Source organism: Pseudomonas sp. PS01270, assembly GCF_029959775.1.
Classification (GTDB): domain Bacteria; phylum Pseudomonadota; class Gammaproteobacteria; order Pseudomonadales; family Pseudomonadaceae; genus Aquipseudomonas; species Aquipseudomonas atacamensis.
Map to the genome: position 1 here is coordinate 1 of NZ_JASCPT010000041.1, position 41,137 is coordinate 41,137.

Genomic DNA, 41,137 nt, shown 5'->3' on the forward strand with positions numbered 1-41,137 from the left:
GCAGGGCGAACCGCTTTTCATGTGGCAGCGAGCCTGCTCGCGAAATGGCTGTTTTAAGGCAGCATTGATGGCGGCTGGCATGGCCCCTTCGCGAGCAGGCTCGCTCCCACATTGGGTTTCGTCATATATGAAACTGATCTAACAGAGTTGCGTTAGATGCTATCGGGAGATAAGCGAATCCATTTAAGGCTTGCCTGCTTACGCGCATCCAATGCATTCGAAGAATATTTTCGATGCTGTTAATGCATATCGCGCTGCAAACCGCACACGCCCTCGCTTAGGTCATATAGATATAAAAATGTGCATTTATAGTATTTAAGTGAAGGTATGCATCCAGCCTACTTTCGGCTCCTCAGCGATCAAGGAGCCGCACCCATGAACCTTCCTTTCAAACGAATCATCAGCCTGCTGGCCGCCCCGGCGCTTGCAGGCTTTCTTGCGCTTGGCGCCCAAGCCGAAGAACTCAAGGAAATCCGCATCGCCGTGCCTGACCTCAGCGCCGGCACTCAACACAGCGGCGGCGGCATCGTCGATGTGCTGCGCGATCAGCAGATCTTCGAAAAGGCCTTCGCCGAGCAGGGCATCAAGATCCAGTGGAGTTTCTTCAAGGGCGCCGGGCCGGTGATCAATGAGGCGTTTGCCAATGGGCAGGTCGATCTGGCCTATCTTGGCGATCTGGCCGCGATCATCGGCAAATCCAATGGTCTGGACACGCGCCTGCTCAGCGCCACGGCGCGTGGCGTGAAGCAATACCTCGGCGTGGTGCCCGGCTCGGGAATCAAGACCCTGCAGGATCTCAAGGGCAAACGCGTGGCGATCTTTCGCGGGACGGCGACGCAGCTGTCGTTCGATGCGGCGCTGGCCAGTCAGGGCCTGAGCGAGAAGGATCTGAAGGTGATCAATCTGGATTTCAACGCGGCGGTCTCGGCGCTCGCGGCCAAGCAGATTGATGCCTCGTGGGGCAGCTCCGCGCTGAGTGCGTTGCAAGCCAAAGGCCTGGCGGAGTTGCCGCTCAACACCAAGGACCTTGGCGGCGCTGGCAGCGTGCAGGCGGTGTTGCTGGGTAATGGCAAGTTTGTCGACGCCCATCCAGAGGTCATTGCGAAACTGCTCAAGGCGCAGCAGCAAGCGGTCGAGTGGCTGACTCAGGACAGCAACAAGGATGCCTATGTGCAGCTGGTATCAGGGCTGGCCAGTTATCCGCCGGTGATTCTGGCTCAGGATCTGAAGGACCAGAATCTCAGCGAGATTTTCCCGTCGACACTGGATCCGGTGTTCTTGAGCGGCCTGCAAGACAAGGTCGACCTGGCGGCGCAGCAGAAGCTGATCCGCAAGCCGTTCAAGGTCAGCGATTGGGTGGCGCCAGAGCTTTCTGCAGCCAGGCTTTAGCTTCCAGATCGTTCCCACGCAGAGCGTGGGAACGATCTGCGTGTGTCACGAAGGGGTTTCAGACAGCGACGCTGACGTCCTGCCGATCCACCGCGACCAACGTCTCGATCATTGCCCTCGCCGCCGGCGACAACCGAAACCCGGTGCGGCTGACGATGCCGCAACGGGCGTTCATGCTTTCGAGGTTCTGCGGCAGGTTGCGCCAATGCAGCAGCACCAGCGAACCCTTGGCGACATCCTCAATAAACGCCTCCTCCGTGCCGACGCCGATCGCGTTGGATTGCAGTACCACTTTGACCAGCGCCGGAAAGTGCTCGGTCTCGATGGTCGGTGAGAAATCGATGCGCCCGCTGAGGTTCGCCAGCAGCTTGCGAATGCCTGGCGGGATCAGGGTGGCGGCCAGGGGAAAGTCGAACATGTCGTTGGTCGACAGGCTTTCCTTGGCCAGCAACGGATGCCCCGGCCGGCAGAAAAACACCCCGCGCTTGGGCGTCAGCGGTTGCGTCTGGAAATTAGGGTCGGACTCGAAATGGCGGATATCGGCGATGAAGAATTCGATCTCTTCGCGGCTCAGCGCGCGGCTGAGTTTTTCCCAGTTATCCACCTGAAAACAGGTGCGCACTTTCGGATGCGCATTGATGAACTGCGCCACCGCATCGGGCACCAGTTTCACCGCTGGCGCCGGCCCGCAACCAAAATGCACTTCGCCGGCGTCGAGCTTGGTCATTTGCGTCACTTCAGCGCTGAGCAACGCTGCGCCCTGCACCAGGCTCAAGGCATGTTGAAGCACCACCTGGCCCTCGGGCGTCGGACGCAGATCCTTGTTGCCGCGATCGACCAGCACGCAACCGAACTCCTGCTCCAGCCCCTGAATGCTGCGGCTGAACGCCGGTTGAGTGATGCCCATGGCGTCTGCCGCACGGACAAAACTGCGGTGTTCGTTGAGGGCGATGAAGTAGCGCAACTGGCGAAGATCCATATGCTTTTCCGGCATCCTAAAAATAGCTCGAAGGCATTTGCGACGAGGGTTGCTTGAGGTTTTAAATGCAAGCTCTTATTCCGTCAACGAAGCATATGAATATCTATTAGATGTAATTGGAATATAGATAGAGCGTTGTTTCGCTGCCGCCAAAACCGCAAACCGTCGATGAGGGTCTTCCAATGAGCAATGCCGCACTCGCCGTAAAACCCGTTTCTCACGCGCTGGAAATTCACCCGGTAGCCGGTCGTATCGGTGCCGAAATCCGTGGCGTGCATCTGTCCGGTGAGCTGGACGCCGCCACTGTCGAAGCCATCCAGCAAGCCTTGGTCGAATACAAAGTGCTGTTCTTCCGCGAGCAGACGCAACTCGACGATCAGCGTCAGGAAGCCTTCGCCCATCTGCTTGGCGAACCGGTGGCGCACCCGACCGTGCCATCGCGCGAAGGCACCCGTTACCTGCTCGAGCTGGACGGCGCCGAAGGTCAGCGCGCCAACTCCTGGCACACCGACGTGACTTTCGTCGACGCTTACCCGAAAGCCTCGATCCTGCGCTCGGTGGTCGCCCCGGCCTTCGGCGGCGATACGCTGTGGGCCAACACCGCGACCGCTTACAGCGGTTTGCCGAGCGAGCTGCGTGAGCTGGCCGACAAACTGACCGCCGTGCACAGCAACGAATACGACTACGCCGGGGCGAAGCCGGACGTATCGGCAGAGAAGCTGGAGCGCTACCGCAAAGTCTTCACCTCGACCGTTTACGAAACCGAGCATCCGGTGGTGCGCGTGCACCCGATCAGCGGCGAGAAGAGCTTGCTGCTGGGGCATTTCGTCAAACGCATCAAAGGTTATTCACAGGCCGATTCGGCGCACCTGTTCGGCTTGCTGCAGAGCCATGTGATCCGCCAGGAAAACACCGTGCGCTGGCGCTGGCAGGCTGGAGATGTGGCGATCTGGGACAACCGCTCGACGCAGCATTACGCGATTGATGATTACGGCACCCAGGATCGCGTGGTGCGCCGGGTGACGCTCAAGGGCGAAGTGCCGGTGGGGGTGAGTGGGCAGCGGAGTCTGACCATTAAGGGCGCGGATATCGTCGGCGTCTGATTGGCCTCTTCGCGAGCTGGCTCGCTCCCACATTGATCGTTCCCACGCTCTGCGTGGGAATGCCTCAACGGACGCTCTGCGTCCGGTTTTGGGACGCGGAGCGTCCCGGGCTGCATTCCCACGCGGAGCGTGGGAACGATCATTTGATCACAGCTACCACACACCAATCTGAACAACCTTGTCGGTTTCCGGTTCGCCATAACGAAACCGCTGCCCGCGCAAATCGATCTCCGGATGGCTGATCGTCGTCCGCCGCTTCAGTGCGCGTACCCATTCAAACAGATACCCCGCATGCTCCTCGCGCACCGCCGCGTACGCCGGGTCCTCACCCAGATCATTCAGCTCCTGCGGATCATTCAACAGATCAAACAACTGCGGTCTAAACCCGTCGTACGCCAGGTATTTCCAGCGCTCGCTGCGCACCATGGTCATGCGGCACCGGTCGATCGGCTGGCCGAGGCGTTTCCGCGCCGGGGCCTGGAAGGCGTAGTCGTATTCGCTGATCGCATAGCGGCGCCAATCGGGATATTCCCCGTGCAGCAACGGGATCAAGGAACGCCCTTCCAGCCGGTGTTCCGCGCCCGCTAATCCCAACGCTTGAAGAAACGTCGGCAGCGCATCGATGGTTTCCGCCAGCCGCTCATCGACAGTGCCGCGAGTGACATCCGCCGCCGCCCGAGGGTCGCGCACGATCAACGGCACGCCCACCGCCTGCTCGAGCAAAAACTCCTTCTCACCGAGCCAATGATCGCCAAGGAAATCGCCGTGATCGCTGGTGAACACGATCAACGTGTCATCCCAGCGCCCGTTGCTCTGCAGAAAATCGAACAGCCGCCCCAACTGATCATCCACTTGCTTGATCAGGCCCATGTAGGTGGGGATTACATTCAATCGTACTGAGTCGCGGGAGAAGTTGAGGCTTTCCTCATGCTGGCGAAAGGCAATGTATACGGGGTGTTTGCTGGCTACGGAGGGCGTCGCGCGGACCGGATGAAGAATCGATTTCGTACTGTACAAGGCGTGGTATGGCGCCGGTACGATATAAGGCCAATGTGGTTTGATGTACGAGAGGTGTAAACACCAGGATTTCTCGCCTTGCTCGGTGATGAAGTCGATGGCGCGATTTGTAGTGTAGACAGTCTCTGAGTGTTGCTCGGGAATTCGTGCTGGCAAATTCGCATGACGCATTTTCCAGCCGCTGAGGATTTCACCGTTCTCGCCTTCGGCGGCATTCGCCCAGTCGTGCCAGGGATTCTTGCCATCGAAGCCCTGCGCGCGCAGGTATTGGGTATAGGGCGCGGATTCGCGCTTGTCGTCGAATGACGGATCGTCGGGGTAGATACCGTCGTGGCGCAGGTACGGTTCGAAGCCGACCTCATTGAGCAACTCGGCTTGCGCGCTTTGCGGGTTGATCGCCAGACGCTGCAAGGCGTCGACGTTGGCCGTCGCATGGGTCTTGCCGACCAGCGCAGTGCGGATGCCGTGGGGTCGCAGGTAATCGCCGATCGTCAATTCATCCAGCGGCAACGGCACCGAGTTCCAGGCCACTTGATGACTGCTGACATAGCGCCCGGTGTAGGCCGACATCCGCGAAGGGCCGCAGATCGTGCCTTGGGTGTAGGCACGGCTGAAACGAACGCCTTCGGCGGCGAGGCGATCGATGTTCGGTGTGTGCAGATGCGGGTGGCCGTAGCAGGACAGATAATCGCGGCGCAGTTGATCGCACATGATGTACAGCACGTTGCGCACTGGGTTGGGAGGAGTGGGCATGGAGTTCACCGGTCAGTGGGACAGGTGAGGGTTTTCGCTGTCGGTGGGGGTTTTCGGCAAGTGCATTTGGGGAATGGTTTTTATGCAGCGATTGCATCAGCCTCTTCGCGAGCAGGCTCGCTCCCACATTGGAAATGCGTATTCCTGTGGGAGCGAGCCTGCTCGCGAAGGGGTCAGCTCAGACAGCAAAATTCTCCAGCGAACACACCTCCTGATCTTCCGCATCAACCACTTTGATCTGCTCAATCATCGCTTCGGCCAACGGTGACAACCGATACCCGGCGCGGCTGACGATGCCATAGCGGGTGTACAGCTCCTCCAGATCATCGGCCAGGCCTTCGATCTTCAAACAGACCAGCTCACCCTTGGCCAGATGCAGCGCATCGGAATACGCGCCGACAATTCCGATCGCCTCCGAGCGCAACACCACACTCAATAGACTCGAGCCGTTTTCGCATTCCACATTCGGGGCGAAATCCGGACGACCGCTGAGGTCGACGATGACCTTGCGCAGGTTCGGCGGGCGGATGCTGACCGCCAGTGGATAACTCAGCAATTGCTCGGCAGTGATGCGTTCAAACGCCGTCAGTGGATGCCCGGCGCGGCAGCAGAAATGCCATTTGCGTGCTCGCAAGCGGTAGGTCTGGTAATCCGGATCGGCCTCGAATTGCCGGGTATCGGCGACGAAGAATTCGAACTCTTCGCTGAGCAGGCGTTTGCTCAGGCTCTGCCAGTCATCGACTTGAAATTGCACTCGCGCTTTCGGGTAGCGGCCGATGAACGCGCCGATCGCGCGTGGGATCAATCCAGCGGCTGGCGCCGGCCCGCAGCCAAAGCGCAATTCCCCGGCCTCGAGGCCATTGAACTGGCTGATCTCATTGGCCATCTGCTGCGCACCGCTGACCAGTCGCCGCGCATGTTCGAGCAGCACATGGCCCTGTTTGGTAGGCGGCAATTCCTTGCGCCCACGGTCGACCAACTGGCAGCCGACGCTGTGTTCCAGTGCTTGGATGCTGCGGCTGAATGCCGACTGCGACAGGTTCACCGCCTGCGCGCCAGCGACGAAGCTGCGTTGCTCAACCAGAGCAATGAAGTGACGCAATTGGCGCAAGTCGATATGCATTTTTCACATAAAAAATATCCGGGAAATGCATTGGATATGCATTAGGTCGACTCCTTATAAAGGCAATCTCTTATGCAGTAAATATTTCTAAATCCATAAATAAATAACTGAAAAGAATATGCAGCACTGAAGATGTCTGTGTGTTTTTTGACCAGGAGCCGCGCCATGAGTCCGTTGAATCTCGCGTTACCCCCATCACCCCGACGGCTCAAACGCCTGCCTTTGGCGCTGTTGCTGGCAGGCAGCGCCAGCTGGACTCACGGCTATGCCGCCGAAGCCGAAACCCCTCCGCCCGTCCCCGCAGGTACAGCGGCGGCCAACGGTTCGCAGCTGGAAACCGTGACCGTCACCACCCGCCGCCGCGAAGAAAGTTCGCAAGACGTGCCGACGCCAATGAGTGTGGTCAGTGGGCAGAATCTGGAGACGCAACGGGTTTACCGGATTCAGGACTTGCAGCAACTGGTGCCCAGCGTCAACGTCGCTTACATGCATGCGCGCCAGTCCAGCGTGTCGATCCGTGGCCTGGGTAACAACCCGGCCAGTGATGGCCTGGAAGGCAGCGTTGGCCTGTACATCGACAACGTTTATCTGGGCCGTCCGGGGATGGCGGTGTTCGACCTGATGGACATCGAACAGCTCGAGGTCTTGCGCGGTCCGCAAGGCACGCTGTTCGGCAAGAACACCACCGCCGGGGTCATCAACATCAGCACCCGCGCCCCCAGTTTCACACCGGAACGCAGTATCGAAACCTCGGTCGGCGAGGACGGTTACTTCCAGACCAAAGGCACGATTTCCGGGCCGCTCAACGATCAACTGGCCGGGCGCTTCTCGGCGTATCGCACGCGCAGTGACGGTGACATCAAGAACGAATACGACGGCCACGACCTCAACGGTGGTTCGCGCGAGGGCTTCCGCGCGCAGCTGTTGTTCAAGCCCAATGAAGATTTCAATCTGCGCTGGATCGGCGATTACAACGAAGAAGATTCCAGCGCCGGCACCCGCGTGTTGTACAACACCGGGCCGACCATCAACGGCGTCAATCTGTATGAATCGCGGGCCAGTGCGGCCGGGGCGACGCTGGTCAACGGCCGGCATCGCAAGGTCAATCTCGACAACGACCAGCACGTCACCGTGCATCAGGGCGGCACGTCGGTGGAAGCCAACTGGACGTTGCCGAGCGACTTCACCCTGACGTCGGTCAGCTCTTATCGTTTCTGGAATTTCACCCCGCGCAACGACGATGGCCTCAACGTGCCGGCCAGCTACAACGCCGGCGTGTCGGTGGAAGACAAACAGTATTCGCAGGAATTTCGCCTGGCCTCGCCCAAGGGTGAGTTCTTCGATTATGTGGTCGGCGCCTACTATTTCGGCTCGGATCTGGACAACAAATCCTTCTCCTATTACGGCCCGCAGGCCGACATCTGGAATGGCACACCGGCGGGCAGCCTGGCCAACGTCATCAGCGTCGGCAACGGCCATATCCAGACCGACAGTTTCGCCCTGTTTGCCCAAGGCACCTGGCACCTGAGTGAACGTCTCGATTTTACCGCCGGGGTGCGTGGCACCTACGAAGAGAAAAACGCTTCGGTCAGCCGCAACGCGCCGGTCGGCGGCGTGGCGGTGGCGGGTGCGGCAGCCAATGCGCGTCGGGGGCGTGCCGGCGTCTACGATTCCGGTGATTTGAATCAGTACAGCTCCAGCCCCTCGGGACTGCTCAACCTGAGCTATCGCATTACCGACGACGTGCTCGGTTACGCGACGCTGTCCCACGGCGAGAAATCCGGCGGGGTCAACCTCGCGGTCGGCTCCGCACCTACCGCTGGCGCCGACTCGTTACTGATCGGCACCGAGCGCGCCAACAACGCCGAACTCGGCTTCAAAAGCACCCTGTGGGATCGCCGCCTGCAACTCAACGCCAACGTATTCTGGACCCAGGTCAACGCCTACCAGACCAACGCCTATGACGCCGCCAACCGCGTGCAATACCTGACCAACGCAGGCTCGGTGCGCTCGCGTGGCATCGAGTTCGAAAGCACCGTGGTGCCGTTGCGTGGCCTGACGCTGAACTTCAACGGTTCGTACAACGACGTCAGCTACCTCTCGTACAAGGATGCACCGTGCCCGCCGGAAGTCAGCCAGGCCCCGGGTGCACCGGCCTCCTGCGATCTCAGCGGCCATCAAGTCGTCGGCGCGTCGAAATGGATCGGCAACGCCAACGGCGAATACAAATGGAATCTGGCTAACGGCTTCGAACCCTACGTCACCGGCAGCTACGCGTTCCGCTCCAAAGCGGTGGGCACGGTCGAGGATTCCGACTACGGGCAGATCCCCAGTTACGCGGTGGTCAACCTATCCACTGGCTTGCGCGGTGATTTCAATCAGGGCCAGTGGGACGTCTCGCTGTGGCTGAAAAACGCCTTCGACAAAACTTATTACACGACTCTGTGGACTGGCGGCAACGGCGGCTATGAAGGCCTGCTCGGCACCCCGCGAACCCTCGGCGTTACCGGTCGCTACGACTTTTAATTGAGCTTTCAAGGCGCTGACCTGGACATGGCCGTTCAACCAATCCTCAGCGGCGCCGGCAAGCAGACGCAGCTGATCGACAGCGACGGCGGCAATCGCGCCTAACGTCGGCATTCAGCGAACCAAAACCAGCCTTTTAAGGCGTTAACGGATGCCGTATCCGAATACTTTTCATGCCGCATAAGCATGGGGTTTATGGCAGATCGCTGCAGCCCTTGTGGTGCGCGGCTTCGGTAAAAACGGGCGATTTGCATATTCCTTGAAGACCTATGCATAACGTCAAAGATTACTTTCGGTGATAAGCGTGCAAGCCCAATGATTACCCCATCGACTACGCCGTGGGGGCTTCAAGAATGGCGGGTTGATCGCTTTGGCTCGTAGAACGAAAGAGACCGCAGGGAGTTGAACAATGGGCAATGTCCAGACCGCCGCCAGCGTAGGGGAATTGCTGTGGCGGCATACGCCGAGTGGCGAACTGGTCGATCTTGGCCGGCCGCACCGGGTGCCGTTGGGGCAGTTGCGTTTGCAGCGAGCGCCCAAGGGTATTTTGAGTCGGCGCGAAACCCTTCTGCTCGGTGTTCTCGCGCTGGTGGTGCATGGCGCGGTGATTTACTGGGTCAGCCAGAAACCGACGCCAGTGCTGCCGGTGGTGCCGCCGGAAATTCCGCCGATGACCATCGAGTTTTCGCGCCCGGCTCCGCCAGCGCCGCCGGTTGTTGCGCCGCCATCACCGGCGCCCGTGGTCGAACCGCCACCGCCAGTGGAGGATGAGTTGGTGGTGAAACCGCCGCCGCCCAAGCCGATCGCCAAACCCAAACCGGTGGTGAAACTGCCGCCCAAACCCGGGCCGAAGCCGGTAGAGCAGCCGCCAGCGCCAACGAAACCGGCAGCCCCGGTCGCAGCGCCAGCGCCCCCCGCGCCGCCGGCACCTGCGCCCGTTACACCGGCTTCAGCCAATGCTGCATACCTGAAAAACCCGGCGCCGGAATATCCGTCGCTGGCCCAGCGGCGTGGTTGGGAAGGCACGGTGTTGTTACGGGTGCATGTGTTGGCCAGCGGCAAACCGGGCGAGATCCAGATTGCCAAAAGCAGCGGCCGCCAGCAGCTCGATGACGCCGCGCTCAACGCTGTGAAGCGCTGGAGTTTCGTCCCGGCCAAGCAGGGTGATGTCGCCCAGGACGGCTGGGTCAGCGTGCCTATCGATTTCAAGATTCATTAAACCGAAACCAAATTCGCGCGAAATGTTTACACGAGGGAACACATCATGACGTTACTGGCATCTCCACTGGAATCCATCGAAAGCGCGGTGATCTGGCTGCTGGTGGGTTTTTCCGTCGCCACTTGGGGCCTGGCGTTGCTCAAGGCTGTGCAGTTCGGTCGTTTGAAAGCGCAGGATCGGCGCTTTCATAAACGTTTCTGGGCGGCGTCGAGCCTGGATGCCGCCGCCGAGTTGAGCGAAACCCAGCCCGGCGCCGCAGCGCGGGTGGCGCAGGCCGGTTATGCGGCGATCCAGGTGGGCGAGGCGCCGCAGGCAAATGACCTGAGCCAGGCGATCAACCATCAGGATCGCCTCGAACGCGCCTTGCGCCAGCAGATCGTGCGCGAGCGCCGTTCGCTGGAAACCGGTCTGGCGGTGGTCGCGAGTATTGGCAGCACCTCGCCGTTCATTGGTTTGTTCGGCACGGTGTGGGGAATCATGGAAGCGTTGAAAGGCATCAGCGCCGCTGGTTCGGCAAGCCTGGAAACCGTGGCCGGCCCGATCGGTGCGGCACTGGTCGCGACTGGCGTGGGGATCGCCGTCGCGGTGCCGGCGGTGCTGGTTTACAACTACTTTCTGCGCCGTCTGAAATTGACCGCGGCGGATCTCGATGACTTCGCCCACGACTTCTACAGCCTGGCGCAGAAGAGCGCGTTCCGCGTGCTGATGCACCCGACCGCACACAAGGTGGCAACGTCGGGCAACGCGGCAAAAGTGAAGGAGGCGTCCTGATATGGCCTTCTCCACGCAAGACACCGATGAGGTGCTCAGTGAAATCAACGTGACGCCGCTGGTAGACGTGATGCTGGTGCTGCTGGTGGTGTTTATCGTCACCGCGCCGCTGCTGACCAATGCGATACCGATCAACCTGCCGAAGACCGAAGCGGTGGCGCCGGTCGAGCAGAAGGATCCGCTGGTGGTGAGCATCGACGGCGCCGGCAAGCTGTTTATCAACAAGGACGAGATTCAGCCCGACTTGCTGGAATTCAACCTCAAGTCGGCCAAGGCCAAGGACCCGGAAGTGCGCGTGCAATTGCAGGCCGATGACGGGGTGAATTACGGCGAAGTGGCGCGAGCCATGGCTTCGATCGAACGGGCAGGGATTACCAGATTGTCGGTGATCACCGCGCGGTAACAGACTTTCGTTTTTCCGGGGCCGTCTCCTTGGCAGGGTGCGGCCCTTTTTTTTGCGTTCGGTATTTGAAAAAGCCCCTCACCCTAGCCCTCTCCCGGAGGGAGAGGGGACTGACCGGGGTGTCTGGCGGCTATACACCGATATGAGAAATCCAGTCGAACTCAAGATTTGAAGAACCTGAAGATCGGCTCCCTTTCCCCCTCGCCCCCTTGGGGGAGAGGGTTGGGGTGAGGGGGAGGAATCTTATGCCCTACACAAATCTCATATTCGATACGGGTCTTAATAAATAGCTTCTTATTCCTTAACGAATATAACTCCTCTCCCTATACTCGACACGGAACAGACACGCCGCAGGAGAGCTTCCCCATGCGCAACAAATCAATCCGCTACCTGATTGTGCCGGGCTGGCAAGGATCGCCAGAAGATCATTGGCAAAGCCATTGGCAGAACAGCCTGCCGAACAGCGCGCGGGTCGAGCAGGCCGATTGGCTGACGCCGCGCCGTGAAGACTGGGTCGCCGCGCTGGCCGAAGCGATTGCCGCGGACAGCACGCCGGTCATTCTCATCGCTCACAGCCTCGGCTGCATCACCGTTGCCCACTGGGCGGTGACTGCGCCGTTGCAGTACCTGCGTCAGGTGCGCGGGGCGTTGCTGGTCGCGCCGGCCGATGTCGAGCGTCCTGCCTGCGCGCCAGCGCTGCGCAACTTCGCACCGATTCCGACGAACCTGTTGCCATTCCCCAGTCAGGTCGTCAGCTCCGACAACGACGCCGCCGTCAGTGCCCCGCGCGCGCTCGAACTGGCGCGCAACTGGGGTGCGGAGGCGGGGATTCTCGCCGGGGCCGGGCACATCAACGTCAAGTCCGGGCATCAGCGTTGGGAGCAGGGTTTCGCCTATCTCTATCGCCTGCAAAACCGTCTGGAACATCACGCCCGCCGTCGCGCCTGACCTTACTATTCAACGCCCCCGTCGGCTGGCGGTTTTGGGCGGGAGCCTGCCATGAGTTTGGAAACCTTCGGTCAGCCCTTGTTGACCTTTCCCGATGCGGAAAAAAGCCCCCTGAGCATTCGCGCCAAGGCGTTGGTGTTCGTCGACCCACGCTCGCGGCAATTGCGCGAGGAGTTGGAACAGTTGGCTCCACGTGCGATTTCAGTGCTGATTCGCGGTGAGACTGGCACCGGTAAAGAGCTGCTCGCCCGGCATATCCACCGCGCCAGTGATCGCAGCGGGCTGTTCGTTTCGGTGAACTGCGGCGCGATCAGCCCGACCTACGCCGACGCCGAACTGTTCGGCTACGCCGCCGGCAGCTACAGCGGTTCGGCCAGCAGCCGCGCCGGCTGGTTCGGTTCGGCCAACGGCGGCACCTTGTACCTGGATGAGATCGGCGATCTGCCGCTGCCGATCCAGATCAAGTTGCTCGCGGCATTGGAAAACCACGAAGTCACCCGCGTCGGTGCGCATCAGCCGAGCCCGGTGGATGTGCGCCTGGTTGCGGCGACCAGCATCGATTTGGCCCAGGCCGTGGACGCCGGAAAATTCCACGAGCGGCTCTATCACTACCTCAGCGAGGGTCATCTGGAGCTGCCGGCGTTGCGCGCGCGTACCGGCGACATTCTCTCGCTGGCGGAGTATTTCCTTGGCATCTACAGCCAGCGTCTGGACTTGCCCGTGCCGCTGATCAGCGAAGCCGCGCAACATGTGCTCGAACAACACAGCTGGCCGGGCAACACTCGCGAACTGGAAAACGTCATCCACTTTGCCCTGCTGGTCAGCACCGGCGACGAAATCCTGCCGGAACATCTGAACCTGCCTGACGCGTCTGCGCCGCAGGTTCAGATCGAACGTCTGGTCAGGCAGACCCATATAGGTGGGAGCAGTGCAGAGCGTAAGGCCTTGAAAGACTGGCTGATTCGCTTGAGCGAGGCGGTATGAGCATTTTCTTCAACATGAACAAAATGGAATATGAAGCTGAATAAACGTTATTGTCCGGGAATAAAAAATCCGGGTATTGTCCGCCTCACGCCAGCGATATCACTTCACTGGCACACGTATTAAATGCCGTCGTCGATGACGACCGTGATTTCGATAAGGACACTGCATGAAAAAGGTTCTGTTGTTTACCGCATTGGCGGCTGCACTGACGGCTTCTTTCGCCAACGCCGGCGAGAAACTGGTGGTTGCCGCCACGCCGGTGCCCCACGCTGAAATCCTTGAGCTGATCAAACCGACCCTGGCCAAAGAAGGCGTGGATCTGGAAATCAAGGTCTTCACCGACTACGTGCAACCGAACGTACAGGTCGGCGAGAAGCGTCTCGACGCCAACTACTTCCAGACCCTGCCGTACCTGAACAGCTTCAACCAGGGTAAATACAAGGATGACAAATCCAAGTACCTGGTGACCGTGCAGGGCGTTCACGTTGAACCGTTCGGTGGTTACTCGAGCAAGTACAAGACTCTGGCTGAGTTGCCGGACGGCGCGACCATCGCCATCCCCAACGAAGGCAGCAACAGCGGCCGCGCCCTGATCCTGCTGCAGAAGGCCGGCCTGATCGAACTGAAAGATCCGAAAAACGCTCTGGCAACGCCGAAAGACATCGGCAAGAACCCGCATAACTTCAAGTTCAAGGAACTGGAATCGGCCCTGCTGCCGCGCGTGCTGAAGGAAGTTGATCTGGACATGATCAACACCAACTACGCGCTGGAAGCCAAGCTCAACCCACAGAAAGATGCGCTGGTGATCGAAGGCGCTGACTCGCCATACGTGAACTTCCTGGTTGCCCGTGAGGACAACAAGAACAGCGACGCGATCCAGAAACTGGCCAAGGCCCTGACCAGCCCGGAAGTCAAAGCGTTCATCGAGAAGAAGTACAGCGGCGCGGTATTGCCGGCGTTCTGATCTGACGCTTGAGCAAATCCGCTTCAGACGTGAAAACGCCGATGGCCAGTGATGGTCATCGGCGTTTTTTTGCGTGCGTTTCAAGCCGTTGAAAAGATCGTTCCCACGCTCTGCGTGGGAATGCCTCATCGGACGCTCCGCGTTCGGCTCTTAATGGGACGCGGAGCGTCCCGGGCTGCATTCCTTTGCTGCGCGTGGGAACGATCAAAGGCTCAGGCCACCTGCGTCTTCAACGCCCGGCGCAACGCCCTCAACAATTTCACGATGTCCTGCGGATCCAGCCGCTGCGGCACTTTTACGTCCATGTCTTTCTTCCTTGTGGTGAATGGGCCGGAGAGTCTGGCCAAAAGCTGTGGGTCCTTGGAGGTCTTTCGTGAAAAAAAGATCCGTCCTACAGCGCAAAGAAAAATAGCCGTCTTATTCGTTCCCGGCAAACCCACAGGATAGTTTTTTGGGTGATATCAATATGCTTTAAAGGTATTTAAATTATGGTTTTTATACCTATAAAGTCAGTGCCTGCCGGACGGCCATCCGCCGTCCATGGATTGCATCATCGCCGCTTACCAAGCAGCGTCAGGACGCTTCATGACTTTGGACTACGCCTTTATCCTCAGCACTCTGCCGGCTTTTTTCAAAGCCGTCGGCGTGACTCTGCAGGTCGGTTTGATTGCGATCGCCACTTCGCTGCTGGTCGCGCTGCTCAACGCGACGATTCTGGTGTTTCGCACGCCATACCTGCAAAAACTGGTCGGCTTCTACGTAGAGCTGGCGCGCAACACGCCGTTGCTGATTCAGCTGTTCTTCGTCTACTTCGTGTTGCCGGCAGTGGGGATCCAGGTTTCCGGTTTCACTGCGGCAATCATCACCATGACTTTTCTCGGCGGCGCCTACCTCACCGAAGTGCTGCGCGCCGGCGTCGATGCGGTGCCCCAGGCACAACTGGAATCCGGGCGGTCGATTGGCCTGTCCCACGGCCAGTTGCTGCGCTATGTGATCCTGCCGCAGGCGGGGATCCTCAGCTTGCCGTCACTGTTCGCCAATTTCATTTTCCTGCTCAAGGAAACCACCGTGGTTTCGGCCGTGGCGGTGCCGGAAATCCTCTACACCACCAAGAGCTATATCGCGCTCTACTACAAAACCTACGAAATGCTCGCCGTGCTGACGCTGATCTGCGTGTTGCTGTTCTTGCCGCTGTCGCTGTTGCTCAGCCGTCTGGAAAGGAGGCTCCAGCATGGCCAGTTCGGGTCTTGAACTGCTCTGGGTGTCGTTGCCGCAACTGGCAAAAGGCGCCGGGCAAACCCTGTCGATCTCGTTTCTGAGCATCGCCATCAGCACGATCGGCGGCGTGTTCTACGGTGTGTTGCGCACGTTGAACGTCACGTGGCTGAACGCGATTCTGCGCATCTATCTGGAGCTGTTCCGGGCAATTCCGGTGCTGGTCTGGTTGTATCTGCTGTTCTTCGGTCTGCCGATTTTCTTCGGCCTGAGCCTGCCGAGCTTCTGGTGCGCGGTGCTGGTGCTGTCGCTGTGGGGCGCCAGCGAAGTTGGCGAGGTAGCGCGCGGTGCGCTGCATTCGTTGCCGCGCGGACAGCGTGAAGCCGGGCTGTCGATCGGCCTCAATGCAGCTCAACTCTATGGCTACGTGCTGCTGCCGCAAGCGCTCAAGCGCATGACGCCGCCGACCATCAACGTCTATACGCGGATCATCAAGACCAGTTCCCTGGCGGTGCTGATCGGCGTCGTCGATGTGATCAAGGTCGGTCAGCAGATCATCGAGCGCACCTATGAATCGGTACTGATCTACGGTGCGCTGTTCCTGTTTTTCTTTTTCATCTGCTACCCGCTTTCGGCCGCTTCGCGCGTGCTGGAGCGGCGCTGGACGCAAGCATGAGCGCACTGATCGAGTTTCACGGTTTCAACAAATTCTATGGCGCGCAGCAGGTGCTCGATGGCATCGACCTGCAAGTGCAGAGCGGCGAAGTGGTGGTCATTCTCGGACCCAGCGGTTGCGGCAAAAGTACTTTGCTGCGTTGCCTCAATGGTCTGGAAGAGGCCCACAGCGGCAGCCTGAAATTCCTCGACCGCGAGCTGTTGGACAAGGCCACTGACTGGCGCGAAATTCGCCAGCAGATCGGCATGGTGTTCCAGAGTTATCACCTGTTCCCGCACATGAGCGTGCTCGACAATCTGCTGCTCGGCCCGCTCAAGGTGCAGAAGCGCCAGCGTCGCGAAGCGCAGCAGCAGGCCGAAGCCTTGCTTGAGCGTGTCGGCCTGCTGGACAAGCGCGATGCTTTCCCGCGTCAGCTCTCCGGCGGCCAGCAGCAACGCATCGCCATTGTCCGCTCGCTGTGCATGAATCCACGGGTCATGCTCTTCGACGAAGTCACCGCCGCCCTCGACCCGGAAATGGTCAAGGAAGTGCTGCAAGTCATTCAGGGTCTGGCTCGCGAAGGCATGACCCTGCTGATCGTCACTCACGAAATGGCCTTCGCCCGCGCGGTGGCCGACCGCATCGTGTTCATGGATGCCGGGCGCATCCTTGAACAGTCCCCACCCGAGATTTTCTTTACGAACCCGCAAACCGCACGCGCGCAGCAGTTTCTGGAGAAATTCTCCTTCGTTGCAACATCGCCAGAAACGAATCCGAAAAAGGAACTGGAACCGCTATGAAAACTGCCGCTTTGTTACTGCCCCTGCTCAGCCTCGCCTTGCTTGCCGGTTGCGGTAAAACCGAAGAGCCGTCAAAGCCGAAAGTCGCCAGCGAAAACACCGCGCCGGCCGGTTATCTGGACAAGATCAAGGCCCGCGACAAACTGATTGTCGGCGTCTTCACTGACAAGCCACCGTTCGGTTTCGTCGATGAGGCCGGGCGTTACGTCGGCTTCGACACCGACATTGGCCGGCGCTTCGCCAAGGACCTGCTCGGCGACGAAAACAAGGTCGAGTTCGTCGCCGTCGAGCCTGCCAGCCGTATTCCGTTTCTGCAGAGTGACAAGGTCGACTTGATCCTCGCCAACATGACCGTCACCCCGGAGCGCAAGGAAGCGGTGGATTTCACCAACCCGAACCTCAAGGTGGCCGTGCAGGCGCTGGTGCCGCAGGGCAGTTCGGTGAACAGACTCGATGATCTGGCGACGCGCACCACGATTGTCACCACCGGCACCACCGCGGATATCTGGCTGACCAAAAACCATCCGGACTGGAAACTGCTCAAGTTCGAAAAGAACTCCGAGTCGCTGCAAGCCCTGGCCAATGGTCGTGGCGATGCTTACGCGCAGGACAATCTGGTGCTGTTCAGCTGGGCCAAGCAGAACCCGGGCTATCGCGTGCTGGAGGAAAAACTGGGTGCCGAGGCGCCGATTGCACCGGCGGTGAAGAAGGGCAACCTCGAGTTGCGTGACTGGGTCAACAGCGAATTGGCCAGGTTGGGCGAGGAGAAATACCTGCTCAAGCTGTATGACCAATATGTGCGCAAAGAACTGAGCGATGACACCCGGCCTGAGAGTGTGATTGTTGAAGGGGGCAAGTGGCAGGGGTGATTGCCTGTTGATCGTTCCCACGCTCTGCGTGGGAATGCCTCCATGGACGCTCCGCGTCCAGTGACGCAGAGCGTCACGGGCTGCATTCCCACGCAGAGCGTGGGAACGATCGAATGGGCTAGTCTGGCCAATGCCACGCCGGCTCATCCAGCACCCGCTGCCCGACAATCCCGGTCTGGCCCAGCGTCTTCTCCAGCACGATGCAATTGCATTCCGGGTCTTCCTGCAACGCCGAGATCAATCGCCGTGCATGTGACACCACCCACACCTGACACTGCTCCGAAGCGCGAATGATCAGCCTTGCCAGCGCCGGCAGCAGGTCCGGGTGCAGGCTGGTTTCCGGTTCGTTGAGCACCATTAGTGTAGGCGGTCGCGGTGTCAGCAACGCCGCAACCAGCAGCAGATAGCGCAAGGTTCCGTCTGACAATTCCGCCGCCGACAATGGTCGCAACAAGCCTTCCTGATAAAATTCGATAGCGAAACGGCCACCGGCCAACAATGCGATATTCAGCCGCGCGCCGGGAAACGCATCGCTGATCGCCGCGCTCAGTGCTTGCGGATCGCCAATCTCGATAATTGTCTGCAAGGCCGCCGCCAGATCGCGGCCGTCGTGGTGCAGCACGGGCGTGCGAGTGCCCAGTTGCGGCTGACGCACCGGCGCGTCGGCATCGCTGCGAAAGTGATCATAAAAGCGCCAGCGCCGGATGAATTCGCGCATCTGGAACACTTCCGGCGAGCTGCGCAGATTGCCGACCTGATCGAACAGGCTATCGAAGTTCGGTGTGTGTTGCGCCAGCACATCCCAGGCGCGACCTTCGCGGGCGCGGATCATCGGACCGTTGCGATCGACCAGCAGGCTTGCCGGGCGGAACACCGGACCGGCCCAGATGCATTCCCGCTTGATCTCCGGGTCGAGGGCAAAGCATGAAGTGCTCGGCTCCGGCAGGCCCAGGCCGATGGCGTAGCTGAAATCCTCGCCGGCGAACCCAAGGCGCAACCTTTTCACGCCGTGGCGCACAGTCGGCTCGATCGCCACCTCACCGTTGCGCATGCGTCGGCTGATGGTTTCCGGCCCGGCCCAGAACGTCGATTCCAGCCCGCCCTCACGCGCCAGCGCATTGACCACGCCGCCCTGGGCGGTTTCCGCCAGCAGGCGCAACGCGCGGTAGAGGTTGGACTTACCGCTGCCGTTGGGCCCGGTAATCAGGTTCAGGCGCCCGAGCGGAATGACCAGTTTGTTGATCGAGCGGTAATTGGCCACCGCCAGGGTGTTGAGCATGAAATCCTTCTCCGGGTCACTGCGATACGCGGGCAGCATACCTTTAATGAGATAAATCTGGTGTTGGCGTCCGCAACCGTGGAACCCTGTTCTAAGCTCTGAAGTCGTATCGTCTCGACAGCAGCATTTAAGGCCAAGGAGTGTGCATGGCGGGTCCCGGATTGAAAGTGCTGATGGCCGTGAGCGCCATGGCGTTGCTCACCGCATGCGGCGACAAGAAACCTGCTCAGGAATACTTGCCACGGGTCTTTGTGCAAGAGGTCGAACCGGCCAACTACGCCGCCGCGGTGACCCTCACCGGTGATGTGCAGGCGCGGGTGCAGACCCAGCTGTCATTCCGCGTCGGCGGCAAGATCATCCAGCGCATGGTCGATGTCGGCGACCGTGTCACCGCCAAGCAGGTGCTGGCCAAACTCGATCCGAAAGATCTGCAGACCAACGTCGATTCCGCTCAGGCCCAGGTCGTCGCCGAACAGGCCCGCGTGAAGCAAGCGGCAGCCGCTTTCGTGCGTCAGCAAAAACTCCTGCCCAAGGGCTACACCAGCCAGAGCGAATACGATTCGGCACAAGCCGCGCTGCGCAGTAGCCAGAGCGCATTGAGCGCGGCGCAGGCGCAGCTGGCCAACGCCAAGGACCAGCTCAGCTACACCGCGCTGATCGCCGATGCACCCGGGGTGATCACCGAGCGCCAGGCCGAAGTCGGCCAAGTGGTGCAGGCCACCGCGCCGATTTTCAGCCTCGCCCGCGATGGCGACCGCGACGCGGTGTTCAATGTCTATGAATCGCTGCTGGCCGAGCGGCCGTCCGATCGCTCGATCGTAGTCAGCCTGCTCGACAACCCCGAGATCAAAACCACCGGCACCGTGCGTGAGATCACGCCATCGGTGTCGGCGCAATCGGGCACCGTGCAGGTCAAGGTCAGCCTCGACAAACTGCCGCCGGGCATGCAGCTCGGTTCAGTAGTGAGCGCCACCGCCAAGGGCACCGGCAAATCGGCGGTGGAACTGCCCTGGTCGGCGCTGACGAAAAACATCAGCGACCCGGCGGTATGGCTGGTCGATGACAAAGGTGAAGCGCAACTGCACACGGTCACGGTCGGCCGTTACCTGACCGGCAAAGTGATCATCAGCGAAGGCCTCAAGGGCGGCGAGAAAGTCATTGTCGCCGGCGGGCAACTGTTGCACCCCGGCATGAAAGTCGAGATTGCCGAAAACACCTACAAGGATCTGCAACCGGGAGCGCAGCCATGAAGCGCTTCGGCCTGTTGTGCATGGCGTTGCTGCTGGGCGCCTGCTCGGAAAAGGAAACCCCGCCGGAACCGGTACGTCCGGTGCTGTCGGTCACGGTCAAAGCGCTCAACGAAGAAAGCCTCGGGCGCTTTGCCGGCAGCATTCAGGCGCGCTACGAGAGCAACACCGGTTTCCGCGTCGGTGGACGTATCGCCAGCCGCAACGTCGATGTCGGCGCCGAGGTGCAGAAGGGCACGTTGCTTGCCACCCTCGATCCGTCCGACCAGCAGAACCAGTTGCGCTCGGCCCAGGGCGATCTGGCGAGAATCCAGGCGCAACTGATCAACGCCCAGGCCAATGCACGTCGTCAGCAAGCGCTGTTTGATCGCGGCGTCGGTGCCCAGGCGCAACTGGACGTCGCCAATACCGATCTGAAAACCACTCAGGCCTCGCTTGATCAGGCACGCGCGGCGGTCAGCCAGAGCAAGGATCAGTTGAGCTACACCGAGCTGCGCTCCGATCACAAAGCTGTGGTCACCGCGTGGAACGCCGAAGCCGGGCAAGTGGTAACTGCCGGGCAACAAGTGGTGACGCTGGCGCAACCGGACATCAAGGAAGCGGTGATCGATCTGCCGGATACCCTGGTCGATCAGTTGCCCAGCGACGTGGTGTTCTCGGTGGCTGCGCAACTCGACCCGAGCATCAACACCACGGCGATCGTCCGCGAGATCGAACCCCAGGCACAAAGCGCCACACGCACCCGTCGCGCGCGCCTGACCCTATCGGATACGCCGGACGGTTTCCGCCTCGGCACCGCGATCAGCGTGACCCTCAGCTCGGCGATCAAACCGCGCATCGAACTGCCGCTGACGGCGTTGCAGGAAGCCGACGGTAAAACCCGCATCTGGGTGATCGACACGCAGAACAAAACCGTCAACCCGCGCGACGTCAGCGTGGTCAGCCGTGGCGACAACAGCGTGGTGCTGGCCGGTGGCGTGCAAAACGGCGAGCGCGTGGTCAGCGCCGGCGTCAACAGTCTCAAACCCGGACAATCGGTAAAACTTGACGAGGACAGTCAATGAAAGGCTCTTTCAACCTCTCCGAATGGGCCTTGAAGCACCAGTCATTCGTCTGGTACCTGATGTTCGTCGGGCTGCTGATGGGGGTGTTCTCCTACTTCAATCTCGGCCGCGAAGAAGACCCGTCATTCACCATCAAGACCATGGTGATCCAGACCAAATGGCCGGGCGCGACTCAGGAAGAAACCCTCAAGCAGGTCACCGACCGCATCGAGAAAAAACTCGAAGAGCTCGATTCCCTCGACTACGTGAAAAGCTACACCCGCCCCGGCGAATCGACGGTGTACGTGTACCTGCGCGACACCACCGGCGCTGAGGACATTCCGCAAATCTGGTACCAGGTGCGCAAGAAGATCGACGACATTCGCGGCCAGTTTCCCCAGGGCATTCAGGGGCCGGGGTTCAACGATGAGTTCGGTGACGTGTACGGCTCGGTCTACGCCTTCACCGCCGACGGCCTGACCATGCGCCAGTTGCGCGATTACGTGGAACAGGCGCGCGCAGAAATCCGCAGCGTGCCGGGGCTGGGCAAGATCGAAATGGTCGGCCAGCAGGACGAAACGATTTACCTGAACTTCTCCACGCGCAAACTCGCCGCACTGGGTATCGACCAGCGCCAAGTGGTGCAGAGCCTGCAATCGCAGAACGCAGTGACTCCGGCCGGGGTGATCGAGGCGGGGCCGGAGCGGATCTCCGTGCGCACCTCGGGCCAGTTCGAGTCGGAGAAGGATCTGGCCGAGGTCAATCTCAAACTCAACGATCGCTTCTATCGTCTGGCCGACATCGCCGAGATCAGCCGTGGCTACGTCGATCCGGCGACACCGGAATTCCGCTTCGACGGCAAACCGGCGATCGGCCTGGCGATTGCCATGCAGAAGGGCGGCAACGTTCAGGAATTCGGTAAGGCACTGCACGAGCGCATCGACCAGCTCACCGCCGACTTGCCGGTTGGCGTCGGCGTGCACACCGTTTCCGACCAGGCGGTGGTGGTGGAAGAGGCCGTTGGCGGTTTCACCAGCGCACTGTTCGAAGCGGTCATCATCGTGCTGGTGGTGAGTTTCATCAGCCTCGGCGTGCGCGCCGGTCTGGTAGTGGCCTGCTCGATTCCGCTGGTGCTGGCCATGGTCTTCGTGTTCATGGAATACAGCGGCATCACCATGCAGCGGATTTCCCTCGGCGCGCTGATCATCGCCCTCGGTCTGCTGGTGGACGACGCGATGATCACCGTGGAAATGATGGTTACGCGCCTGGAAATGGGCGAGAGCAAGGAGCAGGCGGCGACGTTCGCCTACACCTCGACGGCATTCCCGATGCTCACCGGTACGCTGGTGACCGTCGCCGGTTTCGTGCCCATCGGTCTCAACGCCAGTTCGGCGGGTGAATATACCTTCACGCTGTTTGCGGTGATTGCCGTGGCGATGATCGTCTCCTGGGTGGTGGCGGTGTTCTTCGCACCAGTGATTGGCGTGCACATCCTCAGCGACAAGGTGAAGGCCCACGATGCCGAGCCGGGTCGCGTCGGTCGCGCCTTCAACGGTGGTCTGTTGTGGGCCATGCGCAATCGTTGGTGGGCGATCGGCGTCACCGTGCTGTTGTTCGTGCTGGCGGTGTTCTGCATGCGTTTCGTGCAGAACCAGTTCTTCCCCGCTTCGGATCGTCCGGAAATTCTCGTCGACCTGAACCTGCCGCAAAACGCCTCGATCGATGAAACCCGCAAAGCGGTGGACAAGCTCGAAGCGACGCTCAAGGGCGACCCGGACATCGTGCGCTGGAGCACTTACATCGGTCAGGGCGCGATCCGTTTCTACCTGCCCCTTGATCAGCAATTGCAGAACCCGTACTACGCGCAGCTGGTGATCGTCAGCAAGGACTTCGAAGCCCGCGAGGCCCTTAGCCAGCGCTTGCGTGAGCGGCTGCACAAAGACTTCGTCGGCATCGGCAGCTACGTGCAGGCCCTGGAAATGGGCCCGCCCGTGGGGCGTCCGATTCAGTATCGAGTCAGCGGCAAAGACGTCGATCAGGTGCGCAAACACGCCATCGACCTGGCCACCGAACTGGACAAGAACCCGCACATCGGCGAGATCATTTACGACTGGAACGAGCCGGGCAAAGTCCTGCGCATCGACATCGCCCAGGACAAGGCGCGGCAACTCGGGCTGTCGTCCGAAGACGTCGCCAACCTGATGAACAGCATTGTCAGCGGCTCGCCGTTGACCCAGGTCGATGACGATATCTACCTGATCAACGTGGTCGGTCGCGCGGTGGATTCCGAACGCGGCACGCCGGAAACCCTGCAGAACCTGCAGATCGTCACGCCGAGCGGCACCTCGATTCCGCTGCTGGCGTTCGCCACCGTGCGCTATGAACTGGAGCAGCCGCTGGTGTGGCGTCGTGACCGCTTGCCGACCATCACCATCAAGGCCTCGGTGCGTGACGAGATACAGCCGACCGATCTGGTGAAACTGCTCAAGCCGTCGATCGATGCTTTTGCCTCGAAACTGCCGGTCGGCTACAAGGTCGCCACCGGCGGCACGGTCGAGGAAAGCGGCAAGGCCCAGGGACCGATTGCCAAGGTGTTGCCGCTGATGCTGTTCCTCATGGCGACGTTCCTGATGATTCAGTTGCACAGCGTGCAGAAGATGTTCCTGGTCGCCAGTGTCGCGCCGCTGGGGTTGATCGGCGTGGTCCTGGCGCTGGTGCCGACTGGCACGCCGATGGGCTTCGTGGCGATCCTCGGGATTCTCGCGCTGATCGGCATCATCATCCGCAACTCGGTGATTCTGGTGACGCAGATCGATGAGTTCGAGCAGAAAGGCTATGCGCCGTGGGACGCGGTGGTCGAAGCCACCGAACACCGGCGTCGGCCGATTCTGCTGACCGCAGCGGCGGCGAGCATGGGCATGATCCCGATCGCCCGCGAAGTGTTCTGGGGGCCGATGGCCTACGCGATGATTGGTGGCATCGTCGTGGCGACGCTGCTGACGCTGCTGTTTCTGCCGGCGCTGTATGTGGCCTGGTACAAGATTCGCGAACCGCAGAAGGATGAAAAGCCGGCGCAGTGAGCTAGCCCCTGCGATCTTTGGGAAAGGTCTGACTTACAGGGTGAGTGGACTGCGCTAACGTCCCTTCTTCATTCGAAGAGGGACGTGCCATGTCGACTGTTTCCGGCTTGTTACGCGGATGGTTGCTGCTCGCTGGCTTGAGCCTGTCGCCGGCAGTACTGGCCGAAGTGCTGCTGGAAAACCGGCTGTGGCGGGTGCAGGTCGATCCTGCGACGCTGGCGGTGCGCGTTGAAGCCGCCGGCGCTGCGCCGGTGCAGGCCTCGGCCGGTATGCTGCGGCACAAGGTCAGCGACATGGTCAGGCGCGGCAATCGCATCGATTGGCAATGGGACGATGGGCGCTGGTTGCTCAGTGTTGACCTGGACCAGCGTGACCTGACGTTTTCGATTACGGCTAACTCGCCCTCGCAAATCGAGTTTATTCATCAGCCCGCCAGTGCAATGGGCCAGGCGCTGATCTGGCCGCTTGCCGAAGGGCGCTACGTGCCGCGCGGTGACCGGGTGTGGCAGAAGTTCCTGCTCGCGCAGGGCGCGCTCGTTACCACCCAGGACTTGAGCCTGCCGCTTTGGGGGATGGAGTACGAGAATTTCAGCCTGCACTGGCTGCTGACCAACCCTTACAACAACCAACTGCGCTTCAAGACCAATGGTGATGCACTGGGGCTGTCGGCCCGGCATCGATTCACATCGCTTGAACCCTCAAAACCGCTGACCTTCAGCCTGTTTCTCGGCGATGTCGATCCCTTGGCCGGGGCCAAGCGCTACAAGCAGTGGCTCATTGAAAGCGATCAATATGAAACCTTGGCGAACAAGCTGATCAAGACCCCGCAAGCCGCCAAGCTGATCGGTGCCGCGCATGTCTATCTATGGGGCAACGACCCGCTCGGCCCTGACGATGTGCGCAACTGGCCGCTGCTGATTGCCCGGTTGCGCGGCTCGGGTGTGCTGGTCAGTGAACTTCGGGCAGCAATGGATGCTGAAGCGCTGCGGTTGCTCGCCAGCGAGACCGTACTCAATCGCTATCAACAGACTGTGATGCTGCGCAGTCTCAATCGCGCGCTGACCGTTCAGGCGCGCAAAACCTGGCAGGCGCGTGCGGTGCCGGACATGCAGGCGCTGGCCAACGGGTACGCTGAGGTGCGCGAGCAGCTGGCCGATGTTCTGAAGGGTACGCTGGCGCCTGATCCTTCGCGCTGGGGGCGCACCTTGTCGCGACGAACCACTGAACGCTTGCAGAGCGCTGGACTTTCGCGTTTATGGCTTGGGCTCGGCGAGGGCTGGGAAGGTGGACTCTGGCACCCGGAGGCGGTGCGCGCCGCCGTCTCTGCGGGGTATCTGATTGCCCCCTATGACTCCTATGAAACCGCGCTGCGCGAGGACGAAAATCCGGACTGGACCACCGCGCACCTCGGCGATCGGGCCAATACCGAGTGCGCGATCGTGGAGGAAAACGGTGCGCTGAAAAGCGGGTTTCAGCAGTCCGGTCACTATACCGATCCGCGATGTGTGCGACCGTTACTTGAGCGGCGCATCGATGCAATCCAGAAGGTTGCCGGGTTCAACAGTTGGTTTCTCGATGCCTATGCCGCTGGGATGCTCTTCGACAGTTATCGTCCCGGCGCACCGATGACCCAGGCGCAAAATGCCGCGGGCAACGTTGCAGCATCGCGCTGGATCAACGAAGTGTTGCAGCTGCCGAGCGGCTCCGAGGATGGCAATGCCGCCACCGCACAGGGGGTCTTGTTCGCACATGGCATGCAGACGCCAGTGATCGGTTGGGGCGATCGCGACATGCAGCAGCCGGGCACAGCGGACTTTTTCGTCGGCCCATGGTACCCACCGGAGCAGCCTGCGGTGTTCTTCAAACCGACCCGATTGAAGGCTGACTACCGACGCGTTCATTTCGCCCCCGCCAGCCGTTTACCGCTGTATCAGGCGGTGTTCCACGGCTCTGTCATCACCAGTCATCACTGGTTGTTCGATAATCTGAAACTGAGCGACGTGCGGGTGGAAAACGAGCTCACCCAGTTGCTCTACAACGTACCGCCGCTGTACCACCTGAGTGCGGCCAGCCTTGATCAGCGCTTGCCGCTGATCGTGCGTCAGGATCGATTCTTTCGTCCGCTGCACGAACGTCTGGCGACGCAAGCGCTGACCGCTTTTGACTGGTTGAGCGAGGATCGCCTGGTCCAGCAGACGACGTTTGCCGACGGCACGCGACTGCTGGCCAATTTCGACGCCGCTCCACGCAATTGGCAGGGCCGGACGTTACCGGGACACAGCATGACTGCACTGTTAGCGGACGGCAGCGACAGCCAGTATCAGGTACAAGCAGCGCCCTGATTCAGACTTTGCGCCACACGCTCGCCAGCCACGGCTGCTGTTCGCGCGGCAAGCCCGCAGGCCGGTAATAATGCTCCAGCTCGACAAAACCCGCCGCCGTCAGCAACCCGCGCCAGGCTTCGAGATCGTGATACGAGCCGTAGCGCGGCCCATTCCAGCCCTCTTGATTGTCGCCACGCGGATTGGAACTGAACAGCACGCCACCCGGTTTCAAGGTGCCGTGCAATTGCCGTAGCACTTGCGGCAACACCTGCAACGGCACATGAAACAGCACGGCATTGGCGAAGATGCCGTCGAAGCGCTCGGCGGGTAGATCAAGCTTGAGAAAGTCCTGCTGCCAGACTTCGCAACCGCTGTCCTGGCGGGCCATGCGCGCGAATTCCTGTGAGCCATCAAGGCCGATCGCGACGTGGCCCATGCGCGTGAAGGTTTGCAAATCCCGGCCCGGCCCGCAGCCGAAATCGAGAATTGTCAACGGCGACTCAGCCTGAATGTGGCGCAGCAAGGCCTCGATGTTCTGACTGACATCGTGGTCGCGAGTGCCTTCACGGAAATCCTCGGCCACCGAGTTGTAGTGACCGAGGGTAGTGGCGGTGATCTGTTCGAGGTCGCTGGGCGTTTGCTTCATGTTCGATGCTGTATTGGCGGTGTGAGGGCGGACTATAAGCTTTTTCACCGGCAAAAAAACGCCGCCTGCGCTGGGGCCAGTGCAGGCGGCGATGGGTGCCAGGCTTCAGTGCTGCTTGGCTCCCAGACAATCGATCGAGCGGTCCATCATCGCCTTGGCCATTTCCAGCAGATGCCAGACCGAGAACACCATGGCCCGATCCGCGCCCCCGAGCTGGTCACCGCATTGATGGACGGTCACCGAAGCGCAGCGCAGCAGATCGGCAACATACAGTTGGGCGTCCTCCAGCGTCACATCTTCGCTGATGCTGTAGACGCGTTTCTGTCCAGCCAACGTGACCTGATTGCCGGCCAGATGTGAGTCGACGGCGCGGCACAGTGCAGAGCGATCCTTGAGCAAATCCTCGGTGAACCGCTTGCTTGAGGTAAGGCTGAGTGGCGGATCGGCAAGTTTCTTTTCCATGGGTAAACTCCTGACTTCAAGTGGGAGCCAACCATTTCGCGACTAAACGAGCAGGACGGCGGCTGCACGCGGATCAGTTGCCGGCCGGACAACTGAATCCAGTCACCGCAAAACAGTGACGACCGGAGATTAGCTACAGGATATTTCGGGTACAAGCGGGCAAATTATTCTAGGAATCGTCCTGCAAACCCGCGTGCTTCAGGCTGGCGAAACGACAAAAGTGGTGTAGGAAGCATCTGATTTTGACGAAGGGCATCGCCCAAAATACTGCGATCACATGGGTCTGGTTGATGGCCACCTGCCGCTATCGACCTTAGCGCTTATTCAGCCCCCGCGCCAGCCTGTCGCCACCCAACTGAATCACCGCCACCAGCGCCACCAGCAAGACGATCACCGTCAACATGATCTGGCTATCGAAGCGCTGATAACCGTAGCGGTAAGCGATATCCCCCAGCCCACCAGCACCAATTGCCCCAGCCATGGCCGACGAATTGATCATCGTCACGAGCGTGATGGTGAACCCCCCGACAATCCCCGGCAGCGCCTCGGGCAGCAGCACGTGCCAGACGATGTGCCAGCGCCGGCAACCCATGGCCTGTGCGGCTTCGATCAGCCCATGATCGACCTCGCGCAGACTCACTTCGGCAATCCGTGCGAAGAACGGCGTTGCGGCGATTGTCAGCGGCACCACAGCGGCCCACACGCCATAGGTAGTGCCGACGATCAGGCGGGTGAATGGAATCAGCGCGACCATCAGAATCAGGAACGGGATCGAGCGGAACAGATTGACGAAGGCGCCCAGCGCACGGTTCAACAGCGGCGCCTCATAGATCCCGCTCTTGTCGCTGGTGACCAGAATCACCGCCATGGGAATCCCCACCAGCAGCGCGATCAACGAGGACACGCCAACCATCAGGAAGGTGTCGATAAAACCCTGCAGCAAGCGATCAAACCACATAGCCCAATACCTCCACTCGTTGCGCCCATTGCCCGGCGCGTTCGCGCAATTGCTCGGCGCTGAACGCCGAACCGCTGACGGCCAGTAAAAGCTGCCCCAGCGCATGACCCTGAATCCTTTCCACGCCGCCCTGAAGCAGCTTCACTCGGCCACCCAATGCCGCGAACAACGCGGCCAGATCCGGCTCATCAGCGGCACTGCCGGTGAACTGCAAACGCAACACCACCGCTGCATTTGAAGCCGTGGATTGCGCCTGCAATCGGCTTTGCAGTTCTTCCGGCAAGGCGTGTTGCAGCGGCGCGAGCAAAGTCTGGCTGACTGCGTGTTGCGGATTGCCGAACACTTGCCACACCGGCCCTTGCTCGACCACATGGCCATGCTCAAGCACGACGACGCGATCGCAGATCTCGCGGATCACTGCCATTTCGTGAGTGATCAGCACAATGGTCAGGCCCAGGCGTTTGTTGATCTCGCGCAACAGGCCGAGGATCGACTGCGTGGTTTCCGGGTCGAGCGCCGATGTAGCTTCATCGCAGAGCAGAATGTCCGGGTCATGCACCAGCGCACGGGCGATGCCGACACGCTGTTTCTGCCCACCGGAGAGTTGCGCCGGGTACGCCTTGTGCTTGCCTTGCAGGCCGACCAGTTCGAGCAGTTCGCGAACCTTGTTGTCGCGCTGCTCCTTCGGCACGCCGGCGACTTTCAGCGGCAACTCGACGTTCTGCCAGACGGTCTTGGCCGACATCAGATTGAAGTGCTGGAAGATCATGCCGATGCGCCGGCGCAGGGCGACGAGGCGGTCTTCATCGAACTCGCCGATATCCACCTGATCGATCAGCACCCGCCCCGACGTTGGCTGCTCCAGGCGATTGATCGTGCGAATCAGCGACGACTTGCCAGCGCCGCTGCGGCCGATGATGCCAAACACTTCACCGCGCTGAATCGCCAGGTCGATGCCCTGCAAAGCCGCGACCGGACCTTGTCGGCCGTTGTAGGTTTTGCCCACGCCAATAAAGCGTACGTGGGCGCGATTCAACTCGGGATGCAGCTCGGTTTTTTCAGCATTGTGTGGCTCTGGAAGCTCCAGTCGCCGTTGGATCGCCGCAGTCATGTTCAGCTTTTCCAACCGGCCTGATAGAGCTTGCCGTGGGCCTTGTCCAGTGCCGCGCGAACGGCCGGTGAATGCTGATAGATGTCGACGAACTTGATCAGGCGCGGGTCGGTTTTGCTCTTCGGCTGGATGACGAACTGGATCACGTATTCCTTGTGATCGAGACCGTCGAACAGCAGCGCCGAGCCGGCATCGAAGGTCTTCGCCAGACGGATGTAGGCTGGATAACCCTGGACCAGGTCGGCGTCGTCATAGGCGCGCACCAGTTGCACGGCTTCGACCTGCAGGATCCTGATGTTCTTCGGATTGGCGACGATGTCGTCCTCGGTGGCTTTGTAGCCGACGCCCGGTTTCAGGGTGATCAAACCGGCCTTGGCGAGCAATTGCAGACCGCGACCGCTGTTGATCGGGTCGTTGGCGATGGCGACGCTGGCGCCTTCGGGCAGCTCATCGAAGCTTTTGTATTTCTTCGAATACAGACCGACGTTGTTAATGATCCCAGGAGCGAATGGCACCAGATCGAAACCGGACGCGGCTTTGGCGTTTTCCAGGAACGGGATGTGCTGGAAGTAATTCACGTCGATGTCGCCAGCGGCGAGGCTGACGTTGGGCGCGATCCAGTCGGTGAATTCCACCAGTTCGACTTTCAGGCCTTGTTTGGAGGCTTCCTCGACGGCGGCTTCCAGCGGGATGGCAAAAGCGGCGGTGGTGCCGATTTTCAGCGGCGCATCGGCAGCAAACACCGCCGAGCTGAACAGGCCGAAGGCCAGGGCCAGTGCTTTGACTGGGTGGGACAGGGTTTTTTTGGTCATGGTGGTTTTTCCAGTCAGTGCATAAGATTTGTGGTGTCTGTTGTGGCCTCATCGCTGGCAAGCCAGCTCCCACAGGTTTTGTGTGCGCCGCAGACCCTTGTGGGAGCTGGCTTGCCAGCGATGCTTTTAGCGTCGGTACGAAGAGCCGGTATGTTGCTCAGGCAACTGCGCCTCACCGTGAAACAATTTCTCGCGCAAGGTCCCGCTGTCATACGCAGTCTTGTACGAGCCGCGCCGCTGCAACTCGGGAATCACCAGTTCGATGAAATCGACATAGCTTTCCGGGGTGACGATGCGGGTCAGGTTGAAGCCGTCCAGACCGGTTTCGGCGATCCACGACTCCAGCTCATCTGCGACTTTTTCAGGCGAACCGACCACGGTGATGTAGCGGCCACCGAGGGCGTGCTGGTCGAGCAATTTGCGCCGGGTCCAGTCGTTGTTCTGCAGGTTTTTCGTCGCCGACTGAATCGCATTGCTCTTCACGTACTGGATCGGTTCGTCGATTTCGTACTGGGCAAAGTCGATACCGGTGGACGCGGAAAAGTGCGCCACGCCGGCCTCGGCGCTGGCGTAGCTGAGATACTCGGCATGCTTGGCCCACGCCGCTTCTTCGGTGGCGCCAACGATCACATTGAGGCCCATGAACACCTTGATGTCTTGAGGATTGCGCCCGGCTTCGACGGCGCTGGCGCGGACCTTGTCGACCTGCACTTTGGTCGATGGTTTGTTCTGGCCGCTGATGAACACGCACTCGGCATGACGCCCGGCAAACAGCAAGCCGCGATCGGAGCTGCCGGCCTGAAACAGCACCGGCGTGCGCTGCGGCGACGGTTCGCAGAGGTGATAACCCTCGACCTCATAGAACTCGCCCTGGTGCACGACCTTGTGCACTTTGTCCGGGTCGGCGTAGATGCGCTGCTCGCGATCGTTGCGCACCGCGCCGTTCTCCCAGCTGCCTTCCCAGAGCTTGTACAAGACCTGCAGATATTCTTCGGCCTGGTCGTAGCGGCGGTCATGTTCGACCTGCTCGTTGAGACCCATGGCTTTGGCGGCGCTGTCCAGGTAACCGGTGACGATGTTCCAGCCGACCCGGCCGCGACTCAAATGATCGAGCGTCGACATGCGTCGGGCGAACAGATACGGCGGCTCGTAAGTTAGATTGGCGGTCAGGCCGAAACCGAGGTTTCTGGTAACAGCGGCCATGGCCGAAACCAGCAGCAGCGGATCGTTGACCGGCAACTGGATCGACTCTTTCAGCGTGACGTCCACCGAGTTCTGGTAGACGTCGTAGACGCCGACGATGTCAGCGATGAACAAGCCATCGAACAATCCACGCTCAAGCAACTGCGCCAGTTCGGTCCAGTACTCGATCGTGTTGTAGCGGGTCGAGGTGTCGCGCGGGTGCGTCCACAGGCCGTGATTGATGTGGCCGATGCAGTTCATGTTGAACGCGTTGAGCAGAATCTTCTTTTTCGCAGCAGTCATCAGATCGTCCCTCGCAGCGGAGGGTTTTCATCGTTGAGGTAGTAATTGCCCACGGCGTGATATTTCCAGCGCACCGGGTCGTGCAGGGTGTGCACGCGCGCGTTGCGCCAGTGGCGGTCGAGGCCGTGTTCACTCAGCGTCGCCTGGCTGCCGGCCAGTTCGAACAGGGTGCTGCCAGCGGCGAGGGAAATTTCCGTGCTGATCGCCCGCGCTTCGGCGACTGCGATCGAGGCGGCGGCGACGGTTTCTGCGTTGGTTTCGGCTTGCGCGGCATCGAGGATTTCGCCGGCACGTTCGAGCAAGGCTTCGGTGGCGTGCAGCCGAATGCTCAAGTGGCCGAAGCTCTTCAATGTGAGCGGATCTTCGGTGGCCGTGTCGTTGCCGGAATCGATCCACGGACGGGTCTTGCTGCGCACGAAATGCAAGGCATCTTCGAAAGCTGCGCGGGCGATGCCGGTGTCGATGGCGGCGTGGAGAATCTGCGCCAGCGGGCCGACCGTGGTCGGGCGCTCGAAAGCGCTCTGGAACGGCAGCACGTCTTCCGCCGCTACATACACATCTTCGAACACTACCGAGCCGCTGCCAGTGGTGCGCTGGCCGAAGCCGCTCCAGTCGTCGATTACCGTCAGGCCCTTGCTCTCGCGCGGGACGAAGGCCAGTTGCTGTACGCCGTTTTCATCGACCACCGACGTCGGAATGCGCTGCGCGTAAATCGCCCCGGTCGAGTAGAACTTGCGACCGTTGATGCGATAACCATCACCATCGCGGGTGAGACGGGTGACGCGGTCGTGAGCGGTTTTGGTGCCCAGTTCTGCCAAGGCATTGCCAAAGCGCTGGCCGGCGAGGACCTCGGCGTACAGGCGCTTTTTCTGTTCATCGCTGCCATTCACGCGCAGCACTTCCAGTGCGTAGAAATGGTTCTGCGGAATCTGCCCGAGCGAGCCGTCCGCCTGCGCGATCAGGGCGATGACTTTGGCCAGGGTGACGTTGGATACACCCGCGCCGCCATATTCTTTCGGCACGCTGATGCCCCACAGGCCGGAGCGGGAAAACACTTCCAGCTCGGCCAATGGCAGGCGGCGTTCGCGGTCGCGCAGGGCGCTGTCGCGTTGGAAATCTTCGGCCAGGTCACTGGCGACGATCAGGGCTTGCTCATCGCTGGTGATGAGCGCGACGTGATGGGAAAGCGTCATAGGGGGTTCTCCAGATGACTGGTCGTCTCAGATCCAGGAATGGCGAGCCGGCAAAGTGCCGTTCAGGCGATAGGCGCCGACCGCGTGATATTTCCAGCGCACCGGGTCGTGCAGGGTGTGCACGCGGGCGTTGCGCCAGTGGCGATCCAGATTGAATTCGGCGAGGGTCGCGCGGCTGCCGGCCAGTTCGAAGAGCTTTTCGCTGGCCAGCAGCGAAATCTCGGTGGTCAGCACTTTTGCTTCGGCCACGGCGATCGAAGCGCGTGCCGCCGATTCGGCAGTCAGCGGCGCGGCGTGGACGTCATCGAGCACTTTTCCGGCCTTGCGCAGCAGCGCTTCGGCGGCGTGCAGTTCAATTTTCAGTTTGCCGATATCGGCGATCACGTAGAGGTCATCGCTGGCGCGCTCGACCTTGGCGTCGATCCATGGCCGTGCGCGGGTTTTGACGAACTCGATGGCGTCGTTGATGGCGCCACGGGCGATGCCGGCGTCAATGGCTGCTTGAATCAGCTGCGACACTGCGCCCTGGGTGTTCGGCTTGTCGTTGATCTTCCAGTTGTCGATGACCAGGCTCGACTCGACGCGCACGTTGTTCAGCAGGATCGTGCCGCTGGCGGTGGTGCGCTGACCGAAGCCCGACCAGTCATCGACGATGCGCAACCCCGGCGTGCCGCGACGGACGAAGGCCAGCACTTGCTTGCCGTCATCGTTGAGCGCTTTCACCGCGACCCAATGCGCAAACAGCGCGCCGGTGGAGTAGAACTTCTGGCCGTTGATTACGTAATCGTCGCCGTCAGCGGTGATCCGCGCCTTCAGTTCCAGGGTGTTTTTCGTGCCGCGTTCCGGGCCGGCATTGCCGATGCGCCAGCCTTCCAGAACACTCTGGAACAGCTGCTTTTTCTGCGCTTGGGTGGCGGTGCCGAGCAGCAGATGGATGATGCCGAACTGGTTCTGCGGGATCTGTCCGAGCGCCGGGTCGGCGGCAGAAATGATCGCGAATACTTCGGCCAATGTGACGAAGGAAACCTGCGGGCCACCGTATTCGCGCGGGATGGCAATGCTGCCCAGACCGCTGCGGGTGAACTGTTCGATTTCCGACCATGGCAGCTTGCGCTGACGGTCGCGTTTGGCCGCCTGCACACGGGCGGCTTGCGCCAGCTCGTGGGCGGCCTTGATAGCTTGAGCGTCGTTGCGCAGTACTTGCGCGGGCAACAACAGCGGGGCGATGTCCAGATCGGACTGCACGTTGGCATCTGCAAGACTGGACATCAGTGCCGCTCCCTGGCTGCACGCAATGCCCTGGCGATCTGCACTGGGGTGATTGTGTTCCGGACCATACCTACCTCACATCTCATGAAAAACGCCGCGAAGTGCGACGATTGAAAGAATGTCCGGTGGTCCGGTTCATATACCCTAAGCGTGTATAAAATTTAAATAAACTAACTTTTAGGAATATGCATAGAAGGGGGATGTTCGGCTTGGTTAACGACTTTCAGGTGAGAGGTCACTGACCTCCCACCTTGGGCAGGTCTCACTTGGTACGTGATTCGGCGGCCTTTAATTCGGGTTTCAACGGGACTTTTACGTACGGATTCACGCAACCGATTTTCAACGTGCGCGGCGGTGCCCAGCGCGAGTTGTTACCGACCCGGTCGAGGATGCAGTAGGTCACGTCCAGCCGCAGGTCTTCGCCCGCTTCGACAATGACCGCCGGTGGCACCCAGACCTGAATCGGCAGCCCGACATCGGCCGCAGTGACTGGCGCCAGATCCATGCGCACATCGCCCCAGCGCAATGTGATGGCGTCGTCTTCTGCCATGTTCAGATAAGGCTCGATGGTCAGCGGCACGCCGCGTTTGATCTGGCTGGGGTTCACGCCCTGACGGCGAATCGCTTCGGGGATGATCACTGGTGCCAGTTGCTGGTTTTCGTCTTCGCACTGCCCAGTGGGCTGACCACCGGGGCAATCGAGTTTGACCTGCACCCGGGTCGCCGCCGACAGTGCCGGACCCTGGCCGACCTGCATCACGCGGTAGTGAATGCGCGCGGTGCCATTGGTGATGAAACTCTCCGGCACCCGCAGGCTGACCGACTCACCCACATCGTCTGCGCTGAGGACTTTTGACGCGACATAGCATTTGTTCCAGAACAGTTCGATCAGATCGCCAACGTCCATGTCGCGGTAGGGCGGTACATTGATCAGCAGATGGGCCGCTGTCGCCTGGTTGATGCCGGTTTTTTGTGCGCATGCCAGCGTTGGCGCTGCAAGTTCGGGGGTGTGCGAAGTGCGGGTCATCGGTTTCTCTCCTTGAAGTCTTGCAGCGAAATCCGTTTCTGGACAACAAAAAAGACGCGAATCAACTGGCAATAAGAGCGAAAACTATTTGTTCGATTTTAGTGCGAGTTGTTTGAACTAATTGGCGCCGGTTGCCGACTAGATAAAAGTCTGCGGAGAGGGGTGTCAATAGAGGGGCTTAGTTAATGCGTGAATTACAAGTTAATCAGAAAGCTCCTACGTCACCTAGGCAATATACCTAGTGGTACGCGCGAAACCAGCTACAGATAAACGGCTATTGCGCAGGGTTTTGCGCGGGTTTGTTCGCAGGCAAACGTATGAAAATATGACGAGTCGAAGATGCGCGTAACCGTTGCGCAATATATATCTGCGCTCGCAAGTAACAAATGTAGAGAAGATTGAAATGCCGGGAGAGAGGTAACTTCCATCCGTGGAAGTGGAGGGGTATTACTGAGGAAGTTGTCAGGCGTGATTCAGAAACTTGCTGAGAAACTGTTTGGTGCGTTCTTCTTTCGGGTCGGCAAACAGTGCCTTGGCTTCACCCTGTTCAACAATTACGCCCTTGTCGAAAAACACCACGCGATTGGCCACGTCACGGGCAAAACCCATTTCGTGGGTGACAATCACCATCGTGCGATTTTCTTCGGCAAGACCGCGAATGGTCGCCAGCACTTCACCGACCAGTTCCGGGTCGAGCGCTGAAGTCGGTTCGTCGAACAGAATCACTTCCGGCTCCATCGCCAGCGCCCGGGCAATCGCCACGCGCTGTTGCTGGCCACCGGAGAGACGGCGCGGGTAGGCGTCCTCTTTGCCGGCAAGCCCCACTTTGGTCAGCAGCTTTTTACCCAGAGCAACTGCCTGGTCGCGCGGCATCTTCTTGACCACGATCGGGCCTTCGATGACGTTTTCCAAAGCAGTGCGGTGGGGGAACAGGTTGAAGTTCTGGAACACGAAGCCGACGTGCTGGCGCAGGTTGCGCACCAGACTCTGCTGCTGGTTCAGCGGGCGGCTGGTATCGATTTCGATATCGCCGACCTTGATCCGGCCGCTGGTGGGTTCTTCGAGGAAATTCAGGCAGCGCAGGAATGTCGTTTTCCCCGAGCCACTGGGGCCGATGATCGCGACGACTTCGCCTTCCTTTACCTCAAGGTCGATGCCGTTGAGCACGACCTGACCCTTGAATTGCTTGGTCAGTTTTTCCACGACAATCATCGCGTCAGGACTCCTGGTCGTGCCGATTGACCCGCTCTTCCAACTTGTTCTGCAAGTGCGAAAGCACCGTGGCCAGAATCCAGTAGATCAGCGCGGCGGCAAGATACATGGTGAAGACTTCGAAAGTCCGGGCGGTAATCAGCTGCGCCTGACGGAACAGCTCCGGCACCTGAATGGTCGCGGCCAGCGCCGTGTCCTTGACCAGCGAAATGAAGCTGTTGCCCAGCGGCGGCAATGCCGTGCGCATCGCTTGCGGCAGGATGGCCCGGCGCAGGGTCTGCGCGCGGGTCATGCCGATACTCGCAGCGGCTTCCCACTGACCGCGTTCGATCGAACCGATCGCGGCACGGAGGATTTCACAGGCGTAGGCGGCCATGTTCAGCGAGAAACCGATCAGTGCTGCCGGCAGCGGATCAAGCTCCATGCCCAGTTGCGGCAAGCCGTAATAGATCACGAACAGCTGCACCAGCAACGGCGTGCCGCGAAAGAACGACACGTAGATGCGGGCCAGCCAACTGACCGATTTGAAGCGCGACAGGCGCATCAGCGCGAGGCCGAAGCCCAGCAGCAGACCGAAGAACATCCCGCCGAGGCTGAGGACTACCGTGTAGTACGCGCCCTTCAACAGAAAGGGCGCGGAATCCAGCGCGAGTTGGAAAGCCTCTTCCATTATTTAGTGACGTCTGCGTTGAAGTACTTCGTCGACAGTTTCTCGAGAGTGCCGTCAGCACGCAGTTCGTCGAGCGCCTTGTTCACCGCAGCCAGCAGTTCAGGCTCGCCTTTGCGCAGGGCGATACCGGATTCCTGACGCGAGAAGGCCTCGCCGGCAGCCACGGTTTTCGGGGCTTTCTTGGCGTATTCGAGGGCAGCCAGACGGTCGATCAGGATGGCATCGGTACGACCGTTGTTGAGGTCGGCGAACTTGGTCGGATCATCATCGTAGGTGCGCACGTCAGCACCCGGCACGTTGGCGCGAACCCACTGCTCGTAGTTGGTGCCCAGGCCGACACCGACTTTCTTGCCGGACAGGTCAGCGGCAGTCTTGATGTTCAGCGCCGACTCTTTGCTTTTCAGCACGAGGGCCTGGATGCCAGAGACGGTATACGGTTCGGAGAAGTCGTACTTCTTCTTGCGCTCGTCGGAGATGGTCACTTGGTTGACCACCAGATCCAGACGTTTGGATTCAAGTGCGGCGAGGATGCCGTCCCATTTGGTCGGCTGGATCTTGGCTTTGACGCCGAGCTTTTGCGCCAGCGCTTCGGACAGCTCCACTTCGAAACCGGACAGCTTGCCGTTTTCGTCAACAAAGCTGAACGGTGGGTAAGTGCCTTCCAGGCCGACGTTGAGCACGCCTTTGTCCTTGATCTGTTGCAACTGCTCACCGGCCACTGCCTGACCGATCAGGCCAGCGCTGAGCGCAAGACCCAGCGAACCGACCAGCAGAGTGCGACGTAGTGCGGAAAAATTCATGACAAGCCCCTGTGTTTTCTTATGGAAGACGCTTAAGGAATGTAGGCAAATTGGTGATTTGAACGACAGCGCTATCCTGCCTTAAAGCAGCTTAAGCGTCTCGCCCGAAATTCGCCTGCGGCGAGACTATAAGATGTCTGTTTTAGACTTGAAAATACTAGATTGTGTTTCTTTTAGAGTTTTTTGGAATATGTGCCAGTTCTGGTGTGGCGAGGAGATTTATCCCCGTTCGGCTGCACAACAGTTGCAAAGTCCTGCGACGTGTACTCACTTGCGAAGGCAAGGGGCCGCTCCGCGACCCAACGGGGATAAATCCCCTCGCCACAGGTATCTGCAATCTGCAGTGATCACCTTGTCAGAAAATCCTTGTAGGCAAACAACGCTGGCGCTCCGCCGGTGTGCAGGAAGATGATCGGGCCGTCATCGAAGCGCTGCCGGCCGATCCCGTCGAGCAGACCGGCCATGGCCTTGCCGGTGTAAACCGGGTCAAGCAACAGACCTTCCTGAGCCGCCAACAGTTTCACCGCCGCCAGCGTTCCGGCATTCGGCTCGCCATAACGCGGGGCGAAATATTCGTCCCACAGCTCGACCTTGAAGCTGGTCGGCAACTCGACGCCCAGCAGCTCAGCGGTGCGTTCGGCCAAACCCTGAACCTTCGGCCGCTGATCTTCTTCACTGCGCGAAACGGTCACGCCGATCACCGGCAGTTGCGGCAGCGCCTCACTTAGCGCCAGTCCGAGACCACTGTGAGTACCGGCACTGCCTGAAGCCAGCACCACCGCGGCGAAATCGAGGCCGCCGTCCTTGATCTGCTCAGCCAGCTCCAGCCCGGCGCGCACATAACCCAGAGCACCAAGGGCGTTGGAGCCGCCGATCGGCACCAGATACGGCTTCTTGCCGTTGCTGCGCAGGCGGGCGGCGAGGGCAGTCAGTTGTTCGTCGGCGTTGTCGAGGTTGTCGACCAACTCGACCTTGGTGTCGAACAGATCCAGCAGCAGGCGGTTGCCGTTGCCGGTGTAATTTCCGTCATCAGTGCCCAGCGGGTTTTCCAGCAGCGCCACACAACCGAGGCCGAGTTTCGCGGCCAGCGCGGCGGTTTGGCGCACGTGGTTCGATTGCAGCGCACCGGCCGTGATCAGCGTGTCAGCACCTTGCGCGAGCGCGTCGGCGGCGAGGTATTCGAGTTTGCGCAGCTTGTTGCCACCCATCGCCAGCGGCGTCAGGTCATCGCGTTTGATGTACACCTCGCGACCGAGCCAGGTGGACAGGCGCTCGAGTTTTTCCAGCGGCGTGGGGTGGCTCAGCAGTTCGAGACGGGGGAAGCGTTGCAGCTGTTGTTTGATCATGGGTCCGTACTGGCGCAGAAGAATGAAAGGACTATAGGCACGCGTTTTTGCACGGGCAACCGCCAATCGCTTATAGCCAAATGGACTGAGGCCAGCACTATCGGTTCTTAATTCGTCGGCAAAGGCATGCCGTAAAGTAGGCGCCGATGACGCGGCCAGACAGTCCGGCCGCCCGTGAGGAGTCTTTACCGTGAGCGAGCGTTCCAGCCATTGGCAATTGCAGACCATCGTCAGCCAGCTGCGCAGCGCGCGGGATCAGTGGCGCGCACAGAATGGTCGCGCTTCAGGGGAGCAGGGCGGCCGCGAATTGCCATCGCGAGCGGCGATGGCGGAAATCCTCGAGGCGCTGTGTGGCGCGCTGTTCCCGATGCGTCTGGGGCCGGTCGATCTGCGTGAAGAAAGTGAAGATTTCTACGTCGGCCACACGCTTGATGTAGCGCTGAATGCCTTGCTGGCGCAGACGCGCCTGGAGCTGCGTTACGTTGCCCGCCACAGCGCGCAGGACGACAGTGAAGTCGAAACCCGCGCCATCCAGATCGTGCAGGATTTCGCCTTGGCCTTGCCGGGGCTGCGCACGCTGCTCGACACCGATGTGCTCGCGGCCTATCACGGCGACCCGGCGGCACGCAGCGTTGATGAAGTGCTGCTGTGCTATCCGGGCATTCTTGCGGTGATTCACCATCGCCTGGCGCACCATTTATACCGTGCCGGGCTGCCGCTGCTGGCGCGGATCAGCGCGGAAATCGCGCATTCGGCGACGGGCATCGATATCCACCCCGGCGCGCAGATCGGCCGCAGCTTCTTTATCGATCACGGCACCGGTGTGGTGATTGGCGAAACCGCGATCATTGGTGAGCGAGTGCGCATTTATCAGGCGGTGACTTTGGGTGCCAAGCGCTTTCCGGCGGATGAGGACGGCCAATTGCAGAAGGGCCACCCGCGCCATCCGATCGTTGAGGATGACGTAGTGATCTATGCCGGGGCGACGATTCTCGGACGGATCACCATCGGCAAGGGCTCGACCATTGGCGGCAACGTCTGGTTGACGCGCAGCGTGCCGGCGGGGGCGAATCTGACCCAGGCGAATCTGCAGCATGATGACGGGACGCAGAAGTAGGCCGTGGAATCCTTTTCCCCTCACCCCAGCCCTCTCCCGGAGGGAGAGGGGGCCGACCGAGGTGTTTTGCGTCATACATCGACCTGAAATACCGGGTCGATTATGGATTCGGCACGGTTTCCTCAGGTTGGCGCACATTCTGAACATCCTCCAATCAGTCCCCTCTCCCTCAGGGAGAGGGTGTATGTACCGGGGACATGGTGGACACATGTTCGGAGACATGGTGGACGGTTTTAGATCTTCTTACCTGCCGTCACGATCTGCAAGTTCAAGTCGATTCGAGCGACACGATGTCTACTCCAGTAGACATCGTGGATACCGTCCTCCGTCGTCTCCCT

Annotated in this window: 35 protein-coding genes; 18 read left to right on the plus strand and 17 right to left on the minus strand. The window is 60.3% G+C overall.

From position 1 onward, the window contains the following. Positions 1-375 precede the first annotated feature (375 nt). Entirely contained in the window at positions 376-1,389 is a 1,014-nt protein-coding gene (locus tag QMX86_RS13790; protein ID WP_016772231.1) for an ABC transporter substrate-binding protein, read from the plus strand. Positions 1,390-1,447: 58 nt separating this feature from the next. Here QMX86_RS13790 and QMX86_RS13795 read toward each other — a convergent pair whose 3' ends face one another. Then, positions 1,448-2,368, minus strand: a complete 921-nt coding sequence (locus tag QMX86_RS13795) for a LysR family transcriptional regulator (RefSeq protein ID WP_039756363.1) — start codon at positions 2,366-2,368, stop codon at positions 1,448-1,450. A 182-nt stretch (positions 2,369-2,550) separates the two neighbouring features. Here QMX86_RS13795 and QMX86_RS13800 point away from each other — a divergent pair, with 182 nt between their 5' ends. Continuing rightward, complete coding sequence (locus tag QMX86_RS13800; protein WP_110644759.1) at positions 2,551-3,471, plus strand: TauD/TfdA family dioxygenase; 921 nt, start codon at positions 2,551-2,553, stop codon at positions 3,469-3,471. 153 nt (positions 3,472-3,624) lie between these two features. Here the strand turns inward: QMX86_RS13800 and QMX86_RS13805 are convergent, their stop codons facing one another. Further along, complete coding sequence (locus QMX86_RS13805) at positions 3,625-5,241, minus strand: alkaline phosphatase family protein (protein ID WP_110644760.1); 1,617 nt, start codon at positions 5,239-5,241, stop codon at positions 3,625-3,627. 178 nt (positions 5,242-5,419) lie between these two features. After that, the gene (locus tag QMX86_RS13810) at positions 5,420-6,364 is read right to left on the minus strand and encodes a LysR family transcriptional regulator (RefSeq protein WP_122601370.1); all 945 of its coding nucleotides are present in this window, start codon (positions 6,362-6,364) and stop codon (positions 5,420-5,422) included. A gap of 165 nt (positions 6,365-6,529) precedes the next feature. Here QMX86_RS13810 and QMX86_RS13815 point away from each other — a divergent pair, with 165 nt between their 5' ends. The 11 genes from QMX86_RS13815 to QMX86_RS13865 all read left to right on the plus strand — a co-directional run bounded on the left by QMX86_RS13815 (position 6,530) and on the right by QMX86_RS13865 (position 17,718). Next, a complete protein-coding gene (locus QMX86_RS13815; RefSeq protein ID WP_282387358.1) occupies positions 6,530-8,890 on the plus strand; it encodes a TonB-dependent receptor in 2,361 nt (786 codons plus the stop codon). Between the two features lie 409 nt (positions 8,891-9,299). Then, the gene (locus QMX86_RS13820; protein ID WP_282390396.1) at positions 9,300-10,109 is read left to right on the plus strand and encodes an energy transducer TonB; all 810 of its coding nucleotides are present in this window, start codon (positions 9,300-9,302) and stop codon (positions 10,107-10,109) included. Between the two features lie 45 nt (positions 10,110-10,154). Beyond that, a complete protein-coding gene (locus QMX86_RS13825) occupies positions 10,155-10,880 on the plus strand; it encodes a MotA/TolQ/ExbB proton channel family protein (RefSeq protein WP_282387362.1) in 726 nt (241 codons plus the stop codon). A gap of 1 nt (position 10,881) precedes the next feature. Continuing rightward, a complete protein-coding gene (locus QMX86_RS13830) occupies positions 10,882-11,283 on the plus strand; it encodes a biopolymer transporter ExbD (protein ID WP_008045412.1) in 402 nt (133 codons plus the stop codon). A gap of 366 nt (positions 11,284-11,649) precedes the next feature. Beyond that, positions 11,650-12,231: an alpha/beta hydrolase gene (locus QMX86_RS13835; protein WP_282384529.1), complete on the plus strand. Its 582-nt coding sequence runs from the start codon at positions 11,650-11,652 to the stop codon at positions 12,229-12,231. A gap of 51 nt (positions 12,232-12,282) precedes the next feature. Continuing rightward, entirely contained in the window at positions 12,283-13,215 is a 933-nt protein-coding gene (locus tag QMX86_RS13840; protein ID WP_016772223.1) for a sigma 54-interacting transcriptional regulator, read from the plus strand. Between the two features lie 166 nt (positions 13,216-13,381). After that, a complete protein-coding gene (locus tag QMX86_RS13845) occupies positions 13,382-14,179 on the plus strand; it encodes a MetQ/NlpA family ABC transporter substrate-binding protein (protein ID WP_282384530.1) in 798 nt (265 codons plus the stop codon). Positions 14,180-14,764: 585 nt separating this feature from the next. Further along, positions 14,765-15,430 carry an amino acid ABC transporter permease gene (locus QMX86_RS13850; RefSeq protein ID WP_282384531.1) on the plus strand — a complete coding sequence of 222 codons (666 nt, stop codon included), beginning with the start codon at positions 14,765-14,767 and terminating at the stop codon, positions 15,428-15,430. Next, positions 15,411-16,070, plus strand: coding sequence for an amino acid ABC transporter permease (locus QMX86_RS13855; protein WP_071174043.1), 660 nt, complete (start codon positions 15,411-15,413; stop codon positions 16,068-16,070). Before QMX86_RS13850 ends, QMX86_RS13855 begins: the two co-directional genes overlap by 20 nt. Then, positions 16,067-16,849, plus strand: coding sequence for an amino acid ABC transporter ATP-binding protein (locus tag QMX86_RS13860; RefSeq protein ID WP_110644766.1), 783 nt, complete (start codon positions 16,067-16,069; stop codon positions 16,847-16,849). Before QMX86_RS13855 ends, QMX86_RS13860 begins: the two co-directional genes overlap by 4 nt. Continuing rightward, entirely contained in the window at positions 16,846-17,718 is an 873-nt protein-coding gene (locus QMX86_RS13865) for a transporter substrate-binding domain-containing protein (protein ID WP_122508395.1), read from the plus strand. Before QMX86_RS13860 ends, QMX86_RS13865 begins: the two co-directional genes overlap by 4 nt. A gap of 118 nt (positions 17,719-17,836) precedes the next feature. Here the strand turns inward: QMX86_RS13865 and QMX86_RS13870 are convergent, their stop codons facing one another. Then, complete coding sequence (locus QMX86_RS13870) at positions 17,837-18,997, minus strand: AAA family ATPase (protein WP_282384532.1); 1,161 nt, start codon at positions 18,995-18,997, stop codon at positions 17,837-17,839. Positions 18,998-19,143: 146 nt separating this feature from the next. Between QMX86_RS13870 and QMX86_RS13875 the strand changes: the two genes are divergently transcribed. From QMX86_RS13875 to QMX86_RS13890, 4 genes are all read left to right on the plus strand, one after another. Next, entirely contained in the window at positions 19,144-20,247 is a 1,104-nt protein-coding gene (locus tag QMX86_RS13875) for an efflux RND transporter periplasmic adaptor subunit (RefSeq protein WP_024011162.1), read from the plus strand. Further along, on the plus strand, positions 20,244-21,308 hold the full coding sequence (locus tag QMX86_RS13880; protein WP_282384533.1) for an efflux RND transporter periplasmic adaptor subunit: 1,065 nt from the start codon (positions 20,244-20,246) through the stop codon (positions 21,306-21,308). The genes QMX86_RS13875 and QMX86_RS13880 overlap by 4 nt, the downstream gene beginning before the upstream one ends. Next, complete coding sequence (locus tag QMX86_RS13885; protein ID WP_071174048.1) at positions 21,305-24,367, plus strand: efflux RND transporter permease subunit; 3,063 nt, start codon at positions 21,305-21,307, stop codon at positions 24,365-24,367. Before QMX86_RS13880 ends, QMX86_RS13885 begins: the two co-directional genes overlap by 4 nt. An 89-nt stretch (positions 24,368-24,456) precedes the next feature. After that, positions 24,457-26,709 (plus strand): glycoside hydrolase, encoded by a 2,253-nt coding sequence (locus QMX86_RS13890; protein ID WP_282384534.1) that lies wholly within the window; start codon positions 24,457-24,459, stop codon positions 26,707-26,709. Position 26,710: 1 nt separating this feature from the next. Here QMX86_RS13890 and QMX86_RS13895 read toward each other — a convergent pair whose 3' ends face one another. The 13 genes from QMX86_RS13895 to QMX86_RS13955 form a co-directional block, all read right to left on the minus strand. Continuing rightward, positions 26,711-27,337 (minus strand): class I SAM-dependent methyltransferase, encoded by a 627-nt coding sequence (locus QMX86_RS13895; protein ID WP_039756397.1) that lies wholly within the window; start codon positions 27,335-27,337, stop codon positions 26,711-26,713. A gap of 105 nt (positions 27,338-27,442) precedes the next feature. Further along, the gene (locus QMX86_RS13900; RefSeq protein ID WP_016772210.1) at positions 27,443-27,799 is read right to left on the minus strand and encodes a hypothetical protein; all 357 of its coding nucleotides are present in this window, start codon (positions 27,797-27,799) and stop codon (positions 27,443-27,445) included. Positions 27,800-28,112: 313 nt separating this feature from the next. Beyond that, on the minus strand, positions 28,113-28,757 hold the full coding sequence (locus QMX86_RS13905) for a methionine ABC transporter permease (RefSeq protein ID WP_122611154.1): 645 nt from the start codon (positions 28,755-28,757) through the stop codon (positions 28,113-28,115). Next, entirely contained in the window at positions 28,747-29,868 is a 1,122-nt protein-coding gene (locus QMX86_RS13910) for an ATP-binding cassette domain-containing protein (protein ID WP_282384535.1), read from the minus strand. The genes QMX86_RS13905 and QMX86_RS13910 overlap by 11 nt, the downstream gene beginning before the upstream one ends. A 2-nt stretch (positions 29,869-29,870) precedes the next feature. Beyond that, complete coding sequence (locus QMX86_RS13915) at positions 29,871-30,680, minus strand: MetQ/NlpA family ABC transporter substrate-binding protein (RefSeq protein ID WP_282384536.1); 810 nt, start codon at positions 30,678-30,680, stop codon at positions 29,871-29,873. A 126-nt stretch (positions 30,681-30,806) separates the two neighbouring features. Continuing rightward, a complete protein-coding gene (locus QMX86_RS13920; RefSeq protein ID WP_282384537.1) occupies positions 30,807-32,165 on the minus strand; it encodes an LLM class flavin-dependent oxidoreductase in 1,359 nt (452 codons plus the stop codon). Continuing rightward, the gene (locus tag QMX86_RS13925; protein WP_282384538.1) at positions 32,165-33,358 is read right to left on the minus strand and encodes an SfnB family sulfur acquisition oxidoreductase; all 1,194 of its coding nucleotides are present in this window, start codon (positions 33,356-33,358) and stop codon (positions 32,165-32,167) included. The genes QMX86_RS13920 and QMX86_RS13925 overlap by 1 nt, the downstream gene beginning before the upstream one ends. Positions 33,359-33,385: 27 nt before the next feature. After that, positions 33,386-34,627 carry an SfnB family sulfur acquisition oxidoreductase gene (locus QMX86_RS13930; protein ID WP_282384539.1) on the minus strand — a complete coding sequence of 414 codons (1,242 nt, stop codon included), beginning with the start codon at positions 34,625-34,627 and terminating at the stop codon, positions 33,386-33,388. A gap of 262 nt (positions 34,628-34,889) precedes the next feature. Beyond that, positions 34,890-35,654 (minus strand): hypothetical protein, encoded by a 765-nt coding sequence (locus QMX86_RS13935; RefSeq protein WP_282384540.1) that lies wholly within the window; start codon positions 35,652-35,654, stop codon positions 34,890-34,892. Positions 35,655-36,116: 462 nt separating this feature from the next. After that, positions 36,117-36,866: an L-cystine ABC transporter ATP-binding protein TcyN gene (gene tcyN, locus QMX86_RS13940; protein ID WP_071174057.1), complete on the minus strand. Its 750-nt coding sequence runs from the start codon at positions 36,864-36,866 to the stop codon at positions 36,117-36,119. A 4-nt stretch (positions 36,867-36,870) separates the two neighbouring features. Next, positions 36,871-37,536 carry a cystine ABC transporter permease gene (gene tcyL / locus QMX86_RS13945; protein WP_016772200.1) on the minus strand — a complete coding sequence of 222 codons (666 nt, stop codon included), beginning with the start codon at positions 37,534-37,536 and terminating at the stop codon, positions 36,871-36,873. Continuing rightward, positions 37,536-38,336, minus strand: coding sequence for a cystine ABC transporter substrate-binding protein (tcyJ, locus tag QMX86_RS13950; protein WP_122601379.1), 801 nt, complete (start codon positions 38,334-38,336; stop codon positions 37,536-37,538). The genes tcyL and tcyJ overlap by 1 nt, the downstream gene beginning before the upstream one ends. Positions 38,337-38,683: 347 nt before the next feature. After that, positions 38,684-39,682, minus strand: coding sequence for a D-cysteine desulfhydrase (locus QMX86_RS13955; protein WP_282384541.1), 999 nt, complete (start codon positions 39,680-39,682; stop codon positions 38,684-38,686). A 190-nt stretch (positions 39,683-39,872) separates the two neighbouring features. Here QMX86_RS13955 and epsC point away from each other — a divergent pair, with 190 nt between their 5' ends. Beyond that, on the plus strand, positions 39,873-40,799 hold the full coding sequence (epsC, locus tag QMX86_RS13960; RefSeq protein ID WP_024011175.1) for a serine O-acetyltransferase EpsC: 927 nt from the start codon (positions 39,873-39,875) through the stop codon (positions 40,797-40,799). The last annotated feature ends 338 nt before the right edge of the window (positions 40,800-41,137 follow it).

Bases quoted from the DNA above. Each gene is read 5' to 3' on its own strand.
- tcyL (WP_016772200.1), bottom strand. From the start codon at position 37,536: ATGGAAGAGGCTTTCCAACTCGCGCTGGATTCCGCGCCCTTTCTGTTG.
- QMX86_RS13890 (WP_282384534.1), top strand. From the start codon at position 24,457: ATGTCGACTGTTTCCGGCTTGTTACGCGGATGGTTGCTGCTCGCTGGC.
- QMX86_RS13830 (WP_008045412.1), top strand. From the start codon at position 10,882: ATGGCCTTCTCCACGCAAGACACCGATGAGGTGCTCAGTGAAATCAAC.
- QMX86_RS13850 (WP_282384531.1), top strand. From the start codon at position 14,765: ATGACTTTGGACTACGCCTTTATCCTCAGCACTCTGCCGGCTTTTTTC.
- QMX86_RS13885 (WP_071174048.1), top strand. From the start codon at position 21,305: ATGAAAGGCTCTTTCAACCTCTCCGAATGGGCCTTGAAGCACCAGTCA.
- QMX86_RS13905 (WP_122611154.1), bottom strand. From the start codon at position 28,757: ATGTGGTTTGATCGCTTGCTGCAGGGTTTTATCGACACCTTCCTGATG.
- QMX86_RS13840 (WP_016772223.1), top strand. From the start codon at position 12,283: ATGAGTTTGGAAACCTTCGGTCAGCCCTTGTTGACCTTTCCCGATGCG.
- QMX86_RS13895 (WP_039756397.1), bottom strand. From the start codon at position 27,337: ATGAAGCAAACGCCCAGCGACCTCGAACAGATCACCGCCACTACCCTC.
- QMX86_RS13845 (WP_282384530.1), top strand. From the start codon at position 13,382: ATGAAAAAGGTTCTGTTGTTTACCGCATTGGCGGCTGCACTGACGGCT.
- QMX86_RS13835 (WP_282384529.1), top strand. From the start codon at position 11,650: ATGCGCAACAAATCAATCCGCTACCTGATTGTGCCGGGCTGGCAAGGA.
- tcyN (WP_071174057.1), bottom strand. From the start codon at position 36,866: ATGATTGTCGTGGAAAAACTGACCAAGCAATTCAAGGGTCAGGTCGTG.
- QMX86_RS13810 (WP_122601370.1), bottom strand. From the start codon at position 6,364: ATGCATATCGACTTGCGCCAATTGCGTCACTTCATTGCTCTGGTTGAG.
- QMX86_RS13865 (WP_122508395.1), top strand. From the start codon at position 16,846: ATGAAAACTGCCGCTTTGTTACTGCCCCTGCTCAGCCTCGCCTTGCTT.
- QMX86_RS13820 (WP_282390396.1), top strand. From the start codon at position 9,300: ATGGGCAATGTCCAGACCGCCGCCAGCGTAGGGGAATTGCTGTGGCGG.
- QMX86_RS13925 (WP_282384538.1), bottom strand. From the start codon at position 33,358: ATGACGCTTTCCCATCACGTCGCGCTCATCACCAGCGATGAGCAAGCC.
- QMX86_RS13815 (WP_282387358.1), top strand. From the start codon at position 6,530: ATGAGTCCGTTGAATCTCGCGTTACCCCCATCACCCCGACGGCTCAAA.
- QMX86_RS13790 (WP_016772231.1), top strand. From the start codon at position 376: ATGAACCTTCCTTTCAAACGAATCATCAGCCTGCTGGCCGCCCCGGCG.
- QMX86_RS13795 (WP_039756363.1), bottom strand. From the start codon at position 2,368: ATGGATCTTCGCCAGTTGCGCTACTTCATCGCCCTCAACGAACACCGC.
- QMX86_RS13875 (WP_024011162.1), top strand. From the start codon at position 19,144: ATGGCGGGTCCCGGATTGAAAGTGCTGATGGCCGTGAGCGCCATGGCG.
- QMX86_RS13800 (WP_110644759.1), top strand. From the start codon at position 2,551: ATGAGCAATGCCGCACTCGCCGTAAAACCCGTTTCTCACGCGCTGGAA.
- QMX86_RS13930 (WP_282384539.1), bottom strand. From the start codon at position 34,627: ATGTCCAGTCTTGCAGATGCCAACGTGCAGTCCGATCTGGACATCGCC.
- QMX86_RS13915 (WP_282384536.1), bottom strand. From the start codon at position 30,680: ATGACCAAAAAAACCCTGTCCCACCCAGTCAAAGCACTGGCCCTGGCC.
- QMX86_RS13900 (WP_016772210.1), bottom strand. From the start codon at position 27,799: ATGGAAAAGAAACTTGCCGATCCGCCACTCAGCCTTACCTCAAGCAAG.
- tcyJ (WP_122601379.1), bottom strand. From the start codon at position 38,336: ATGAATTTTTCCGCACTACGTCGCACTCTGCTGGTCGGTTCGCTGGGT.
- QMX86_RS13955 (WP_282384541.1), bottom strand. From the start codon at position 39,682: ATGATCAAACAACAGCTGCAACGCTTCCCCCGTCTCGAACTGCTGAGC.
- QMX86_RS13910 (WP_282384535.1), bottom strand. From the start codon at position 29,868: ATGACTGCGGCGATCCAACGGCGACTGGAGCTTCCAGAGCCACACAAT.
- QMX86_RS13920 (WP_282384537.1), bottom strand. From the start codon at position 32,165: ATGACTGCTGCGAAAAAGAAGATTCTGCTCAACGCGTTCAACATGAAC.
- QMX86_RS13935 (WP_282384540.1), bottom strand. From the start codon at position 35,654: ATGACCCGCACTTCGCACACCCCCGAACTTGCAGCGCCAACGCTGGCA.
- QMX86_RS13870 (WP_282384532.1), bottom strand. From the start codon at position 18,997: ATGCTCAACACCCTGGCGGTGGCCAATTACCGCTCGATCAACAAACTG.
- QMX86_RS13880 (WP_282384533.1), top strand. From the start codon at position 20,244: ATGAAGCGCTTCGGCCTGTTGTGCATGGCGTTGCTGCTGGGCGCCTGC.
- QMX86_RS13855 (WP_071174043.1), top strand. From the start codon at position 15,411: ATGGCCAGTTCGGGTCTTGAACTGCTCTGGGTGTCGTTGCCGCAACTG.
- QMX86_RS13825 (WP_282387362.1), top strand. From the start codon at position 10,155: ATGACGTTACTGGCATCTCCACTGGAATCCATCGAAAGCGCGGTGATC.
- QMX86_RS13860 (WP_110644766.1), top strand. From the start codon at position 16,067: ATGAGCGCACTGATCGAGTTTCACGGTTTCAACAAATTCTATGGCGCG.
- QMX86_RS13805 (WP_110644760.1), bottom strand. From the start codon at position 5,241: ATGCCCACTCCTCCCAACCCAGTGCGCAACGTGCTGTACATCATGTGC.